The sequence below is a fragment of the Ketobacter sp. genome (assembly GCF_003671495.1).
In the GTDB taxonomy this organism is placed as follows: Bacteria; Pseudomonadota; Gammaproteobacteria; order Pseudomonadales; family Ketobacteraceae; genus Ketobacter.
The window spans coordinates 1-57,671 of the sequence record NZ_RCHN01000043.1 but is presented as its reverse complement, the minus strand read 5'-3'; the positions used below and the strand labels follow the sequence as shown (position 1 = coordinate 57,671).

General features: G+C 58.4%; 41 protein-coding genes and 1 other RNA gene (1 of these 42 running past the window's edge). 24 read left to right on the top strand and 18 right to left on the bottom strand.

Features of this window, described 5'->3' with window-relative positions; genetic code table 11:
- From D9N14_RS19400 to asnB, 7 genes are all read left to right on the top strand, one after another.
- Positions 1 to 168 carry the 3' portion of an efflux RND transporter periplasmic adaptor subunit gene (locus D9N14_RS19400; RefSeq protein ID WP_290582858.1) on the top strand. Its footprint begins 897 nt before the window's first position, so only the last 168 of its 1,065 coding nucleotides appear in the window; its start codon lies off the left edge, out of view; it ends in the stop codon at positions 166 to 168.
- 1 nt (position 169) lies between these two features.
- Positions 170 to 3,277, top strand: a complete 3,108-nt coding sequence (locus D9N14_RS19395) for an efflux RND transporter permease subunit (RefSeq protein ID WP_290582856.1) — start codon at positions 170 to 172, stop codon at positions 3,275 to 3,277.
- A 207-nt stretch (positions 3,278 to 3,484) separates the two neighbouring features.
- Positions 3,485 to 3,826 carry a hypothetical protein gene (locus D9N14_RS19390; protein ID WP_290582854.1) on the top strand — a complete coding sequence of 114 codons (342 nt, stop codon included), beginning with the start codon at positions 3,485 to 3,487 and terminating at the stop codon, positions 3,824 to 3,826.
- A gap of 21 nt (positions 3,827 to 3,847) precedes the next feature.
- Entirely contained in the window at positions 3,848 to 5,269 is a 1,422-nt protein-coding gene (locus D9N14_RS19385) for a sodium:solute symporter family protein (protein ID WP_290582852.1), read from the top strand.
- 1 nt (position 5,270) lies between these two features.
- Complete coding sequence (locus D9N14_RS19380) at positions 5,271 to 5,393, top strand: hypothetical protein (RefSeq protein ID WP_290582850.1); 123 nt, start codon at positions 5,271 to 5,273, stop codon at positions 5,391 to 5,393.
- Complete coding sequence (locus tag D9N14_RS19375; protein ID WP_290582848.1) at positions 5,387 to 6,460, top strand: aspartate carbamoyltransferase; 1,074 nt, start codon at positions 5,387 to 5,389, stop codon at positions 6,458 to 6,460. The genes D9N14_RS19380 and D9N14_RS19375 overlap by 7 nt, the downstream gene beginning before the upstream one ends.
- A gap of 38 nt (positions 6,461 to 6,498) precedes the next feature.
- Positions 6,499 to 8,517: an asparagine synthase (glutamine-hydrolyzing) gene (asnB, locus tag D9N14_RS19370; RefSeq protein WP_290582846.1), complete on the top strand. Its 2,019-nt coding sequence runs from the start codon at positions 6,499 to 6,501 to the stop codon at positions 8,515 to 8,517.
- A gap of 16 nt (positions 8,518 to 8,533) precedes the next feature.
- Here asnB and D9N14_RS19365 read toward each other — a convergent pair whose 3' ends face one another.
- The 3 genes from D9N14_RS19365 to D9N14_RS19355 all read right to left on the bottom strand — a co-directional run bounded on the left by D9N14_RS19365 (position 8,534) and on the right by D9N14_RS19355 (position 12,071).
- The gene (locus D9N14_RS19365; protein WP_290582844.1) at positions 8,534 to 9,805 is read right to left on the bottom strand and encodes a Zn-dependent hydrolase; all 1,272 of its coding nucleotides are present in this window, start codon (positions 9,803 to 9,805) and stop codon (positions 8,534 to 8,536) included.
- Positions 9,806 to 9,828: 23 nt separating this feature from the next.
- On the bottom strand, positions 9,829 to 10,290 hold the full coding sequence (locus D9N14_RS19360; RefSeq protein WP_290582842.1) for a nuclear transport factor 2 family protein: 462 nt from the start codon (positions 10,288 to 10,290) through the stop codon (positions 9,829 to 9,831).
- Between the two features lie 62 nt (positions 10,291 to 10,352).
- On the bottom strand, positions 10,353 to 12,071 hold the full coding sequence (locus D9N14_RS19355; protein ID WP_290582840.1) for a flavin monoamine oxidase family protein: 1,719 nt from the start codon (positions 12,069 to 12,071) through the stop codon (positions 10,353 to 10,355).
- A 168-nt stretch (positions 12,072 to 12,239) separates the two neighbouring features.
- Between D9N14_RS19355 and nifJ the strand changes: the two genes are divergently transcribed.
- Together nifJ and D9N14_RS19345 are read left to right on the top strand one after the other, a co-directional pair.
- Positions 12,240 to 15,833 carry a pyruvate:ferredoxin (flavodoxin) oxidoreductase gene (gene nifJ, locus D9N14_RS19350; RefSeq protein WP_290582838.1) on the top strand — a complete coding sequence of 1,198 codons (3,594 nt, stop codon included), beginning with the start codon at positions 12,240 to 12,242 and terminating at the stop codon, positions 15,831 to 15,833.
- Entirely contained in the window at positions 15,830 to 16,846 is a 1,017-nt protein-coding gene (locus D9N14_RS19345; protein WP_290582836.1) for a dihydroorotate dehydrogenase-like protein, read from the top strand. The genes nifJ and D9N14_RS19345 overlap by 4 nt, the downstream gene beginning before the upstream one ends.
- 41 nt (positions 16,847 to 16,887) lie before the next feature.
- Here D9N14_RS19345 and D9N14_RS19340 read toward each other — a convergent pair whose 3' ends face one another.
- Positions 16,888 to 17,628: a hypothetical protein gene (locus D9N14_RS19340; protein WP_290582834.1), complete on the bottom strand. Its 741-nt coding sequence runs from the start codon at positions 17,626 to 17,628 to the stop codon at positions 16,888 to 16,890.
- A 153-nt stretch (positions 17,629 to 17,781) separates the two neighbouring features.
- Between D9N14_RS19340 and D9N14_RS19335 the strand changes: the two genes are divergently transcribed.
- From D9N14_RS19335 to D9N14_RS19320, 4 genes are all read left to right on the top strand, one after another.
- Entirely contained in the window at positions 17,782 to 19,032 is a 1,251-nt protein-coding gene (locus D9N14_RS19335) for an MFS transporter (protein WP_290582832.1), read from the top strand.
- A 125-nt stretch (positions 19,033 to 19,157) separates the two neighbouring features.
- Entirely contained in the window at positions 19,158 to 20,450 is a 1,293-nt protein-coding gene (locus D9N14_RS19330) for a hypothetical protein (RefSeq protein ID WP_290582830.1), read from the top strand.
- A 217-nt stretch (positions 20,451 to 20,667) separates the two neighbouring features.
- Complete coding sequence (locus D9N14_RS19325) at positions 20,668 to 22,572, top strand: DUF1302 domain-containing protein (protein WP_290583115.1); 1,905 nt, start codon at positions 20,668 to 20,670, stop codon at positions 22,570 to 22,572.
- 20 nt (positions 22,573 to 22,592) lie between these two features.
- On the top strand, positions 22,593 to 23,972 hold the full coding sequence (locus D9N14_RS19320) for a DUF1329 domain-containing protein (protein WP_290582828.1): 1,380 nt from the start codon (positions 22,593 to 22,595) through the stop codon (positions 23,970 to 23,972).
- A 107-nt stretch (positions 23,973 to 24,079) separates the two neighbouring features.
- Here D9N14_RS19320 and D9N14_RS19315 read toward each other — a convergent pair whose 3' ends face one another.
- The 3 genes from D9N14_RS19315 to D9N14_RS19305 form a co-directional block, all read right to left on the bottom strand.
- Positions 24,080 to 26,866: a hybrid sensor histidine kinase/response regulator gene (locus D9N14_RS19315; RefSeq protein WP_290582826.1), complete on the bottom strand. Its 2,787-nt coding sequence runs from the start codon at positions 26,864 to 26,866 to the stop codon at positions 24,080 to 24,082.
- Between the two features lie 25 nt (positions 26,867 to 26,891).
- The gene (locus tag D9N14_RS19310) at positions 26,892 to 28,415 is read right to left on the bottom strand and encodes an AMP-binding protein (RefSeq protein WP_290582824.1); all 1,524 of its coding nucleotides are present in this window, start codon (positions 28,413 to 28,415) and stop codon (positions 26,892 to 26,894) included.
- A gap of 139 nt (positions 28,416 to 28,554) precedes the next feature.
- Positions 28,555 to 29,571 (bottom strand): AraC family transcriptional regulator, encoded by a 1,017-nt coding sequence (locus D9N14_RS19305; RefSeq protein ID WP_290582822.1) that lies wholly within the window; start codon positions 29,569 to 29,571, stop codon positions 28,555 to 28,557.
- Between the two features lie 228 nt (positions 29,572 to 29,799).
- On the opposite strand from D9N14_RS19305, the gene D9N14_RS19300 reads away from it, so the two are divergent.
- From D9N14_RS19300 to D9N14_RS19290, 3 genes are all read left to right on the top strand, one after another.
- Entirely contained in the window at positions 29,800 to 30,543 is a 744-nt protein-coding gene (locus D9N14_RS19300; RefSeq protein WP_290582821.1) for a hypothetical protein, read from the top strand.
- Positions 30,544 to 30,613: 70 nt separating this feature from the next.
- Positions 30,614 to 32,020 (top strand): WS/DGAT/MGAT family O-acyltransferase, encoded by a 1,407-nt coding sequence (locus tag D9N14_RS19295; RefSeq protein WP_290582819.1) that lies wholly within the window; start codon positions 30,614 to 30,616, stop codon positions 32,018 to 32,020.
- A 144-nt stretch (positions 32,021 to 32,164) separates the two neighbouring features.
- Complete coding sequence (locus D9N14_RS19290) at positions 32,165 to 34,948, top strand: hybrid sensor histidine kinase/response regulator (RefSeq protein WP_290582816.1); 2,784 nt, start codon at positions 32,165 to 32,167, stop codon at positions 34,946 to 34,948.
- 8 nt (positions 34,949 to 34,956) lie between these two features.
- Here the strand turns inward: D9N14_RS19290 and D9N14_RS19285 are convergent, their stop codons facing one another.
- The 4 genes from D9N14_RS19285 to D9N14_RS19270 form a co-directional block, all read right to left on the bottom strand.
- Complete coding sequence (locus D9N14_RS19285; protein WP_290582814.1) at positions 34,957 to 35,607, bottom strand: LON peptidase substrate-binding domain-containing protein; 651 nt, start codon at positions 35,605 to 35,607, stop codon at positions 34,957 to 34,959.
- Between the two features lie 209 nt (positions 35,608 to 35,816).
- The gene (locus D9N14_RS19280) at positions 35,817 to 37,046 is read right to left on the bottom strand and encodes an acetyl-CoA C-acetyltransferase (RefSeq protein WP_290582812.1); all 1,230 of its coding nucleotides are present in this window, start codon (positions 37,044 to 37,046) and stop codon (positions 35,817 to 35,819) included.
- A 178-nt stretch (positions 37,047 to 37,224) separates the two neighbouring features.
- A complete protein-coding gene (locus tag D9N14_RS19275; protein WP_290582810.1) occupies positions 37,225 to 37,899 on the bottom strand; it encodes a hypothetical protein in 675 nt (224 codons plus the stop codon).
- Positions 37,900 to 38,021: 122 nt separating this feature from the next.
- On the bottom strand, positions 38,022 to 38,954 hold the full coding sequence (locus D9N14_RS19270) for a dienelactone hydrolase family protein (RefSeq protein WP_290582808.1): 933 nt from the start codon (positions 38,952 to 38,954) through the stop codon (positions 38,022 to 38,024).
- Positions 38,955 to 39,266: 312 nt separating this feature from the next.
- Here D9N14_RS19270 and D9N14_RS19265 point away from each other — a divergent pair, with 312 nt between their 5' ends.
- Positions 39,267 to 39,743: a group III truncated hemoglobin gene (locus D9N14_RS19265; RefSeq protein WP_290582806.1), complete on the top strand. Its 477-nt coding sequence runs from the start codon at positions 39,267 to 39,269 to the stop codon at positions 39,741 to 39,743.
- On the opposite strand, the gene D9N14_RS19260 is transcribed toward D9N14_RS19265, so the two are convergent.
- Entirely contained in the window at positions 39,744 to 40,640 is an 897-nt protein-coding gene (locus tag D9N14_RS19260) for an alpha/beta hydrolase fold domain-containing protein (RefSeq protein ID WP_290582804.1), read from the bottom strand. It lies immediately after the preceding gene.
- 248 nt (positions 40,641 to 40,888) lie between these two features.
- Between D9N14_RS19260 and D9N14_RS19255 the strand changes: the two genes are divergently transcribed.
- From D9N14_RS19255 to D9N14_RS19225, 7 genes are all read left to right on the top strand, one after another.
- Positions 40,889 to 41,725: a thioesterase family protein gene (locus D9N14_RS19255; protein WP_290582802.1), complete on the top strand. Its 837-nt coding sequence runs from the start codon at positions 40,889 to 40,891 to the stop codon at positions 41,723 to 41,725.
- An 82-nt stretch (positions 41,726 to 41,807) separates the two neighbouring features.
- On the top strand, positions 41,808 to 42,881 hold the full coding sequence (locus D9N14_RS19250; RefSeq protein ID WP_290582800.1) for an efflux RND transporter periplasmic adaptor subunit: 1,074 nt from the start codon (positions 41,808 to 41,810) through the stop codon (positions 42,879 to 42,881).
- A gap of 19 nt (positions 42,882 to 42,900) precedes the next feature.
- Complete coding sequence (locus D9N14_RS19245; RefSeq protein ID WP_290582798.1) at positions 42,901 to 46,026, top strand: efflux RND transporter permease subunit; 3,126 nt, start codon at positions 42,901 to 42,903, stop codon at positions 46,024 to 46,026.
- 26 nt (positions 46,027 to 46,052) lie between these two features.
- Complete coding sequence (locus tag D9N14_RS19240) at positions 46,053 to 47,201, top strand: alpha/beta hydrolase (protein WP_290582796.1); 1,149 nt, start codon at positions 46,053 to 46,055, stop codon at positions 47,199 to 47,201.
- Positions 47,202 to 47,313: 112 nt separating this feature from the next.
- The gene (locus tag D9N14_RS19235; protein ID WP_290582794.1) at positions 47,314 to 47,892 is read left to right on the top strand and encodes a hypothetical protein; all 579 of its coding nucleotides are present in this window, start codon (positions 47,314 to 47,316) and stop codon (positions 47,890 to 47,892) included.
- The gene (locus tag D9N14_RS19230) at positions 47,889 to 48,404 is read left to right on the top strand and encodes a (2Fe-2S)-binding protein (RefSeq protein ID WP_290582792.1); all 516 of its coding nucleotides are present in this window, start codon (positions 47,889 to 47,891) and stop codon (positions 48,402 to 48,404) included. The genes D9N14_RS19235 and D9N14_RS19230 overlap by 4 nt, the downstream gene beginning before the upstream one ends.
- Complete coding sequence (locus D9N14_RS19225; protein ID WP_290582790.1) at positions 48,401 to 50,680, top strand: xanthine dehydrogenase family protein molybdopterin-binding subunit; 2,280 nt, start codon at positions 48,401 to 48,403, stop codon at positions 50,678 to 50,680. The genes D9N14_RS19230 and D9N14_RS19225 overlap by 4 nt, the downstream gene beginning before the upstream one ends.
- A 68-nt stretch (positions 50,681 to 50,748) precedes the next feature.
- Here D9N14_RS19225 and D9N14_RS19220 read toward each other — a convergent pair whose 3' ends face one another.
- From D9N14_RS19220 to ssrA, 6 genes are all read right to left on the bottom strand, one after another.
- Positions 50,749 to 52,992 (bottom strand): arginine/lysine/ornithine decarboxylase, encoded by a 2,244-nt coding sequence (locus D9N14_RS19220; protein ID WP_290582788.1) that lies wholly within the window; start codon positions 52,990 to 52,992, stop codon positions 50,749 to 50,751.
- A gap of 119 nt (positions 52,993 to 53,111) precedes the next feature.
- Complete coding sequence (locus tag D9N14_RS19215) at positions 53,112 to 53,918, bottom strand: ABC transporter permease subunit (protein WP_290582786.1); 807 nt, start codon at positions 53,916 to 53,918, stop codon at positions 53,112 to 53,114.
- Positions 53,915 to 54,802, bottom strand: a complete 888-nt coding sequence (locus D9N14_RS19210; protein WP_290582784.1) for an ABC transporter permease subunit — start codon at positions 54,800 to 54,802, stop codon at positions 53,915 to 53,917. The genes D9N14_RS19215 and D9N14_RS19210 overlap by 4 nt, the downstream gene beginning before the upstream one ends.
- Complete coding sequence (locus D9N14_RS19205) at positions 54,799 to 55,890, bottom strand: ABC transporter ATP-binding protein (RefSeq protein WP_290582782.1); 1,092 nt, start codon at positions 55,888 to 55,890, stop codon at positions 54,799 to 54,801. Before D9N14_RS19205 ends, D9N14_RS19210 begins: the two co-directional genes overlap by 4 nt.
- A 52-nt stretch (positions 55,891 to 55,942) precedes the next feature.
- The gene (locus D9N14_RS19200) at positions 55,943 to 57,025 is read right to left on the bottom strand and encodes a polyamine ABC transporter substrate-binding protein (RefSeq protein WP_411267961.1); all 1,083 of its coding nucleotides are present in this window, start codon (positions 57,023 to 57,025) and stop codon (positions 55,943 to 55,945) included.
- A gap of 302 nt (positions 57,026 to 57,327) precedes the next feature.
- Positions 57,328 to 57,671: a transfer-messenger RNA gene (gene ssrA / locus D9N14_RS19195) on the bottom strand; the annotation flags it as partial.

The following is a 57,671-nucleotide window of genomic DNA, read 5'->3' as shown; positions in this document are numbered from 1 at the left end:
CGCCGGGTTCATATTGGTACCCGTCTGCTGGGGCGGGTGGAAATTCTTGAGGGGTTGGCTCCGTCCGAGCCGGTGGTGGTGGACGGCAGCCTGAAGCTGCGGCAGGGCACACCGGTGGCCATTACAGAATCTTCACCGGCCTTCACCGCAACAAAAACAGGTCTTTGAGATGTTGATATCCGATCTGTCCATCAAGCGCCCGGTCTTTGCGTCGGTACTGTCCCTGTTGTTGATCGCTTTTGGCCTGGTGGCCTTTGAGCGGCTTACCCTGCGTGAATACCCCCGCATTGACCCGCCGGTGGTCACCATCAATACCGGTTATCGCGGTGCCGCGGCAGCGGTGGTGGAGACCCGCATCACCCAGATCATCGAAGAGCGTATCGCCGGGGTGGAGGGCATCAAGTATGTGGCATCAGTGAGCAATGACGGCAACTCCCGCATTACCATTGAATTCGACGTGGAGCGGGATATCGACGCGGCGGCCAACGACGTGCGGGACCGGGTGGCGGGCATCGCCAATGATCTGCCCCAGGAAGCCGACCCGCCGGAAGTGCGCAAGGAATCCGGCGATGATGATGTCATCATGTGGCTGAACCTGGTGGGAGAAGGCATGACGGTGCCGGAACTGTCCGACTACGCGGATCGTTATCTGGTGGACCGCTTTTCCACCCTCAATGGCGTCGGGCGGGTGCTGGTGGGCGGCGCCCAGCGTTACGCCATGCGGGTATGGCTGGACCGCAATCAATTGGCTGCCCGGGGCCTGACCGCCAATGATGTGGAGTCGGCCCTGCGGGCGGAAAACGTGGAGCTGCCTGCCGGCGCCATCGAAGGCGACACCCGCCAGCTGACGGTGCGGGTGCAGCGGGCGTTTGCCAATGAACAGGATTTTCGCAACCTGGTGCTGGCCCGCGGTGACAATGGCTATCTGGTGCGGTTGGGGGATGTAGCCAGGGTGGAGCGGGGCACCGAGGAAAGCCGCACCGTATTCCGCGGCAACGGTATTCCCCAGGTGGGCATTGGCATCATCAAGCAATCCACTGCCAACACCATTGAGGTCACCCGGGCCGCCAAAGCGGAGCGGGATCGGGTCAATGCGGTGTTGCCCTCGCATATGAGCCTGGAGCAAAGCTACGACTCCTCGGTGTTTGTGGAAGGCGCGGTGAACCAGGTGTATTCAACGCTGGCCATTGCCATCGGGCTGGTGGTGTTGATGATTTATTTGTTCCTGGGCAGCGCCCGGGCCATGCTGGTGCCCGCGGTGACCGTGCCGGTGTCCATTGTGGCCACCTTTGTGGCGCTGCTGATTTTTGGTTTCTCAGTGAATCTGTTGACGCTGCTGGCATTGGTGTTGGCCATCGGCCTGGTGGTGGATGATGCTGTGGTGGTGCTGGAAAACATCGTGCGCCGCATGCAGGAATACGGTGAGCCGCCGCTGCTGGCCGCCTATCGGGGCACCCGCCAGGTGGGCTTTGCCGTTATCGCCACGACCCTGGTGTTGGTGGCGGTGTTTGTGCCCATCGCTTTTTTGCAGGGGGATCTGGGCCGCCTGTTTTCCGAGTTTGCCCTGACCATGACGGCGGCGGTGTGTTTCTCCACGCTGATTGCACTGACCTTATCACCGATGCTGGCGTCGAAAGTGTTACAGGCCAACAGCGAGCACAGCCCGGTGGTGCGGCTGGTGGATTCGGTGTTTGACTGGCTCAAAACCGGCTACGGTCATTCCATTGAGTTCTGCATGCGGGCGCCCTGGGTGGTGGTGGTGGGTTTTATCCTGTTAATGCTGGCCAGCTATTCCCTGTTCAAGGCGATTCCTTCGGAGTATGCACCGCGGGAGGATCGAGGCGCGTTCTTCCTGCTGGTAAACGGTCCGGAAGGCGCCACCTTCGAGTACATGGAAAAGTACATGGATGAAATTGAGCGTCGCATGATGCCCTATGTAGAAAGCGGTGAGATCACCCGCCTGTTGGTGCGCACGCCGCGGGGATGGGGCAATGTGGCCAACTTCAATACCGGGGTGGTGATTGTGCTGCTGAACGACTGGAGCCAGCGCAGGGATGCCTTTGTCATCATCAACGAAGTGCGGCAGAAGATGGCGGATCTGCCCGGGGTAAATGCCTTCCCCATCATGCGGCAGGGTTTTGGCGGCGGTCTGCAAAAGCCGGTGCAGTTTGTGCTGGGCGGTGGCACCTACGAGGAGCTGGCCCAGTGGCGGGACATCCTGATGGAGAAAATCGAAGCGGATAATCCCGGGCTGGTGGGGATGGACTGGGATTACAAAGAGACCCAGCCCCAATTGAATGTGGTCATCGACTATAACCGGGCGGCGGACCTGGGGGTGTCGGTGGGCAATATGGGGCGCACTCTGGAAACCATGCTGGGCTCCCGCCGGGTCACCACCTACAACGACCAGGGTGAGGAATACGATGTGATCCTGGAAGGGGTGCGCGACAATCAGAGCACTCCCATCAGCCTGCAGAATATTTATGTGCGTTCCGAACGGCTGGACCAACTGGTGCCGCTGGCCAACCTGGTGCGGTTGGAAGAATTCGCCGGCGCCACCGCACTGAACCGCTACAACCGGGTGCGGGCCATCACCCTGGAGGCAAACCTGCAGGACAACCTGTCCCTGGGGGAGGCACTGGATTATCTGGAAGGGCTGGTGCGTGAGCATCTGCCCCCCAATGTGAACATCGACTACAAGGGCCAGTCCCGGGATTACCGGTTCTCCGGTGACAGCATCCTGTTTATTTTCCTGCTGGGCATCATGGTCACTTTCCTGGTGCTGGCGGCCCAGTTTGAAAGCTACGTGCATCCGTTCATCATCATGTTGACGGTGCCCCTGGCCATGTGTGGCGGCCTGTTTGGGCTCTACCTCACCGGCAGCTCCCTGAATATTTATTCCCAGATCGGGCTGATGATGCTGGTGGGGTTGGCGTCGAAAAACGGCATCCTGATCGTGGAGTTTGCCAATCAATTGCGCGATCAGGGCACCGAGTTCAAGCAGGCGATTCTGGAGGCCACCCAGGTGCGTTTCCGACCCATTCTGATCACCGGGATCACCACCGCCGCCGGTTCCATTCCCCTGATCACCTCCAGTGGGGCCGGTGCGGAAACCCGGCTGGTGATCGGCGTGGTGGTGTTGGCCGGCACCCTGGCAGCCACTCTGTTTACCTTGTTTGTGGTGCCGGTGGCTTATGAATTGTTGGCCCGTCGTACCGGTTCACCGGGGGACGTGGCCAGGAAACTGGAGGCTCAGGAGCGTCAACACCCCGGATGATCTGTTGGCGTACCGGCAGCCTGAAATTGAATTGAGCACTAAGCTTTGTTAGTCTGTGTCCTTAACTTACAGTCGAAGGTCGCGTTACCGTCCTCTATGGCTCCCAAGTCCCCCGTTTATTTCAATTTTGTGGCAAAAGCGCTGCTTTTTTGTGCGTTTTTGGTGCATGCCAGTGTCTCCTTTGGTGCCTTTCCTGCGCTTCTTTCGGTGAGTGATCAGAAAGTGAGCGAAGGCTATATTGGTTTGAGTTGGAAACAGTTACCGGAGGTGACGGCGGTTCAGTTGCAGGTCGGGCTCGATGCCGGGCTGGAGCAGGTGGTCCGCTCACCGGTGCTGACCGGGCAGCAACAGGTGCACCTGAGCGGCTTTGCTGACGGTGTGTATTTCGCGCGTCTGGTGGATGGCAGCGGGGGTGTGCTGTCCAATACCGTGCGCTTTGAGGTGGAACACCGGCCGTTGCGTGCGGCCTCTTTACTCTTTGCCATCGGCGCAGCATTATTCTGTTTTCTGGTGATCACGCTGTTCCGTTTCGCGCGCTCAGATTCCTGATAACAATTACAAACGGTTCCTATGTTCGCTGCCCAGATTTCTACCCAAACTGCCATCATCATCCTCGTTCTGTTCGGACTCGCCTGGGTTGGCTTCGGCTGGTGGCTGGGGCGGCGTAATCGTACTGTGGACGATTTCATGCTGGCCGGCCGTAACGTGGGGTTGGCATTGGCATCGGCCACCGCCATGGCCACCTGGGTCACCAGCAATACCACCCTGGTTGCCCCTCAACTGACCTATCAATTCGGCATCTGGGGCATGGTGGGGTATTCCATGGCCGCGCTGGGGCTGATCCTGTTCGCGCCCATGGCCAAGCGCATCAAGTCGCTGATGCCGCAGGGTTACACCTGTGGGGATTTTATCCGGGTGCGCTACGGCCGCGGGGCCTGGTACGTGTTTTTGGTGGTGTCGTTCTTTTACGCCATGGGGTGGTTGATCAGCCTGGGCATGGCCGGCGGCATCCTGCTGCATTCCCTGAGTGGCCTGGATTACCAGATCGGCATGACGGTGATACTGGTGATCTGTGTGGGCTACACCCTGCTGGGGGGCTTGAAAGCGGTTATCGCCACGGACTTTATCCAGACATTGATCATCCTCTGCGGCGTGCTGTTCATCGGCTATGTGTGCTGGCGGGATGTGGGGCTGGATACCATCTACGCAAGCGTAAGCCAGGAGCAACCAGAGCTGCTCAACCTGTTGTTCCCGGCGGCCATCATGTTTCTGTTCAATAATATTTTCTTTGGTATCGGCGAGATTTTTCACTCCAATGTGTGGTGGTCGCGGGCGTTTGCGTTCCGCGAGGGCATCGGCAAGAAGGCCTATCTTATTTCCGGTCTGCTGTGGTTGCCCATCCCGATTGTCACCGGGTTTATTGCCCTGGCTGCCCCGGCACTGGGGCTGTATCCCCCCAGCCCGGATATGGTCGGCCCCCTGGTGGCCGCAAAATTGCTTGGTAGTGTGGGGGCGGTGTTTGTGTTCATTGTGGTGTTTTCTGCATTGGCCTCCAGCCTGGACTCCCTGCTGGCGGCCACCAGTGATCTGCTCACCGAGGATGTGTACCGAGGTATCATCCGACCCGGGGCCAGCAACGAACACCTGTTCAAGGTGGGAAAGTGGGTCATACTGTGTTTGGGCCTGTTGACCTGGTTACTGTGTCTGGAGCGGGTTACCACCTTGGGTGAGTTGCTGAATTTTGCGGGTGCTTTTGTGGCCAGCACCATCTGGCCCATTGTATTTGGACTCTACCGGCCCCGCTTGGGTGGCCTCTACGCCGGGTTGGCCATGTTGCTGGGAACCCTGTGTGGGTTGGTGGCGTATGTGCAGATTGGTTTTTACGTGGCGGCCTTAACATCCTGTCTGGTGTCTTTGGTGGTATGTTTGATCGGACTGGCTATCCACAATGAACAATTTAACTGGGAACGCTTGCAGCGTATGGAGAAATAACGTGCCGATAAGTGAAGCGTTATTTGAAGTGTTGGTGGGGGGGGCGCTGTTGGTGACCTGCGTTTCCCCTCTGGTATTGGTGGGGCTTCTGCTGATGGATTGGAAGCGGGGTACGCTATGGTGAACAATGTAAAAGAAGACAATGTGGAGTTCGAGCGCAAGGTTCCGGACGTATACGGTGACGCTCATCCCAAAGGCCTGCTCAAAGCCATTCACGAAGATGGTGAGCATCTCAAGCAGCTTTCCTCCCAGCACATCATTTCCTCTGATCAGTTCGGTCGTGATGTCCTGCTGCAGTTATTCCGGCTGGCAGCGAAATTTGAGAGCAACCCGCAGCGTTTTCGTACCCCGTTGCAGGGCAAGATTCTGATCAGTGCGTTTTACGAGCCCAGTACCCGTACCCGTTTGTCCTTCGAAAGCGCCTGGCACCGCTTGGGCGGGGACATCATGTCCATCACCGATCGTTCCACCACCGGTATTGCCAAGGGTGAATCCCTGTCGGATGTGGGGGAGATGTTCAATAACTATGGCGATTGCGTGGTGCTGCGGGATACCAATGAATCCTCGGTGAAAGAGATGATGCGCAGCCTGCGTATTCCTATCATCAATGCCGGTAACGGCCTCGATGAGCACCCCACCCAGGCGCTGGCGGACCTGTATACCATATTGAAATGGCGGCCGGCTTTGCTCAGCGATGAGGGCGCGGCGCCGGTGCGTATGGGCATCATCGGTGTACCCAACAAAATGCGTACTGTACGCAGCCTGCTGAAAATGCTCGCCATCTTTCCGGAATATCTGGATGAGGTGGTGATCGTGCACGAGGAGGGCGATCACATCTGGGACGAAGGCCAACTGGAACAATTGCAGCAGGCCGGTCTCAAGATCAGCACCACGACGGAGCTGGATCCAGTGCTGCCGACGTTGGATGTGGTGTACATCAACGCCATTGCCTGGAAAGGGGATGGGTTCGAATCCTACGGCTCGCGCTTTGTGTTGGATCGCCGCTCACCGTTGAAAAAGGACGCCATCGTCATGCACCCCCTGGCACGGGGTGATGAGTTGTCCACGGATTTGGATGAAACGCCCCACAACTGGTACTTTTCCCAGGCCCGCGGAGCAGTATTCCTACGCATGGCCCTGCTCACCTGCATGTGTGAGCGGATCGAACGAGTCATGGACGTCTGGATGTAAATTGAAGGCCCGCAAGGGCGCAGCAACAGGAGAGTTTTATGTGTGGTATTGCCGGTGTGTTTCACCGCGACCCTCAGCAGCCGATTGATTCCCAGGTCCTGGTCAATATGGCGGCCATTCAGTATCACCGGGGTCCGGATAACTTTGGCTACACCAATCCGGCCGGTGCCGGCATTGGGTTGAGTCACGCCCGTTTGTCGATTATCGACCTGAACGAAGAGCGCGGCAGACAACCCCTGGTGTCGCCGGATCAGCAGTATTATCTGGTGCACAACGGGGAGTTCTATGACTTCCAGCGCATTCGCGCCATGCTGGTGTCCAACGGCGCCCGCTTTGCCACCAAGAGTGATTCTGAAATCATTCTGCACCTGTATCCCCGTTATGGCATGGAAAAAACCCTGCAATACCTGCGGGGGGAATTTGCCTTTGCCCTGTTCGACAAAAGCGAAGATGCGCTGTATCTGGTGCGGGACCGGTTCGGCATCAAGCCGTTGTACTGGAGCGAAACCGCCGACGGCATCGTGTTTGGGTCTGAGCTGAAAGTACTGTTCGCCCACCCCTCGGTGAAGCGCCAGTTGAATGCAGCGGGAACCTACCACCAGTTGATCCAGGTGATGGTGCCCGGCAGCACGGCGTTCGAAGGCGTGCACCAGGTGCCGCCGGGTCACATGATCAAGGTCAAACGCAAAGACGGCAAGCTGATCATCAGCCAGAAAAAATTCTGGGACATGGACTTTCCGGTGGCCGGTGAGTACGTCAATCACCACGATGAAAGCCACTATATTGAAGGCGTGCGGGATCAATTACTGGAGGCGGTGCAACTGCGTTTGAACGCCGACGTGCCGGTGGGATGTTATCTGTCGGGAGGAATCGACAGTTGCTCCATCCTGGGCCTGTCGGCCGCGGTGCGGCAGGACCCGGTCAAAGCGTTCACCATCGGCTTTGACAGCAGTGAATACGATGAAACCCCCATTGCCCGGGAAATGGCGGAGATGACCGGGGCTGACCAGCTGGTGTTGAAGCTGTCGGCGGACGACCTCTACAACAATTTCAGCCGTACCATCTGGCACACCGAGCGCACCATCTACAACACGCTGGCGGTGGCCAAGTTGCTGATGAGCGAAACAGTGAAGCAGAACCGCTACAAGGTGGTGCTCACCGGGGAAGGTTCCGACGAATTGTTCGGCGGCTACCCCGCTTTCCGCAAGGACATGTTCCTGTACGGCCTGGACGACCTGCCGGCCTCCCTGCGTAAAGAATGGCAATCCAGCCTGGAGGAGAGCAACAGCCTGTTCCGGGGCGCCATGCTGCCGCGGGAGGACTTCAATTCCGCCGCCATGACCGATGTGGTGGGCTTTACACCCACCTGTCTGCAGAACTGGCTGCACTGCCATGACTACGCCATGGGACTGCTCAACCCTGAATGGCGGGCACAGCTCAAGGATTACGACGCCGGGGCACAGATTGCGGCCACCTTTGATCGCAGCCAACTGGATGGACGTCATCCGTTGGACAAAGCCCAGTACGTCTGGATCAAAACCATGCTGGAAGGGCAGATCCTCACCTGGGGCGGTGATCGGGTGGACATGGCCAACTCCATGGAGGCGCGCCCGGCGTTCCTGGACCACCACCTGGCCAAGTTCGCCACCACCGTTCCTCCGCAGCTGCGCATCAAGGGGGCCACTGAAAAATACGTGCTGCGGGAAGCCATGAAAGGCCTGTTGCCGGAGACCCTGTACAAGCGCCAGAAGTTTGCTTTTATGGCGCCGCCGGCGCACACCGACAAGAAGAAATGGCAATCCCTGATGGCGCTGATGGACGAGTTTGCCAGCAAGGAAAAGGTGCAGGCGGCCGGTCTGCTGGACAGCGCTGCCATCGAGAAGATGATCGCCGACCACGAAGACCCCAATATGGACCGGGAGACCAAAGTGCAGCTGGATGCGGTGATCAACCACGTGTTGGGTGTGCAGTTATTGCATCACCACTTTGTGGCTCAGGACCTGCCCAATCTGGCGCAGCAGCGTGCCGACGAACTGGGTTGGCACGCAACCGCGTAGGCGCTCTGGTGGAAGATCAGAGCGCTTCCTGCAAACGGATAAGGCTGTTCAACAAGACGTTGCAGCCTTTTTCCACATCCTCCCAATGGGACCATTCATCCGGTGCGTGACTGACGCCACCCACGCTGGGAATAAAGATCATGCCGGTGGGGGTGATGTCAGTAAAGAACTGGGCATCGTGGCCAGCACCACTGGGCATGAGCTGATAGCTGTAACCCAGGTCGCGGGTGGTGTTCTCGAATACGTCCATGATCTGTTGGGAACAGCCCTTGGGCTCCAGCCAGCTCATCTGTTCATACTCAAACATAAGCCGATGACGGCGGGCGATGGCAGACAGGGCTTTGCGACAACTGTCCGCCAGATCCCGCATCACGTCTTCTGACATATCCCGCCCTACCAGGGTGAAGTCCGCCTCGCCGGGTACGGTGTGGGCGTAGCCTGGTTTCAGGTCCACCCGGCCGATGGTCAGGCGCGACTTGTCGGTGCCGTTTTCGTCAATGATGCGTTTGATTTCGTGGGCAAAATCCGCCAGCCCCATGAAGGCATCGCTGCGCAGGTCCATGGGGGCGGTGCCGGCGTGATCCGCCTTGCCGAGAAACTTGATCAGCCACTTGAACACACCGGAGATGCCTTCCACCACGCCTATGGTGTTCTTGCTGGCCTCCAGCACCGGGCCCTGCTCGATGTGCAATTCCAGGAACGCTTTTACACTGTCCGGGCTGCGTTTGGCGTGCAGAGCCTGGTGGTAATCCAGGCCCTGGTTGGCCATGGCCTGCTTGAGGGTGATGCCGCTGGGATCTTTGGCGTTTTCCAACCAGTCCAGGGTCAGGCTGCCGGTCAGGGCCTGGGCCCCCAGCATGCCGCCAAAGCGGCCTTCCTCTTCACTGGTGGCGATGATTTCAATGGGGTAGGTGAGGCTGATGTCCTGCTCCTGAATCACCCGAATGCATTCCAGTCCGGCCACCACCCCCAGGGTGCCGTCGAACATGCCGCCGGCGGGCACCGAGTCCAGATGTGAACCGATCAGGATGGCCGGTTTGCCCTCCGGCCCGAAGCGACCACATACGTTCCCGGCGCCGTCCATATGGGTACGCAAACCGCAGCGCTCGAAATACGCCATCAACCATTGCCGGGCCTGGCGGTCTTCTTCCGTAAAGCCCTGCCGATAGATGCCTTTGTCTTTTTCGTTATAACCGAATTTGGCAAGATCGTAGAGATCCTGCTCGACCCGTGAAATATTGATGGAATAAGTAATGGTGGCTTCTCCGTGGCTGACTGTTGTTGACACTGTACTGAGGCTGTTGTCAAAACTCAAGGACGCCGCCAGTCCCCATAGATCAGTTGCCAGTCACCCTCATGCAGGCGCCATTCGGTTTCAATTTGATAGAGCGCACCCTGCTCAGGAATCAGGCCCTGGCCGCCGCTTACCACGGCCGTCAAGCGCGCTGTGGCGGTGTCGTCCAGCACCTCGATGTGGAGGCCGCTGGTGAGTATTGCAATGTTGGCGTGCTTTAGCATATAGAACGCCATGGTGCGCTTGACCCACAGTTTATCGACGCCTGTGCGGGTGCTGAAGTTGTCGTGAATCAGCGCCAGCACCGGGTCCGGGTCTTTCTCCTCGATGGCCGTTTCCAGTGTGGCAATATGCTCGGCAATGATCTGTTCTGCACTGTCCGGCGGCGAGCAGGCCAACAGCGAGCTGAGCAGCGTTACCAGCAGACCGCAAATCAGGATGCGGTGGCCAGCGCGAACAATGGTCGTCACACAATTCATGGAATGCCTGCTCCTCGTGAGTGGTACAGGTTGAATTTACCCGGTGGCGTTACAAGTTGATGTTACAAGGCTTCCTGAGCCGCTCGAATGCCAGCCCGAACTGCCCCTTCCATATAACCAGCCCAGTAATCTGAGGTTTCGGTGCCCGCCCAGTAAAGCCCCTGCAGAGGCTCCCGTAAATGCTGCTGCCAATACCCGGTGATGACGCCGGGGGTGCCGATGCCGGTGGGGCCGCCGCGGGACCAGACTTCGTCATCCCAGCGGTTGAAGGCGAAGTCCACCACGTTGGCCGCCGCTGCGCTCTCGCCGAAGTACTGCTCCAGGCTGTTGATGCAGCGTTCGCGCACCCGCTGATAAAATTCGCCGTTGGCATCCCGTTCGGCATCCACCTGCTGGGTCAGGTTGTCCAGTTCCCGCATGGCTTTGGCAGAAATGAATCCGATCAGTATCCCCGGTGGATCGGGCAGCTCGGCGCTGGCGGGAGGGGAGTTGTCATACAACACGTCGATGGGGCCGCTGTCGCCACTCAGGTCACTGATGACCTGGCCGGTAAGCCCCTGCGCTTTCCAGAACGGGGTTTCGTAATAAATCATGGCTTTGGCGATGGAGCCCATGGGCATGCGGTCGTGCAGTTGCATGCGCCCGGGGGGCAGGGCCGGGTGAAACTCGATGTGTTTGATCAGGGCCGGGGGCAGGGCCACGATCACCTGGGCGGTCTCCACCTGCAGACGGTCGGAATGCACACTGAAACCCTCTGCATCCGGCAGCCTGCGGATGGACCGTACCGGAGAATCCAGTTGCAGGGCCGCGCCGGTGGCGTATTCAAAATAACGCTCGGCGTTGCTGTCATAATCCGGCAGTACGCTGTGGTCAAAGCGGCTTTGCTGTGCTGGTCTTTGGGTGCTGTCGATCAAAAACTCCTGCAGCAATGCCCAGGCAAGCTGCTGGGCGCCGCCTTCCAATATGTATTGCTGGGCGCCGCCGATATTCTCGCCGTTGAGCCGCGCTTCCACATTGGAAAGGGCTTCGGGGGAGCCGTTCAGTTGTTCATGCCCGGCGCTGGCCACATAGTGGAACAGGAAAAGGGCGGATACCTCAGCCGGGTGAACGCTGAGCAGGGAGGAGCAGAACAGGCGCATCAGGTTACGGGCGGCGTTGGAGGCCATGTGCTTGATGATCCAGCGTTCAAAGGTCATCTGGTCGTAGTATTCCGCCCGTGGGTGGAGCCAGGGTTTGCCCACCGGGAACTTCTTCGATTCCGCCCGCAGGGCTTCCTGGGCAATGGCCAGCTGGAATACACCGTAGTCGATGGGCACGGCGCCGAAAGGGCCCTGGGCGTTGAAGGTGGTGGCCTTGGCGCGGCGATAATAAATATTGCGGCCCTGGTTGAGGGTGGGCACCGGGGTGATGCCGTAGCGTTCAGCCAGCTCCATCATGCGCAACTGGGGATCGCCGATGAACTCGGCGCCGCCATCCACGGTGAGGTGTTGGAAGGCACCCGGGCTGTTAAAACTGAATACTCTGCCTCCCACCCGGTCCCGGGCCTCCAGGATCACCACGCTTTTGCCCTGACGTTTCAGCTGAAGGGCGGCAGCCAGTCCGGATAGGCCCCCACCCACCACCAGGGCATCACAATAGCGGGCATCAGACGCGCCTGGCTCGCTGCTGTCATCGGCCCGTGCGGCAGGGGTCAGGGCGGTGGCCGCTGCGGCGCCGCCCAGCAATGCGCCCTTGATGATGGAACGACGGGATAAGCCGCTCTTGTGCGGTGGTTTGGCCATGGTTGCCCCCGGGCTCGTTGGTTTTTTGAGTTTCCTGAGCCTACCCCATGTGACGGTTGGGTAAAATCCTTTTCACCCTTGTTCCAGATCAATTGCCCACTATGGCCATCGTGCAACAGTGATCAGGTTCTTCAACCGGAAACCGGGACCTGAACAGGAGAGAGCCGGATGTCCGACTCATCAGTACGTTATGTAACCATTGATGGCAATGAGGCGGTGGCGTACATCGCCCACAAGACCAACGAGGTCATCGCCATCTATCCGATTACCCCGGCCTCCCCCATGGGTGAGCACGCCGATGCCTGGTCCGCCCAGGGGCGCCCCAATATCTTCGGCTCCGTGCCACAGATCATAGAGATGCAAAGTGAAGCCGGCGCCGCCGGTGCCATCCACGGCGCGCTGCAGGCGGGCACCCTGGCCACCACCTTCACCGCGTCCCAGGGCTTGTTGCTGATGCTGCCCAACATGTACAAGATTGCCGGGGAACTGTCGCCCACGGTGTTTCATATTGCGGCCAGGTCGGTGGCGGCTCAGGCGCTCTCCATTTTTGCTGATCACAGTGACGTGATGTCCGCCCGCGGCACCGGGTTTGCCATGGTGGCTTCCAACAGCGTGCAGGAGGCGCACGACATGGCGTTGATCACCCAGTCCGCCACCTTGCGCAGCCGGGTTCCGGTGTTGCACTTTTTTGACGGCTTCCGCACCTCCCATGAAGTGGCAAAGATCCGGCTGGTGGAAGACGCTACCATCAGGGCCCTGATCGATACGGATGCGGTGCAGGAGCACAGGGCGCGGGCGCTATCACCGGACCACCCGGTGATCCGGGGCACCTCCCAGAACCCGGATGTGTTTTTCCAGGCGCGGGAAACGGTGAATCCCTTCTATGATGCGTTTCCCAACATCCTGCAGCAGGCCATGGATCAATTTGCCCAGTGCAGCGGGCGCCAGTACAGCTTGTTCGATTACGAGGGCGCGGCGGATGCGGAACGGGTGATCATTGTGATGGGCTCCGCTGCGGAAACCGTGGCGGAAACGGTGTCTGTATTGCAGGCCCAGGGTGAAAAAGTGGGTGTGTTGAAACCGCGCCTGTATCGACCGTTCGTGGGGCAGGCGTTATTGGCAGCCTTGCCGGCCAGCACCCGGGCCATTGCGGTTCTGGATCGCACCAAGGAGCCCGGTGCTGAGGGAGAACCCCTGTACAAGGATGTGGCGGCGGCGGTGTTAGAGGCCGTTTGCCGAGGTGACTTACCCTTTACCGGGGTGCCCAAGGTTGTGGGAGGGCGCTTCGGTTTGTCCTCCAAGGAATTTACCCCTGGCATGGTGTGTTCTGTCTTCGATAACCTGAAGCAGTCACGGCCGCAACACCCGTTCACCGTGGGCATACACGACGATGTCAGCGGCCTCAGTCTGCCCTGGGATGACACTGCATTACCGGCCTCCACCGACGGTCAGGACACCATCGAATGCCTGTTCTATGGACTGGGCTCCGACGGTACTGTGAGCGCCAACAAGAACAGCATCAAGATCATCGGTGAATGCACGGACCTCAACGCCCAGGGTTACTTTGTCTATGACTCCAAAAAATCCGGCGCAGTCACCGTGTCCCATTTGCGCTTTGGCAAACACCCGATTCGTTCGTCGTACCTGATCGGGGATAACCGGGCGCAGTTTGTCGGCTGCCACCAGACGGTGTTTCTGGAAAAGTATGACATGTTGAAGAAGGCGGCGCCGAATGCGGTGTTTGTGTTGAATACACCCTTGGCGCAAGACCAGGTATGGGCATCACTGCCGCGCTCGGCCCAGCAACACATCCTCAATAAGAACATTCGTCTCTACATCATCGACGCCTATGCCGTGGCCCAGCAAAGCGGTATGGGGCGCCGCATCAATACCGTCATGCAAACGGTGTTCTTCGCCATTTCCGGGGTGCTGCCCAAAGACGAGGCCATTACCCAGATCAAGGCCTCGGTGGAAAAAACTTATGGCCGCAAAGGTCGCCACATCACCCGCCGCAATTTCGAAGCCATCGATAACACCCTGGCGGCATTGGTTCAGGTGCCGTTGCCCGGTGCGGTGAATTCCACTTTTGAGATTCAGGAAGTGGGTGCCGGCATTGCGGATGACTTTGTGCGTCAGGTGACGGCGGAAATCATTGCCGGCCGAGGCGACCTGATTCCGGTGAGCCAATTGCCGGCGGATGGTACTTACCCGCTCAGTACCGCCAGAATCGAGAAGCGCAACATCAGCCTGGAAATCCCGGTGTGGGATGAAACGCTGTGTACCCATTGCGGCAAGTGCGCTTTCGTGTGTCCCCACAGCGTGATCCGCAGCAAAGCCTTTCCGGCCGCGGCGGTGGTGGATGCGCCTGCCACTTTCAAGCATGTGCAGATCAAAGGCAAGGATTACCCCCAGGGTACTCACATCAGTTACCAGGTGGCACCGGAGGACTGTACCGGCTGTTCTCTCTGCGTGGATATCTGCCCCATTCGGGACAAGAGCAATGCCAGTCACAAAGCCGTGAATATGGCGCCCATTGAACCGCTGAAGCAACAGGAGAAACTGAACTGGGAATATTTCCTCCGCCTGCCGGACATCGATCGGCGTGAAGTGAAAGCCAATACCATGAAAGGGTCCATGTTGCTGGAACCCCTGTTTGAATTTTCCGGTGCCTGCGCCGGTTGTGGTGAAACCCCCTACATCAAGCTGGCCAGCCAGTTGTTCGGTGACCGCATGGTGGTGGCCAACGCCACTGGCTGTTCCTCCATTTACGGCGGTAACCTGCCCACCACGCCCTGGGCTAAAAACGCCGACGGGCGGGGCCCGGCCTGGAGCAATTCACTGTTTGAAGACAATGCGGAATTCGGCTTGGGCATTCGCGCCGCCTATGACCAGCAACGGATCATTGCCGAAGACAGCCTGCGTCGTTTGGCAGATCAACTTTCGCCGGGCTTTGTGGATACGTTGTTGAACGCACCCGAGGCCAGCGAAGCCGATCTGTATGAGCAACGGCAGCGGGTGGCACAATTGCGCGACCGCTTGGCTGAACTGGACAGCCCGGATGCGCGACAGCTGGAGTCGGTGCTGGAGGCCCTGGTGCGCAAGAGTATCTGGATCATCGGCGGCGATGGCTGGGCCTATGACATCGGTTATGGCGGCCTGGACCATGTGCTGGCCTCCGGTCGGGATGTGAATATCCTGGTGCTGGATACCGAAGTCTATTCCAATACCGGGGGGCAAACCTCGAAAGCCACCCCGCGGGGAGCGGTGGCCAAGTTCTCCGCCAGTGGCAAACCCACCGCCAAAAAGGACCTGGCCCGCATCGCCATGACCTATGAGAGCGTTTACGTGGCCCACGTGGCCTATGGCGCCAAGGACGTGCACACCCTGCACACGTTCCTGGAGGCAGAGGCCTATCCCGGCCCGTCCCTGATCATTGCTTATGCCCCCTGCATTGCCCATGGGGTGGACATGAGCCACAACCACCGGCAGCAGAACCTGGCCGTGGATTCCGGTCACTGGCCGCTGTTCCGGTTTGATCCGCGTCGGGCTGCTCAGGGCATCAATCCCCTGAAGCTGGACTCCAAGCCGCCGTCCATTGATTACGGCGAGTTTGTCAAAAGCGAAACCCGCTTCAACATGCTGTGGAACACCCATCCGGAGCGGGCGGAAGCATTACTGAATCAGGCGCGGGCAGAGGTGATGGAGCGCTACGAGCGTTATCAGCAACTGGCGGCGCTGGACTGGGATGAGGAGCTGCAATGATGGTGGACCTGACAACAACCTATCTGGGCTTGACGCTGAAGAATCCGCTGGTGCCATCTTCCAGCCCCCTCACCGGACACTTTGACGATGCCCGGCGCCTGGAAGATGCCGGCGCGGCTGCGCTGATCCTGCCGTCATTGTTCGAAGAGGAATTGATTCACGAGCAGGAATCGCTGGACCGGTTTGTGGTGATGCAGGATATCGGGCATCACGAAGCGGACAGCTTCCTGCCGAATGCCCATCATTTTGAATCCCGGCTGGATCAAACCCTGGAGCAGATCCGTCGCTACAAGGCCGCCCTGTCCATTCCGGTGGTGGCCAGCCTGAATGGCATTACCGACAGTGGCTGGGTGGATCATGCCAAGGACCTGGAAGAGGCCGGTTGCGACGCCATTGAATTGAACCTCTATGGCATGAATGCCGAGCCCGGTGCCCGCAGTGAAATCATTGAGCAACGCTATCTGCATATCGTGCAGCGGTTGGTGGAGGCGGTGCAGGTGCCCTGTACGGTTAAACTTTCCAACCAGTTTACCGGGTTGATGCATTTCGTGACGGCCCTGGAGGTTAATGGCGCCGCCGGGGTGTCGTTGTTCAACCGCTTTTATCAGCCGGACATCGACCTGGAGAGCCTGCAGGTCAAACCACAGTTAAGCCTGTCTTCCTGCCAGGAGACCCTGCTGCGCATCCGCTGGCTGGCGCTGCTGCGCCCTCAGGTGACCTTCACCCTGGCCGCCACCGGCGGGTTTCACGGCTTTCAGGATGCGTTGAAGGCGTTACTGGCCGGGGCCGATGTGGTGCATCTGTGCAGCGTGTTGTTGAAGGGCGGGCCGGAGGTGATCCAGGATGTGTTACGGGGCATGAGCCAGTGGATGGAAGACCGGGAATATCAATCTGTACAGCAGTTAAAAGGCAGCCTGAGCCATCAGAATGCGGTGAATCCGGTAGGCTATGAGCGGGAAAATTACATGGACGTGCTGGACAGCTACCAACGCAGCCCCGGAGTCAGGGTGTAGGTTTGGATGTGCAAGACACCCAGACTCCGGAACGCGGTCGATCAATAGCTGGTGATGCCGAACACTTCCCGGTACAGCACCGCCATGGCGATAGCCATCAGGGGCACACTCCAGATCAGGCCGATGAACAAGGGCAGCATACTGACCAGCATGATGATGGTGAGCACGATGAAGAACAGGAACACCGACAACCAATGCTTGGTAATGGCTTTACGGGAGGTCTCCAGCGCTTCCCAGGGGCCCATGTCCCGGTCCACGATCAATGGAATCGCCAGGATGTAGGCGAAATTCAGGTAAATCCCCGGAATGATAAACAGCAGGTAGCCGATGAAGATCATGATGTACATCAGGATCATGCAACCCAGCAGTTTACCGGTCTTGTTGAAACAGGAGAACAGGTCGCCGAATTCGGGCTGCACCCCCTGGACCTGCTTCAAACACATGACAAAGATGCCGGCGGAGAAGGGCAGGATCAGGGCCATGAACAGGATCTGCAGCACCACCTGGATCAGAATGGCCATGGGCCCCGGGGATTCAGGATCAGTCCCTATGGCGAACATGCTGATGGCGGTCACAACGGCAATCACCACGAAGGAGATCACATACATGAGAATGCCGGCCCCCAGAATATAGCGTTTGCTGCCTTTGGTCTTTTGCCAGGATTCCGACAGGATATCGGACAGCTCCACTGAATAATTGCCCTCGATACCGGCCTGCAAAGAGCCTCCGGATTCGTTGCTATCCACTAATGCCGCGTTGGGGGCGGAATAGTTGTTGCTCATGGGTATACTCCCTGTTTTTTATGGTCGTGAATGAAAAGCGAGATATTTCTGTGCGGACTGCCGTTGAAAGGTCGATCAGCAAAATTTCAAAACTCTTATAAATCACGTTAGCATAAAAACACAAGAGTCGAAGTCTTTTATGGAGGTGAGAGAATGCTGCCACTGATACTGCCCATCGGTGCTTTGCTGATGGGGGTAGCGCTGTTGTTGTTGGGGAGCGGGCTGTTGAACACCCTGTTGGCCGTCCGCGGAGGGCTGGAAGGCTATAGTGACAGCAGCATGGGGCTGATCATGTCCGGCTACTTTATCGGTTTTTTGATAGGTACCTTCCTGGCGCTCCCGATCATCCAGCGTATTGGTCACATTCGTACCTTCGCCTTTTGCGCCGCGTTGGCGGCGTGTTCGGTGTTGTTGCACGTACTGGTCATTCACCCCTGGATCTGGATGCTGCTGCGTATCATGACCGGTGTATCCCTGGTGATCCTGTACACCGTGATTGAGAGCTGGCTTAACGGATATACGCCATCGGAGCAACGGGGCAAAGTGTTTTCAATTTACATGATGGTGAACCTGGGGGCGCTGGCCATTGCCCAGCAGTTGCTGCTCCTGGACGAGCCCACGGCGTTCACCCTGTTTGCCATCTCGGCCATTCTGGTGTGCCTGAGTCTGTTGCCCGTGACCTGGACCCGCCTGGCACAGCCGGAAGTTTCCCAGGTGTCCAAGGTCAAATATGCGGACCTGTATCGGGCGGCGCCGGTGGCCATGGCGGGGGCCCTGTTGTCCGGCCTGGCCATGGGGGCATTCTGGGGCTTGGGAGCGCTCTACGCCCAACGCATCGGGCTGGATACCCAGGGCGTGGCCACTTTTATCAGTGCGGCGGTCATCGGCGGTGCTGCTTTACAGTTTCCCCTGGGGCGCTATTCCGATACTCATGATCGGCGCAAGGTACTGGCCATCGTCTGTGTGGCCGCGGCCGCGGCCGCGGCACTGTTGTCGGCGTTATCCTATGCCGGGCAATGGGTGTTGCTGGCCATCGCCCTGTATGGGGGGCTTGCGTTTGCCGTGTACCCGGTGTGTGTGGCCCACCTCAGCGACCATCTGGATGCCGACAGCATGCTGTCGGGCAGCAGTGGCATTCTGTTGCTGCATGGGGGTGGTGCTGCCGTGGGCCCGGCACTGGCGGGGCAGATCATGGGCGCCATCGGGCCGCAGGCCCTGCCGCTGTATTTCGTGGTGATGCAACTGCTGCTGGCGGTGTTTGCCTTCCTGCAACTGCGCAAACTGCACGAAGACCCCACCGACCATCACACCCAGTTTGTGCCAATGGTGCGGACCACGCCCACCGCCTTCGAAATGCTACCGGATGAGGATTTTGCGGAACAGGAACCGGCAGCTCGCCACTGAGCTTTCCGCGTGATGAAATTTTGACCTGATTGGCTAAAAGGTCCAGTAAAACGGACCTTTTCTGCCGCTTTTTACTTCGATCTCCCTCGTTACCATGGCAAGAAAAAAACAACAAGGTGCCGTGCATGGGAATTCTCCGCGTTTTGACCCGGGTGATATTGACCACTTTCCTCACCGTCTATGGGGCGTTGTGTCAGGCGGTCACTCCACCTCTACAGCATATTGATGCATTCAAAATCATCACCGTGGAAGGAGAGGATGTGCCTTCCCTGTTGGGCTTGCCATTGGAACAGCTTTCCCTGGCGGCCATGATCGATGGACTGCTGGAACCGATCCCCTTTCAGATTGATCAATACAACGTGGGTGGGGCCGTGTTCTTTGAGGGCTGGGATGTGCCCCTGGCGGGCGATCCTGAGCGGATGGACGCCACTGACAAGATTCTGTTTCTGTTCAAGGATGCAGGGGAACGCTATCGCGGCAAGAGCCTCCACGACGGGACCTTGCTGGCCGAAATCCTGACCCGCGATGCACAGGGGTACGAGCGTTACGTCTATGTGATGCAGAACTCCCGGCTGCGCTCCGATGAGCAGTACGTGCGTTACAGCGCGGAGGAGGGCTTGGTGGAAACCGATTTCTACAGCATCCGCTATCATCCGAACAATCACCTGGTGTGGGACGATTTCAGTTACGTGAATTACCTGGGGGAACGCCCGCTGGATTCACTGAACCTCAAGCTCCGCGGCGGGGTGCTCACCTCCCTGGCGGAAGTGGAGCTGGATAACGAGCAGCTGATCGCGGTGCCCCGGGGTGAGAAGATCGGCCCCATAAGAACCACCACCCAGTTGGATTTCAGCGTGTATTTTCTGGCGGTCCGCATTCTGAACCTCAGCGTGCAGATTCATCACGGCCCCAAATCCCTGATGTACGACGTGCGCGGTGTGATTCCGGAATTGCGCCGCAGTCTGGTGGTGGAGCCCACCATCACCATGTCCATCGATGCCAACCGTCTGATTGGTGCCACGGTCCGTACGTCGGCGGCACCCCAGCTGCAGGGGGTGGTGGACGGCACCATCGATGCCCAGGAACAAAAGGTGATCGAGGCCGGTCTGGACCCCCATAACAACTGGATCTGGGTCAGCACCAAACGCAACCTGGATTTCCTGTCCTATGTGGATTACCTGGGCGGCTTTGACTCCAAGATGTCGCTGCTGCTGGAGGATGACCTGGAACGCACCCGCCCGGGGGAGCTGTTCCCCGGCCAGCTGCCCAACACCGGCTACATCATTGAGGATTTTCCCAAGAAAGGCTTTATCGGCGTGGTGGTCAGTCTGCTCATGAGTGATGGCTATGACGGGGACCCCAATGAGTTTGCCGTCCGCGCCCGTAGCCTGCCCGATATTGAGGTGCGCCCTTTATAAGGGGCGCGGTACACATCAGTGGGGGCGTGGTGCCCCCATGGCAGAGTCTAATTAGGTTAGTGGTCAAAACGGCCATCGATTTTGAATGAATTGGCCATTAACTCTGGCTCAGCCTTTGGTAAGGTCAGCTGTTGGGCGATTAAACAAAAAATAACCAATCGTCTACAGTGCTGACAAAACAGGTGAAAACGCCATTTCTGACTATCCTTATCACTAGATCAGCACAAAAAAAACACAACTCCAAAAAGAGACGGAGAGACTCTCACATGTCCAATCGTTACTTCTTCAGGTTCAGGGCAAGTGCGCTTGCTACAGCACCGCCGATAACGCGAACCTGAACTGGAAAAAAGGCTCTACGTTCTCGGAGATGCTCAAGGTCACCATGGACGTTGAGTTGAACTACCAGAATTTCGGCGCTTTCATCCGCGGCAAAGCGTACTATGATCACCGCATCGTTAATGGTGACGGCGTCAGCGATACGCCTGCTTACTACCAGCAGATCGGCAATCCCTTCGGCTCTGTTGTGGGCAATGAGTTGGAGCCCAACCAGAGTGATGGTCGCAGTGCGGATATCATGGATGCCTTTATCTGGGGAGACTGGTATATCAATGATATGCCGCTGAACGTGCGTCTGGGCCGACAGGTTATCAACTGGGGTGAGGGGATCTTCTTCGCCAACGGCATCAACAGCATCAACCCCGTCGACGTCAATGCCTTGCTGGCACCCGGATCAGAAGTCAAAGACGCGCTGATTCCGTTGGGCTCGCTTTACGGCTCCATTGGTCTCACCAATTCCTTAACCCTTGAAGCGTTCTACATGCTGGAGTGGAAGGAAACGGAACTACCCGCCTGCGGTACTTTCTTCTCCCCGTCCGACCTGGTGGGCCCCGGCTGTTATAACGGTTTTGTTCCCTATGGTATGGAGCTGCATGCGGCACCGGAGCCGGCAGTATTCAGTGCACCGGCTGATTGGGTTACGCTGCCTCGAGTGGGTGACAGCGAGCCTGACAAGGGCGGTGAGTTCGGTATCGCCCTGCGTTATTTTGCTGATTCCATTCAGACAGAATTCAGCTTTTATTACATGAATCTGCACTCCCGATTGCCGGTGATTTCCGGCCACTATGCCAACGTGGATGAATTCGTTGCATTCTTCAATTCCAACCCGGTGCTTAACCCCGGCGGTGCGACCCTGCCGAATGGCATGAGCTTAACGGATCTGCGTACCACATTGGTCGGCGCTACCGGTAACCCGCTGGCAACGGCTTTCCTGCTGCCCTTTGGCGACTACTACCTGGATTATGTGGAAGACATTCCGTTGATTGGTGCCAGCTTCAACACGACCTTCGACTTCGGCTTGCCTGGTGGCGCGACGGCGGTCTCCGGTGAGATCAGTTTGCGTAAGGATCAGCCTTTCGCCCTGGAAGACGGTGACTCCCTGGCCGGTGCGGTGGGTCTTCCTGCCCTGACTTGTTACGATGCTCCGGTGCCCTACGATTGCTACAGTAAGTTCGAGCCGGGCGACCAGAACGTGGGCTACTATGAAACGGATTACTATCAGGCTGAAATCGCATTTATTCATTTCTTCGATCAGATCCTCGGGGCATCCCGTTGGACCGCTATCCTGGATATCGCCGGGTCATACACTGATCTTCCCGCCAAGGACAAAGCACTGTTGAACAGCAGTTACAACGCCACCCTGAATTTCCCCAATCTGCCACCGGTGGATCAGACTATTCCCGGTGTAGTGCCCATTCCCTATGAAGATTTCCTGAATGGCCTGGCGCTGTCCATTCCCAACTCTGCAGGTTCGCCTGAGAAAAACGCCTATCCCACCAGTGGCGCATGGGGCTATAAAATGCGTTTCACCGGGGAATACAACAACGTGTTTGCCGGTGTGAACCTGAAACCTACTGTCAGCTTCAGCCACGATGTATATGGCTACTCTGCGAGCCCGGTGTCCAACTTCCTGCAAAACCGCAAGGCCCTGGGTTTGTCATTGGAAGCAATCTGGCTGAACGACTACAGCGTACAGGCGTCTTACACAAGCTTCTACGGCAACGAACCCTACAATCAATTGGCTGATAAAGACTACTATTCTGTCAGCGCATCCGCATCCTTTTAAGGTCAGGGGGAATAGACTTAATGAATACCAAAACAACAAAACTTGCTAATACCCTGGTCGCCGCGGTTGCCACTGTGATGTTCGGTGCGGCAGCCCATGCCAAAGTGCCGGCGGAACAGGCAGCAAAGCTGGGCGGCAGCGAGCTCACGGCCACCGGCGCTGAAGTGGCCGGTAACGCCGATGGTTCCATTCCTGCCTACGATGGTGGTATGAAATCCGCTCCTGCCTGTTACAACGGCGGGGAGTTCCTGTGTAATCCGTTCCCCGACGACAAACCGTTGTTCGTCATCACCGCCCAGAACGTGGAACAGTACAAAGACAAGCTGAGCCCCGGTCAGTACGCCATGTTCCAGAAATATCCGGAAACCTTCCGTATGCCGGTCTACCAGACCCGGCGTACTTTCCGTATGCCGGAACACGTGGCTGAACTCACCAAGAAAAATGCGGTGAGCACGGAGCCGGTTGGCCCCACCGGTTTGAAAAACTACGAGCTGCAAGGCTATCCGTTCCCCATTCCCAACAATGGTCTGGAAGCAGTTTGGAACCACATTGCCCGCTGGCGGGGGGATGCCCTGGATCGTTATGCCGGTCAGGTGACGCCGCTGGCCAACGGCGCCTACAGTATGGTGATGTTCCGCGACCAGGTGGTGGTGGCCAACAAGCTGACTGACTACGAGCCGGGTAAGGATGACAACGTGCTGTTTTACGGCAAGCAGGTGGTGACAGCACCCTCCCGTCTGGCGGGTAACGTACTGCTGGTGCACGAAACCCTGGACCAGGTGAAGGAGCCGCGTCGGGCGTGGATCTATAACGCCGGTCAACGCCGGGTACGACGGGCACCGCAGGTGGCCTATGATGGCCCGGGGACGGCTGCAGACGGCATGCGTACGGCGGACAACTATGACCTGTTCAACGGTTCCCCCGACCGCTACGAGTGGACCCTGAAAGGCAAAAAGGAGATGTACATTGGATACAACTCCTACAAGCTGGATGAGAAAGGTCTACCCTATGACGACGTGATCAAGCCCGGCCACATCAACCAGGACCTGACCCGCTATGAGTTGCACCGGGTCTGGGAAGTGGAAGCCAATCTGCGTTCCGGTACCCGTCATATTTATGCCAAGCGGGTGTTCTTCTTCGATGAGGACAGCTGGATGGCGGCGGTAATCGATCACTACGACGGTCGCGGTAATCTCTGGCGGGTGGCGGAATCCCATGAAATTCTGTACTACCATGTGCCGGTTCAGGGCTATTCGCTGGAAGTGCTGTATGACCTGCATGCCGGTCGTTACCTGGCCCTGGGTTTCGAGAACAACGAAATCATGGGTGTGAACTGGGATGCGAAGTTTTCCTATGGCGACTTCCAACCGGCAGCACTGCGCCGGGCCGGGGTTCGTTAAGGGGGTGATCGCGCAGAAGGCGTAACGCACTGCGCATCAGATTCTCGTACCAGATCCTGGTATTGATGAAAGGAGGCTTCGGCCTCCTTTCTTTATGTCTGCTGCCTTTATTTTTGCGCGTAGCGGATCAACAGGTGTTTCAGATCCTGCATCACGATGGGTTTGGCGAGAAAGTCGTTCATGCCCACCGCAAAGCAGCGGTCGCGGTAGCTTTTCATGGCGTGGGCACTCAGGGCACAAATGATCTGGGGCGGTCGCTGGTTGTCTGTCTCCCAGCGCCGGATTCGGGTTGTGGCTTCATAACCGTCAATGTCAGGCATCTCGCAATCCATGAAAATCAGGTCAAACTGCCGGTTGGCTCCCAGGGTCTTTTCCAGTGCTTCCTGACCGGACGCAGCCACTTCCGGAATAATGCCCAGCTTCTTCAGGAAACCACAGATAACCTTGGTGTTGACTGGATTGTCGTCCACCACCAGCAGTTGCATCCGGCTCAGATCCACGTTTTCATCAATCTGTTCCGGCAGCACCCGATTGAAGCCGATGCGCTCCAGCAGAGACAATTGAATGGCGGAAATGCTGATGGGGTATTCCTCGAAAATCGGAGGCTCGCCAAGGCCGGCAAAGTGGTGCCGGGGAAACCCGGGCTTGACCGTAAGAATCAGGTTGCTGCTTTGCAACACCGGATAACGGGCAATGAGGTCATTCACCAGGGCGATGGAAAAGTCCTCGCAGTATTGGTCCATCAGCACGAAGTCATAGGTTGAACCGGTGACCTCCAATTGTTGCTGCAGATCATGCAGGCAATGGGTGATGCTGAGGGAAAAGCCCCAGAGCTTTTGATACTCCCGGATCAGGTCAGTGTAGCGTGTGTCCGGGTTGGCGATCAGTATGCGCAAGCCGGAGGCAATGGGCTTGAGTGCATCGGCGTTGCCCAGATTGAACTGCCGGGACTCGATGATTGGAATGGTGAACCAGAAGATGGATCCCTGACCCGGTTGACTGCGCAACCCGATGTCGCCGCCCATCATTTCCACAAAACGCTTGGAGATGGTGAGCCCCAAGCCGGAGCCTCCGTATTTGCGACTGGTGGAGCGGTCCGCCTGGGTGAATTGTTCGAATATGGATTGTTGTTGCTGGGCTGCAATGCCCACACCGCTGTCGCTGACGGTGATGATAATAAACTGCCCGCTGTCGTCGCAATCGGCAGCCAGGGTGACTTCTCCCTCCCGGGTGAATTTGAAAGCGTTGCTGAGCAGGTTGGTGAGAATCTGGCGCAGACGGTTGGCATCACCGGTGATGCGGGCAGGCACCCGTGGCGAGATATAGGTGTTGAAGAACAGCCCTTTTTCTTTGGCGGTCACCGAGAACACATTGGCGGTTTCATCCAGCAAGCGGCGTACAGGAAAACTGACGGCCTCCAGTTCCAGCTTGCCGGCTTCGATTTTGGAGTAATCCAGTATGTCGTTCAGCACCGTCATTAAGGTCTTGCCGGAGCCCAGAATGGTGTTGATGTAGGACGCCTGTTGCGGTGTCAGTCGAGTGTCCCGCAGCAGTTCCGCCATGCCCAGTATGCCGTTCATGGGGGTCCGGATTTCGTGGCTCATGGTGGCCAGGAATTCGCTTTTGGTTTGGGTCAGCAGATGCGCCTCACGCTTTTCCTGATCCAGGGATTTGATGCGATAGGCCAGCCCCAAAGACAACAGGGTGACCTCGACCATGTTGCCCACTTGCAGCGAATACTCCGTGCAGATGGAAATCGGCAACATGCCCAGCAGATACGCATCATAAATGGATACGGCCGACACCAACACAAACCAGGCCAGGGTATAGTAGGGGGCCGCCGGGACACCGCGGCGCCACATCAGCAAGCCTACCACGGACAGTGAAATGCTTCCCGGGATCAGGATAATCACCACCACATAGGTCAGCCAGGTGGCGGGATACACCAGTCCCAATAATGCCAGCGCCAGCCACAATCGGGTCAGGTGACGATAGGCTGAGGCGATTCTGGGGGCATGCTGGTGCAGCGACAGAAAGTGCACGGTGAACGGAATGCTGGCGGCCGATCCCAGTGCCGTCAGTACCAGCGTCATCTGATAATCGTAACCCGGGTGGTTCGGCCACAGATACTCGATGGCCAGGCCCCGGTCGATCAGGATGAAACCCGACAGGCAAAGAATGAAAAAACTGTAGGTGCCGTAGCTGCGGTCACGCACAAAAAAGTAAATGCAAAGGTTGTAGATCGCCATGATCGCCACCACGCCGAAATAAAAACCCTGAAACAGGATCCGGCCTTCATTGCGGCGCTCCAGTTGTTCCGGAGTCCAAAGGTTGATGGGCAGTTTCATGGGGTAGCGACTGTTGAATCGCAGGTACACCACTTTGTTGAGCTGGGGTGAGTATTCGATGGGAAAAATAAAATTGCGTGCCGGGTAGGGGCGTTGCGCAATGGGAAGGTGATCACCGGCGGCGAAGTGAGCCTCTAATTGCAGGGGTTCCTGCCGGTCCGCTTGCAGCCCTGTCTGCAACGGATCATCCGCCGAAGACGGTGCTGGTCGCTGGTACACGAACACGTCCAACCGGCTTATTTTGTGGTTGGCCACTTCCAGCAGGAGCGGCCTTGGCGGCAGGGCCCCGGCTTCGAGTTCAAACCGCACCCAGACGTCACCTTCCACAAACCCCAGATTCAGTTCAGAGCGGTCGATGTTCTGCCAGGGTACGTCCAGGTTCAGAGGTGACAGGTGGTCCGTTGGGGGCGCATCCGGTTGGTGGTAAAACTGCAACGCCGGTTTCAATTCCGGCCCGATGGCCGCGTGGCTGCCTGTTGCAAAAGCCAGCAGCCAAAGACCCGGCAGGCCGACCCACAGCAACCAGTGCCATAAACTGCGTTTCACGGTATGCCCTACTGCCATCAAAATCCTATTTCCAGTACCGGTCCTTGAGCAAACGTTTGTAGAGCTTGCCGGTGGGGTGACGCGGCAGCTCCGCTTCAAAATCGATGGACCTGGGGCACTTGATGGGGGAGAGCTTGCTACGGCAGAAATCCAGCAGTTCCTGCTCCAGCTCTGCACCCGCCAGCGCCATGTCGCTGGGTTGGACCACCGCTTTTACCTCTTCACCGAACTCCTCATTGGGCACGCCAAATACCGCCACATCGGTGACTTTGGGGTGGGTGACCAGGACGTCTTCCGCCTCCTGGGGGTAAATGTTCACCCCACCGGAAATGATCGTATAGGCTTTGCGGTCGGTGAGATAGAGGTAGCCCTCAGCGTCCAGATACCCTACATCTCCCAGCGTGGTCCAGCCCTGGGGATGGGTGGCGGCCGCGGTCTTGTGTGGGTCATTGTGGTATTCAAAGGGGGCGCCGTTGGCAAAGTACACAGTGCCGATTTCACCACAGGGCAATTCCACAAGATCGTCGTCCACAATTTTCACCTCACCCAGGATGGCGCGCCCGACGGAACCCGGGTGCCGGCTCCATTCTTCGGAGTTAATGGTGGTGAAGCCCATGCCTTCGGTGCCGGCGTAGTATTCGTGGATGATAGGGCCCCACCAGTCGATCATCTGCTGCTTGACCGGGACCGGGCAGGGGGCGGCGGCGTGCACCACACTCTTCAGGCTGGAAACGTCGTAGCGGTCGCGCACGGCCGGCGGCAGTTTCAACATGCGCACAAACATGGTGGGCACCAGTTGGCTATGGGTGATGGCGTATTGTTCCACCAAATGCAGGTAACGTTCTGCGTCAAATTTCTCCATGATGACGCAGGTGGCACCGGTGCGTTGAAATGTCATGTTGTAGCGCAGCGGAGCGGCGTGATACAGCGGTGCCGGGGACAGGTAACGCATCTCTTCACCGGGCGTCATATACAGTGCAGACACCAGGTTATAGAGCGTGCCCGGGGTGCCCAGCGGTGGCAGTTCCAGGGGCGGTTTGATGCCTTTGGGTTTGCCGGTGGTGCCAGAGGAATAGAGCATGTCGCTGCCTTCGCACTCGTCGGCGATGGGGCTGGTCGGCTGTATAGCCATGGCCTGCTCCAGCGACAGGTAGGGCGGGCAGGGCTCGCCGCTGACATATCGGTGGGGGCAGTGGGGTATCTGGGCCGCCACTGCCTGCGCCACTGGTAGCTGTTGTTGTGACGTGACCAGCAGGGACGCAGAGCAATCGTTGACGATGTAGGCCACCTCGTCCACCTGCAGCCGATGGCTGATGGCCGTGTAATAGAGGCCGCTGCGCTGGGCGGCCCAGGCCAGGGTGAGAAACTGGGGGTGATTTTCCATCAGGATCGCAATATGGTCACCCGGATTCAGTCCCAGTGTGCGAAACAGGTGGGCCAATTGATTGGAGCGTTCGTTCAATTCCTTGTAGGTCACCACAGTCCCGGACTCGGACAGAATATAGGCCGGTTTATCCGGGTGTGTGGCAGCGAAAATTCCTGGATGCATGGGATTACCTGATTGCGGACGGTTGCTTTATTATTGTCCTATCAATGTAGCAGTAATCCTGTACAAGTCGGTGACCTTTTGTCTCAAAAGCCTTGAGCGAACCAGCCAGCGCCCTGAGCAGGCCCGCATTGGGGCCGGGTCAAACGATGGTTTGCTGCCCCAGCTGGTTACGGTACTTGCCCGGGGGCAGTCCAAACCAGCGCTTGGCGGCACGATAGAAATTGCTCAGATCCAGAAATCCCAGCAGTTGGGATACTTCCATCAGGCTCAATGAGGAGTTGGCCAGGTACTGCTCCGCCAGCTCCTGGCGGGTCTGGTCCAGCACGTCCTGATAGGTCAGGCCTTCCTGTTTGAGTTTGCGCTGCAGAGTGCGGTCGGACATGTGCATGGCGTCGGCGATTTCCCCCAGGCGCGGCTCGCCATAACGCAGGCTGCGCAGAATCTCGGTGTAAACCCGATATTGAATGGAGGCGAATCCCATGCGGGCCATCTGCTCTTTCAACACATTCTGGTGCAGTTCGCACACTGTGGCGCTGACGGTGGGCAGCTCGGCGTTGAGCACCTCACGGCTGATCAGAATACGGTTTTCCGGTTGATCAAAGGTTTGCGGGCAGCCAAAGGCCTGCTGGTAGGGGCTGCCATCCGCCGGTGCGGCGAAGGTCCATTCCTGGGCCAGGGGAACGATGTTGGAGCGGGTGATCCAGGTGCAGAGCATCAGGGTGGTGAGAAAACTGAATTCGATGCGGGTGCGGAACGCGTAATGGTGTTTGGCCAGGGACAGCAGCACCCAGCAGCCGTCTGTGTCCTGCTCCAGGCTCAGGCTGACCTCTTCAGAGACCACGGGCAGGTAATTCTGCAGAATCTTGAGGGCATCCAGCAGGGTGGGGCAGGCCATCATGGCGAAGCCCACCTGGTGCAGGCCGCCGTATCGGTCACAGAGTTCCCGACGTAGCCCAAGGTGACGATTCCCGGTCTGCAATACAGCAGCGTCCCAGAGGTGACCTACATAGTCACTGGGGTAACGGGCGTCGCTGTCCTGCAGGTCTTTGGCGCGTAAACCGAATTCTTTCAGCAGGCTGTCGACGTTGACACCCTCCGCCACAAACATATCACACAGGTTTTTAAGCCAGGAAGCTGATACAGTCCTTTGAGTCATGATGATCATTTGTTTTTATAATGTCTCATTGTACGCATCCCGTTTTTAAAGATTCAAGTATTGAAATGTGTACGGCTTGTCGGTTTGTATTACAAAACCTGGCCCTGAGGCCCCGGATTCTCCAGGTTTTCTGATTAGTTTTTGGACTCATAAAAATTGTAATAAAAGGCCAGTGCCAAATTTCCCGGGGCTCAATACAATTTCCATAAAAAGCACAAGGGAAGCACTATGAATCCGCAATCGCCCTACATCCGCTATCGGGCATCCTCAGAATTGTTTGAGCTGGTCCAGACCTATATCGATGGTGTTGAGGGGCCAGAGCCGCAGCCGGACGTGGACGTGCTGGTGCGGGCCATGGACCTGTTTGTGAAGGAATCCGTGGCCACTTTCGTGCTGCAACCAGCCGCTCACGTGGGCCTGAAACCGGCGTTTTTGAAGATGATCCATTCACTCAGCAAGCTGACGGAAAAGTCTGCCATGATGTTGGTGAACAAGGTGGCGCGGAAAATGTCCCTGCAGGATCATCGTAATGCTGCTGCCTACATGCAGGCAGTGCGCCTGACCTATGAAGAGGACGGTCAGATGGTGGGGGATATCCTCTTCCCGATCCGCTCTGAGTTCGCCGAAATGGGCTGGGAAACCCGGGTTAAAATGCTCGGAGGCCAGGCCAAGGACCCGGCGGTGCTGGCGGAAGGCATTCAGTTCCTGCATGAAGTGATCGATGTGGCCAACCTTTGGGTGTTCGAAAAACCCATGGAAATCCTGCAGCTGGGGCCGGTGATGCGCAAGCTCGCGGTGAGTACGGTTGGCACCGTGAAAAAGGCCACCCATTCGCTGATCAACACCCTGGTACCGAAAATCTCAGAACAGCAAACCGTTGCCTCGGCGGAGTATTTTTCCGGCATCGTTGGACCGGGGCCGTTCGCGCGGGAATACGGGCAGATACCGGACGGATTTTTGGCCGCCCGTTGATCGGGGTCAAACGCAGAAACATCACAATAAACCATCATACTCACTTGTGTTAGAAGGGAATCGCCACGCCATGAAGCCCCTCAGTGCCACCGATAATCTGTTCCTGATGCTGGAAAAGCGTCAGCAGCCCACCCACATTGCCGGCTTGCAGCTTTATGATTTTCCGGAAGGTGCGCCTGCCAATTACGTGTCCAAATTTGCGGAGGAGCTACGGGAATACACCCAGCCGGTGGCGCCCTTCAACCAGCGGGTGACCTACCGATTTGGCCGTCCGTACTGGAAACAGGACAGCCAGTTCGATCTGGAGCATCACTTCCGCCATGTGGCCTTGCCCAAACCAGGCCGTATTCGGGAGCTGCTGGCCTTGATCTCGACGGAGCACAGCAACCAGATGGACCGGGAGCGCCCCCTGTGGGAGTCCTATCTGATCGAGGGCCTGAAGGGCCGGCGTTTTGCCATTTACAGTAAGCAGCATCATGCCCTGATGGATGGGGTGTCTGCCATGCGGCTGGGGACCAAAATGCTGTCAACGGACCCCAACGAGCGCAATATGCCGCCCATCTGGGCCTTTGACCTGAAATCGAAGTCCAGTGCCGGGTTGACCAACCGCCTGGACGCCACCACGCTGGTGGCTGCGGCCCGTGCAGGGGTGCGCAACAATCTGTCGGCCATTCCCCACGTGGCCAAGGCAATGCAGGATGCCTGGCGCAAGTCCAAAACGGATTCCGCCTACACCAGTATTTTCCAGGCGCCGCAGTGCGTGCTGAACGACCGCATCACCGGTTCCCGCCGCTTTGCCGCCGAATCGTTTTCACTGGCCCGTATTCGTGCCATCGCGAAGGCCTTCGACGCCACCATCAATGATGTGGTGCTGGCCATCTGTGGCAGTGCATTGCGGGATTATCTGCTGGACCAGAATGCCCTGCCGGAACAACCGCTGATTGCGGCGATCCCGGTATCCCTGCGTGAGGATGAAAGCATCGGCGGCAACCAGATCGTCACCATCCTGGCCAATCTGGGGACGGACACCGCGGACCCGGCCCAGCGCATGCAGACTGTGCGGGCATCGGTGCAGGAAGCGAAACAGCGAATGAGCACCATGTCGCAGAAGGAAATCATGGCTTATACCGCCCTGATGCTGACGCCGGCTGGCATGCAGATGCTGACCGGGTTGATGCCCAAATGGCAGGCGTTCAATGTGATGATCTCCAACGTGCCGGGCCCTAAAGAGCCTCTCTATTGGAACGGTGCCCGTCTGCGGGGAATGTATCCGGTGTCCATGCCGCTGGATCGACTGGCGCTGAACATCACCATCCTCAGTTATTACGATCAGTTGGAATTCGGCCTGACGGCCTGCCGCCGCACCCTGCCTTCCATGCAGCGGATGCTGGCGCACCTGGAGTCCGGCATCGAAGGCCTGGAAGTGGCCGCCGGTCTCAACCATGCCCGTCGCAACGAAATGGAACTCGCCTGGTAGCCGACGCCGATCCTGCAGCGGGCTCCCGGGCCCGTTGTTGTTTTCTGACGTTGTGTAATAATTACGCAGGGGATCCGCGGGGGCCCACGGAAGACATTTGGCTACGGGTTACGGATATTGAGCGGTGCGGTATTAGGGATACGGTTGGGAGCAACCCGGGTGTGGCGCGGTGTGGTCACGCTGTTGCTGCTGTGGATTCCGTTATACGCCGGCGCGGATCATCAGCAACCTCTCGGGGTACCGGGATTGCAACAGGCGCCCCGCTACAGCCACTGCTTTCCCTCTGAACCTGGTTCCGATCACACCCCCATCAAATACACACAAGTCCAGCACCAGCTGCATACCGCGCCCTGGCAACCGGCCGTCCAGGGGCCGCTCAACCACGGCTTTACCACCCGTGAGTGCTGGGTTCACACCCGGCTGCGCAACACCGGGGATGCCCCCCTGGCCCTGGTGATCAGTACCGATTACGCCCTGCTGGACTGGGTGGAAATGCTGGTGTTGGACCCCAATGCCGAACGCATTGTGGAGCGGCAGCGGACCGGGCTCTCCGTTCCCTATAGTCAGTGGCCGGTACCCAATCAAAACCCCTCTTTTCTCCTTCGCCTGCCGGCGGGGGCAGAGCGCCTGGTGGTCTGGCGGGCCCAGTCCGCCTATGGCATGCAGCTGAACACACGCATTAGCTCAGAATCCGATTTTTATTCCCGCCAGGAGATGATGCTGGGCATACACAGCCTGTTCTTCGGCGCCATGCTGGTGATGGTGGTGTACAACCTGTTTGTGTTCTTTGCCGTGCGTGAAAAGGTCTATCTGCTGTATGTGTTCTGGTCCGGCACCATGACACTGTTTCAGCTGGTGTACTGGGGCTTCGGGCAGCGCTTTGTCTGGCCCCACAGTGATGAGTTTTCGCGGCTGGCCATGGCTGGGTTGCTGCCGGTGGCTATTTTCTTCGGGCCCTGGTTCACCCGCACGTTTCTCGGCCTGGGTTTTTTAAACCTCAAAGACAACCTGCTGCTGGGTGGCATCAGTGCGCTGGGGGTCATCATGCTGCTGGCCCTGGGGCTGGTGGACCATTATTACCTGGTGCCGGTGTATACCGTATTGATCCAATGTATGGTGTTGCTGATTGCGGTGATCAGTATTCGGCGATTGCGGGCCGGTGATCGATCCGCCCTGTATTTCTTGCTGGCCTGGGTTTGTTTTATTCTCGGTGTCAGCCTGATGGCTATGAGCAAGTTCGGGGTGCTGCCGGTGTCCTTGTGGACCGAGCATATGGTGGAGTTGGGTACGACCCTGGAAGTGGTGTTGTTGTCCCTGGCGCTGGCAGAACGTATCAAGATGCTCAAACTGGAAGGGCAGAAGGCCAAGAACGATCAGATCCGGGCGGAATTTGAGGCCAGCAAGGCCAGGGAGCTGAGTCAGACCAAAAGCGAGTTTTTGGCCACCATGAGCCACGAAATCCGTACCCCGATGAACGGTGTGCTGGCCATGGCCGACCTGTTGCGGCACACCCGCCTGGCACCGGAGCCTGCCAGTTATGTGGACACCATCTTCCAGTCCACCAAGAGCCTGCTCACGGTGATCAATGACATACTGGACTACACCCGCATTGAATCCGGCAAAATGGAAATCGATCCGGTTCCCGTTACGGTGGAGTCCCTGGTGGACGAGTGTGTCATGTTGTTCTCGGTGCAGAGCCGACAATCGCACCTGCCGTTGGTCATCAGTGTGGATCCGGCCGTTCCTGCGACTCTGTTCCTGGACCCGGTACGGGTGAAGCAGATCATCAACAATCTGCTGGGCAACGCCTTCAAGTTCACCGAGCAGGGGCAGGTAACACTGAATCTTTTTTTGCAGGAAGCCACACCGGGGGGGGGCTCGTTGTTGGCGATCGCCGTGGAGGACACCGGAATCGGCATGTCCGAGCAGGAGCAGCGGCGCCTGTTCCAGGCGTTCGCCCAGGCGGATCGCTCCATCGTACGTCGCTATGGCGGCAGCGGCCTGGGTCTCATCATCTGCAAAAAGCTGGCGGAATTGATGGGTGGGGATATTGCCATGTCCAGTCGGGAGGGGGAAGGCACGCGCTTTGTGGTCTCCCTGCCGTTCACCCAAATCCACTGGCACTCCCCGCAGGTGGCAGAGTTGAAAGGCCGGCGGGCGCTGTTGGTGGGCGCCGATGGCGAGGTGCGCCGGGGTTATGAGTGCCTGCTGCAGCGCTGGGGTTTACAGGTCGAGGGGGTATCGGGCCTGGAGCCAGACGCGGATACGGCGCAGCAGGATATTATCGTTTTCTGTGGCGTCGATGCTTGTGCTGGCGAGGGAATTGAGCGGTGGTCGGGTGCTCCGCCGATGCTGCAATTGGGAGACCCTGCGGTGGCAGGGCATAAGCCAGCCCAGGTCAACAGCCTGCCGGCGCCGGTGACGATGAAAATGCTGCGCGAGGAAGTCATTCGCCTGTTGGCACCGGGGCGGGTTAAGGCCGCTTCACCGTTGCGGGCACCTGCTGACCGGCGCTGGCAGGCGTTGCGCCTGCTGGTGGCAGAGGACAATCCGGTTAATCAGCTGGTGGTACAGCGCCTGCTGCAAAAGCTCAATGTCACCCCGGAGATGGTGGACAACGGCCGCCAGGCTCTGGATTACGCCCGTCAACATCCGGTGGATATTATTCTGATGGATTGCGATATGCCGGTCATGGATGGGTGCCGGGCGACAACCGCGATTCGGCAGGCGGGTTTGAATGAGGTTTGGATCATTGGTCTCAGTGCCAAAGCGGCCAGCGATGAAGTGCAGTCCGCCATGGATTGCGGTATGAACGATTACCTCACCAAGCCGGTGATGTTGCATCAGTTGCGGGAAGCCATCGGCCGCAGTGCACCGGTGGTGCAGTTGGAATCCAGCTCGTCGCCCATCCTGCACAGCCCGGGTTAATGCCCCGGTTAATGGGCGCTGCCGGAGCCCTCTGAATTGGGGGCTTGCTCCTGCTGGTGCACCCATTCCATAACCGCCTGTTTCAGCCCCTGCCAACGCTGGGCGTGATCGTCTCTGGCGATCAGGGACTGTTTGTCGACGGCGGAGATCGGCAGCAGCATGATCAGGTAATTCATTACCTGTTCGGTGCTCAAGGCGGCGGGGGATTCCTCCTGCAGGCCATGCACCAACAGTACCTGCTGCAGCAGTTCCCGCATGGACTCCAGATCGGTATCACCGGCCTCCCCGAACTCCGTTAGAGCGTGGGCTGTACCTGTCCACAGGCCGTCAGCCTGCTGGGCGATGTCCGTCAGTTCAATGCGCGGTCCGCCGGCGATGGTGATGGCCAGCAAGCCATTCTCACGTTGACCGAAGTCCACAATGCGGGCCAGGGTGCCGATGTTGTAAAAGGGAGTGGACGTCACGGGTTCCTGCTGGGGATGAATCACTTCCCGGCGCTCGGATCCCGGTTGCAACAGGGTGACCACAAAACCCTGGTCGTGCTTCATGCACCAGGCCACCATATCCAGGTAGCGTTTCTCAAAAATCTGCAGGGGCAGGCGACATCCCGGCAGCAGCGGTGTGTTCAGGGGGAATACAGGAATGGCTGGTGTCGACATGATGCGCCCTCATGATCCGCAGTAGGTCGGGGAGAGGCCCCGCTTGGTCATTGGCATTGCCAGAGACCCAGGGTATAGCACGGCTGGAAAGACATTGCACCCCTGGCCGGGCCAGTGCAGGGCCAGTGCGGGGATAGGAACGGCTTAGGAATGGGGCGGGAAGAGGAAGAACGGTGGGATGCAGAAGTGCACCCCACCGTATATCGGGCTTAAACCCGTTCGATGATGATGGCCGGTGCCATACCGCCGGCGGCACACATGGTGACCATGCCGGTGGCTTTATCCTGGCGCTCCAGCTCGTCCAGCAGGGTGCCGATCAGCATGGAGCCCGTGGCACCGATGGGGTGGCCCAGGGCGATAGCGCCGCCATTGACGTTGAGGCGTTCGTGGTCCACACCCAGGTCCCGCATGAATTTCATGGGGACCACGGCGAAGGCTTCGTTCACTTCAAACAGATCGATATCGGACAAGCTCATCTTCGCCTTGCCCAGCGCTTTCTTGGCCGCATCCACCGGAGCATTCAGGATGTACTCAGGGGCGTGTCCCATGTTGGCCATGGCCTTAATCTTGGCACGCGGCTGCAGGCCGTTGGCTTTGGCGTATTCCGGGGAGGCCACCACCACCGCACCGGCGCCGTCCACGACACCGGAGGAGTTACCGGCATGATGCACATGTTGGATCTCCAGATCGGGCCAGCGCTTTTGCACCATTTCCCGATAGGTGAGCCCGGAATCAAAAAACGGCAGGTCCATGAAGTTGGCAAACACCGGGGCCAGTTCACCCAGCTTTTCGGCGCTGGTGCCGGGGCGGGGGAATTCCTCCCGATCCAGGGCCAGGCTGCCGTCGTCTTTGTAGACAGGGATCAGGCTTTTGTCGAAGCGGCCCTCTTCCATGGCGATGCCGGCGCGGCGCTGACTTTCAGCCGCAAACTGGTCCAGTTCTTCCCGGCTGAAGCCCAATTCGGTGGCGATGATGTCGGCGGCAATGCCCACGTTGATCTGGGGGAACATTTCCCGCAGGTGCAGGTTCCAGCCGTCCAGGGGGCCCAACAGGCCTTGTTCTTTCTGGTAGGACATCATCTCCACACCGCCGGCCACCACCAGGTCTTCCATGCCGGACATGACAGAGGCGGCAGCCATATTGACGGAGGTGATGCCGCCGCCGCAGAAGCGGTCAATGGCGACACCGGAGGAGCGGATGTCGTAACCGGCGTCCAGCGCGGCCATGCGGGCGATACACTGACCTTGCTTCAGGTACTGATAGTTACAGCTGATGATAACGTCGTCGATTTCTTCGGTTTTCAGCGCGTTACGCTCAGCCAGGGCTTTCAGTACGGTGGACATCAGGCGCTGGGGGTGCACTTCCCAGAGGGCGCCTTTGCCCTGTTTGCCGATACCACGGGGGGTGCGGGCTACGTCAATGATCCATGCTTCAGACATGTCAGATACTCCTCTGCAGTGATTTTTCGTTATGCCGGGCATTTTACCGGCTCTGTCCATGTCCAATGGCGGCTATTTCATGACTGAATCAAACAGATTATTTACCCAACTGTATGAAGGGGGGCCTGAATCCGGGTTTGGGTAAACCCATGCCGTGACCGGAATACGCTGTTGCGTTCTATTGCTCCCGTTTGGCCAGTAATGCGTCCAGCTCCATCAACCTGGCTTCGATCACCGGCAGGCGCTGGGGTGCGGCTGCCAGCACATGGCGGCACAGTTGCGCCTGCTGGATGGCCTCGGGCTCCAGGCTGTTGGCTGCCACGTCTTCGCACAAGCGCAGCAGTTCCAGTTCGTCTTCCAGTGTGTATCGATGCAGTGCCACGTACTCCTGCCGTTCTTCAGGGGTAGCCGTGTGGTCATCCATTCGCTGTTGCAGGGTGCGATGGCGTTCCATCTCCGCCAGCATCTGTTCCACTTCCCAGTCGGTTTTTTCAGCGGGGATCAGGCGATTGTCCGGCGTGATTTCCCGCAGGTATTGCAGTTGCTGCCGATAGGCCGCGTGGATAGTCTGCAAGTCGGGCGGGTTGTCATGGGCAATGTCATCTGCGGTAGTGTTGTCATCAGTAAGATCGTCGCCCCGTGGGGCCGCGATGGTGAATGTTGGTGGCAAGGCGGAGGTCGAGGGCCATGGCACTTGCTCCTCCGCCGTTGGCAAGATTACCTCTGGCGTGGCCGTGGTGGCGTCCACCTCATGTTGCAGTGGCTCCGGACGCAACAGCAGCGCGCCGCAGGCAATGGCAAGCACCACTACGGCCCAGCGTGCAGGCTTGAGTGATTGAATGGCTTTGTGCATGGTTCTTCCCCGTTGCTGGGCGGAACCGCCTGGTTGCGGGCGGTTCCTGTATTCGGTCCTATATTCGGTCCTGTGTCGGGTCTCATGTGGAGCCCGATGTCGCTATGCTCGAACGCCCCGCGTTAACGTATGTTTGCGGTGCGCCAGGTGGTGACGTCCGAACTGGGGCGGGTGATGTACTGCAGCCAGCGGGTGTCGCCATCCAGATACGCTTTATGGAAAGCCAGGGCCAATGATGCCACGCTGCGATTGGCCGCCGTGGGTGATCCCCAATCAAAATGTCCGGCGGAGGAAACTTCATAAAATACCTTGGGAATGCCGGCGGGAATGTTGTTGTATACGCCGTCGGATTGGCCCAGGCCACCCAGGTAGGTGAGGTCCTGCGCGCCGTTGAACAGCAGGGTGGGAACCCGGGTGTTATAGCCTTTGGAATCGATGTCCACGGCGGTGAGGTTGTGGCCGGCCAGGGACATGGCTGTTTTCAGGCCGCTGTACTCGGCGGAATTGATCCAGGTGGCACCACCGCCCATGGACCAGCCCACCGCACCCAGGCGGGCGGTATCCAGTTTGCCTCGCAGCGGGCTGCCGGAACGGGTGTTTTCCGATTTCAATGCATTCAGGACCTCTTTTTGTTGCGCGGCTCGCTGATCCACAGAATCCAGAGTGGTGGACGTGTCCATGGTGACCAGCACGAAGCCGTGGGATGCAAAGAACGGCCCCCAGGCGGCGAACATGGCTTGGGTGCCGGTGTAGGGTGGCGTGAACACCATGCCGGCGTAAGGTGGCTCAGCGTTGGCAGGGTAGTAAACCGTGGCGCCACCGGGCGTCTGGAAGCGGGACAAGGTATAGGAACGGGAACCGTACGGGCCGTTACCGCTGTAAGCCCCGGGGGATTCACTGCGACAGATGGCGGTGGCAGGGCAATCGCCCATAGGGTCGTCGCCCGGGTCGGTGGGTGGAACCTGGCTCATGGCCTGGGCGTGAAGAGTGAAAATACTGCAGGAAACAAAGCCGAGGACGGCACACCATTTTGAAAAGTCAGAAAGTTTTTTCATGATCATTCCTTGTTGTTCTTAAACGTGACTGTCTGCACGCAACGGTGTTCCTTTTACAGGAAACACAGGGGCAGTCAGTGGTTTGGGCTCCTGCTAACTGCGTCCCGATCCAATGCCAGGAAATAGAGGAATGTCCGCCTGTGTTGATCAGGCGGGCCAAGCATAGCCAAGTTAATTTCCGCGAAGCGAGCGCGACCAAAGCGTTTGGCCGGAACGGCTAGGGTTTATGAGTGTATTGACCCTGGGGTAGACTGGAGGGGAATTACCGTCAGCCAAACAACGGAGATTTACCACTCAGTGAACCGTGCAGGAATGAAACCGGATCTGGACTCACCGCAAGCCATTCGTGATTTTGTGGCGCGTTTTTATAACCGTTTGTTGGCCGATGATGAGCTGGCGCCCATTTTTGTAGAGGTGGCCGGAATCGATTTGCCCCAGCACTTGCCCCGCATTGAAGCGTTCTGGCGTAAATTGTTGCTGGGAGAAATCGGATACAACCGACACATGATGAACGTCCATCGTGAGATCCACCTGCAGCGGCCGTTCACCGCGCATCACTTTCAACGCTGGCTGGCGCATTTTGAAACGACATTGGATGCGTTTTATGCTGGGCCCTATAGCGAGCGCGCCAGAAACGTCGCCCGTTCCATTGCCACCAACCTGGAGGAGGCGTTGCTCAATCCCACCGAGTTTTCCCACCGCACGCGCCCCATTGAAAACCGGGCACTCCCCATTGGCACCGTACCCGCCGGCAGCGGGCCAGACGCCGAAGACATGAACGAAGAATAATTATTGGCGGTGTGGGTTGAGCTTGGCGATTACCTGCCGGTAAACCGGCTTGGCTTCTTTCACCGGCAGGAACATCCACAAATGCAGCATGTTGGGAAAGCACTGAAAATCGATATTGCCTCCGCTGGCTTCCACTGAATCGCGAAAGGTCTTGCAGTCCGGCTGCAGAAGGTCGCGGCTGCCGATGAACAGGGTGATGGGCGGTAGATCTGTGTGCGGGGTGCGCATGGGGTTGGCCAATGGGTGATCCAGGCCCAAGCGCGACGAATACCAGTGCGCAACACTGTGCAGGCCTTCCAGACCCAGGAACGGGTCTACTTTATCCAGTTCAATGATGTCCGGGTTCTGCAGCGAAATATCCAGCCAGGGGCAGAGCAGTATCAATTGCGCAGGCGCGGGCAAAGATCGTTGTGCCAATTGCTGGGCGAGTACCACGCACATGCCGCCACCGGAGGAATCCCCCATGCAGGTGACAGACTCGGCTGCGCCCTGTTGTGTAAAAAAATCGTAGCCGGCGAGCAATGCATCCATGGCCTGTTCAGCGTTGGCTTTCGGTGTTAATGGATAGTCCGGCACCGCGATCAGCGCGTCGGTATCGCGCACCAGCTTTTCCAGAAACAACCAATGGGCGGGCATCATGCCATCCACAAATGCGCCACCGTGAATATAATAAATCCAATTGTTCACCGGGCGGGTTTTGGGGCCGAACAACCACAGGCGGGAACCCGCAATGTTGTGTTCTTCAATGCGGTAACGTTGCAGAAATTTTTTTGGCGGCGGATGGTTGGGTGGCGCAGCCGCGCGCTCAATACGCTTCGGCAGCAGCGTGTTGTTGCGTTTTTTGACCCCGGTGTGACGAATAATCAGCTCGACAATTATACTTGTAATACTTTGCATTCTATTTGTGAGACAGCGATCCAATCTGCGTTACTCATCCATTATGACCACCGTCGGGGTTTTGTCGACTCATTGATTACAGCGTTTTGTAATTGGATAAACATTCACTTTTGTTGGTGAATACCGGTTTGCCGCTGCTGTCAAATTCTGCTCAATTTGAACATTGTTTTGTCAATTCCTGTCATAGCCATGGCTGCTAAAGCTCCTTACCATCTTGCACTTTTGCAGTGGATTTAAGGTAACGCCCAATGAGCCCAATCGAGATTTCAGCGGATTTCCCCGTTTTTCACCAGGACGGTGATCTGTTGCTGCCTACCCATCTGGCGACCGGGCCCTGGTACCCCGGCACTCAACACGGCAGTGCCATGTTGTTGATGGCGGCCATTGCGGTGGAGCGGGTGGCCACCGACATTCCCCGCCAGGTGACCCGGTTGACCGTGGATATGATGAATGCGGCTCCGTTGTCCTCTATTGAATTGAAGTCTGACGTGCGCCGCGGGGGGCGTAATGTGGAAACATTGGATGTCTCCATCTTGGCGGAGGGCAAAGAGTGTGTACGCGCCAGCGCCATGCGTTATCGACTGGACACCGTGCCGGTGGTGGAGCGCCTGAAATTCCAGGGCACTGTTCCCACCCTGCCGGCTCCGTCACCGGTGCCACTGTTTCGGCACGTGGCGGACAAACCGGGTTTTCACCATGCTATTGAGATTCGGGTGGATGTCACCACCCAACCCGCCGTCATGTGGATTCGGTTAAAACAACCGGTGCTTCCGGAGCAGACGGTAACGCCCTTTATGCGGGTAGCCCTGGCCGCTGACTGGACTTATTCCATTCCTGCCATTGCCAACCGCATTCTTACCGGAGAGGCGTTCGACGCCCAGCCGTTTTTCGGCATCAATCCCGATACCACCATCAACCTGCATCGCCCGGCCGAAGGGGAATGGATCGGTATCCAAACCCACGCCACCTACGAGGACCTGGGTGCCGGCACGGTGGTGGGTCAGATCTTTGATGAGCATGGAGCCGTGGGCTTCTGCACCCAGTCCATTTTGATTCGTCACCGGGCCAAAGCTGGCCATACCTGATCCGATCGTCAATTGAGTTTGCCCCCCTCATGATGTTATTAATGGTTCTCATTTAGATTTGTGAGACCAAAGCGGGGGTTGTATGGAACGCTGTCAGTATTGGCGTTGGGGGTTGCTGCTATCGGTATTGTTGGCAACCGTGGCACAGGGGCAAACTGCGGTGCCGGTTGAACTGGTGTCACCCAGTCAAAGTGCGGCAACCCGGGAGCTGCGGCTGTCGGGCACCCTGGTGGCGGTGCAACGATCCCAGGTGTCGGCGCGGGTGGACGGTGCGGTGGCCCGCATGCAGGTGGATGCCGGTGCGGAGGTGAAGCAGGGCCAGTTGCTGCTGGAGCTGGATGCCAGCCTGGAACAACACGAACACGCCCGCCTGGCGGCCAACGTGGCGGCGGCCCAGGCCCAGGTGGATGAGCACCAGCGCCTGGTGAATGAGGCCCTGCGGTTGACCCGCGACAATCACCTGCCACAGAACGAACTGGCGTTGCGCCAGGCGGCGTTGGCATCCTCCCAGGCGGCGTTGGATGCGGCCAAAGCCCAGTTGGCCGCCCAGCAGCAACGCTTGGACTGGCACCATATCAAGGCGCCCTTCGCCGGCGTGGTGGTGCATAAGCTGACGGAAGTGGGGGAATGGGTGACCCGCGGCACACCGGTGCTGGAAGTGGTGGCCACCCGGGATCTGTACCTGGATGTGCAGGTGCCCCAGGAACAGTACGGTGATATCAACAGCGATACTGACATCCTGATTCGCCCGGATGTGCGACCCGATCTGGCCCTGCCCGGTCGCATTGTGGCGCAGGTGCCGGTGGCCGATGCGGCGAGCCGGACCTTCCGCTTGCGCCTGGTGAGCACAGAACCCAGTGCGGCCCTGCTGCCCGGTGCCTCCGCTCGGGCGATTCTTACCTTCAAGCAGGATGGCCGGGTACTGACGGTGCCGCGGGATGCGTTGTTGCGTAATCCGGATGGTGGTTTCAGCGTCTTCACTGTGGTGGAAAACGGCTCTGAAGCGGTGGCCCAGCGTCGTCAGGTCACCTTGGGGCGCAACCTGGGGGAGCAGGTGGAAGTGTTGTCCGGCCTGCCGGAAAGCGAACCGGTGGTGGTGCGGGGCAATGAAATATTGCGCCAGGACCAGCCGGTGCATGTGGTCAATGGTTCCTGAGCGGGTGGTGTGAAGCATTATGTTTGAAGCCAGTATCCGCCAGGGCATTATTGTCAGCGTCACGGTTCTGATTGTCTGTGTACTGGGGCTGGTGTCCGCCCTGCGTATTCCAGTGCAGATGATCCCCGATCTGGAAGTACGGACCATCAGTGTGCAAACCGGCTGGGCCGGGGCCACGCCGCAGGATGTGGAAAAGGAAATCCTCATCGAGCAGGAACGTTATCTGCGCACGGTGCCCAATCTGCAACGCATGCTGTCCAGCGCCGAGACCGGGGAAGCCTCCATTGAACTGGAGTTCCCCTTTGGGGTGGATATCAACGAAACCCTGATTGAAGTCAGCAACGCCCTGAGTCAGGTGTCTTCCTATCCGGAAAACGTGGATCAGCCCAGGCTGTTCAGCAGTTCCTTTTCCGAAAACGCGTTCATGTATTTCAGTGTGCTGCCGCAGCCGGGCAACCCGCTGCAGTTGGACATGGATATGATGTTCGATTTTGTGGACGATTTTGTGCGGCCGCGGATGGAGCGTATCGAAGGCATCTCCGAGGTGGACGTGCACGGTGGTTCCGAGCGTCAGCTGCAGATCCTGTTCAATCCGGAAAAACTCGCGCAACGGGGGCTGACCCTGGCGCAGGTGCGCAGCGTGGTGCGGGCCCGCAATTCCGACACCTCTGCGGGGGATATCGACAGCGGCAAGCGCCGTTACCTGATTCGTACGGTGGGGCGTTTTGAAACGCTGGCGGAACTGGAAAACCTGATTCTGTCGCAACACAACAACGCCACTGTGCGGCTCAAGGATGTGGCCACGGTGGTGCTGGATCATTACGAATCCCGTGTCAGCGCCTATCAGGAAGGGGAACGCAGCATTCGTCTGGCGGTGCGGCGCGAGTCCGGTTCCAACGTCATCAACATCAAGCAGCAGTTGTTGCCAATGTTGGAGACCATGGAGCGGGACCTGCTGGAACCCAACGGTCTGCGCATGGTGTTGCTGGGTGACGATGTGCGCTATGTGCAGGCGTCCATTCGCAATGTGTGGACCAACCTGGCATTGGGGGCGGCGCTGGCCACCCTGGTGATGTTCCTGTTCCTGCGTTCGTTCCGTGCCACCCTGGTGGGGGTGATCAGCATTCCCATTTGTACCATCGCCGCATTTCTGGGTTTGCTGGCGTTCGATCGCACCATCAATGTCATCTCCCTGGCGGGGGTGGCCTTCGCCATCGGCATGACGGTGGACAATACCATTGTGGTGCTGGAAAGCATTGAGCAGGCGCGCCGCCGCGGTCTGTCCCTGTTTGAGTCGGCGCTGACCGGTGTACGCGAAGTCTGGCCGGCGGTACTGGCGTCGTCGTTGACCACGGTGCTGGTGTTTGCGCCCATTTTGTTTGTGCAGGAAGAAGCCGGCCAGCTGTATTCGGACATTGCCATTGCCATTTCCGCCGCCATTCTGGCGTCCATGCTGGTGGCCATCGCGGTGGTGCCCGCGGCCAGCGCGCGTATGGGATTCGGTGCTCAAGCTCAGAATAGCAACCAGGGCGAGCCGCACACGGGTCTGCAACGCTGGCTGATGCAGAAAGTGGCCTGGCTGGTGGCGTTACCCACCCGCCGTTTTGTGACCATGGTGGTGGCGTTGGTGAGCACCGTGGGCCTGGCCTATTGGTGGATGCCGGCGGCGGAATACCTGCCCGAAGGGGAAGAACCCAAAGCCTTCACCATGATGATTGCACCGCCGGGCTACAACCTGCAGGAGATGGAAGGCATTGGCGCCGAGTTGCGGGCGTTGATTGAGCCGGTAGTGAACGCCGACCCGGCATTGTTCGACCAGGGCCAACTGCCGGTGCCGGCCCTCAAGTATTACGCCATGACGGTGTTTTCCGGTCGCATCTGGTTCTTGTCCGAGCCGGTGCGCGAGCACGACATCGAACCCATGATGGAGGCGCTGACCGGCCTGTTCCGGCAATACCCCGGCATGCGGGCCTTCTCATCGCGGGGTTCCATCATCTCCAGTAACGACGGTGGCACCCGGGCGGTCAATCTGGATATTTCCGGCCCGGATCTGGCCCAGCTTTATGCCACCGGGGAGAGTGCCTATCGTCTGGCGGAAACCCTGTTTGATAATCCCCAGATCCAGTCGGAACCCCGTTCCCTGTCGTTGGACCAGCCCTTGGTGGAGGTGCGCCCCAACTGGGAGCGGCTGGCGGAATACGGGGTCAGCGCCGATGAATTTGGCTATGCGGTGGCGGCCCTCAGTGACGGTGCCTTTGTTGACGAATTTTTCTATGACGACGACAAGGTGGATATCTTCCTGCTCAGCGATGCCGGCCAGCATCGGCAACTGGAGCACATGCAGGATCTGCCGGTGATGACCCCCGCCGGCGGCGTGCTGCCCTTGAGCGCCCTGGCCACCCTGCGTGAAACCGTCGACAGTGCCGAAGTACGCCGCGTCGATGGTCGTCGTACGGTTACCCTGCGCATCATCCCGCCCCGTGCCGTGGCGTTGGAGACCGCGGTGGCCAAAGTGCAGAATGAGTTGATTCCGCAGTTGCGGGCCGCCGGTGATGTGGCCCCCGGCGTCAACATTGATATTTCCGGCGCTGCGGATCAGCTGGAGGCTACTCGCGGGGCGCTAACCGGAAACTTCCTGGTGGCGTTGGTGCTGATTTACCTGCTGCTGGTGGCCATTTTTAATCACTGGGGCTATCCGCTGGTGATCCTCACCACCATTCCGCTGGGTCTGGCCGGTGGTCTGGTGGGCCTGATCGGGTTGAACGCCGTCGGGGTCAGCCAGCCGTTTGATATGATCACCATGCTGGGCTTCCTGATTCTGTTGGGCACGGTGGTGAACAATCCCATCCTGATTGTGGACCAGACCCGGCAGAACCTGGCGCGGGGTTATGAATCGGTACAGGATGCGGTGATGGATGCGCTCAATACGCGCCTGCGGCCGATCCTCATGTCCACCTTCACCACCATTTTCGGGCTCGCGCCGCTGGTGTTGATTCCCGGCGCGGGCACCGAGCTGTATCGGGGCGTCGGGGTGGTGGTGCTGGCGGGGATTTTCTGTTCCACTGTCATCACGCTGACGTTTTTGCCGTGCTTTCTGATCTGGGTGTTGCGGGGTAGGGCACCGGCAAGTCAGAGCCAGAAGTAACCTGCGCCTCTTAACAGTGAGTTGACATGATCCAGAACAATAAAAAAATGCTGCTGCGGTTGTCGTTGCTCGCCGGGCTTCTGGCCTGGTGGCTCTGTGCGTGGTGGATGGCCCTTGCGGCCGCAGCGGCCTTTGCGTACCTGGCCTACCTGAATACGCAAACCCCCTATGGACGGTTGGACCTGCGGGCGGCCCTGTCCCTGAATCTGCTGGAGTTCGGCATTCGCTTTCGACCGGATAAGGGCATGGCGTTCCAGCAACCGGTTCGACTGAACCTGCTCTACCCCCTCAGCATGGCGCTGCCCAATGAACCGGTACACAAAACGGAAGACATCCACATCAGTGGCGCCGAGGGCGACATTCCGGCCCGGGTTTATTGGCCGAATGTCACGGCAAACCTTGCTGGTGAGTTGCCGGTGGTGGTGTATTTTCACGGTGGCGGGTTTACCCTGGGCAACCTGGATCAGTTCGATGATCAGTGCCGTTCCCTGGCCAACGCTGGCAAAACCATTGTGGTGTCGGTGGACTACCGGCTGGCGCCGCGCTTTCCGTTTCCCGCCGCCATTGACGACGGCTATGCCGCGGTGCGTTGGGTGGCTGAACACGCCGCCCAGCTGGGGGCGGACGCCAACAAACTGGTGGTGGCGGGGGACAGTGCCGGCGGCGGTATCAGTGCTGTAGTGGCATTGCGCGCGCTGCGGGAGTCCGGTCCACGGATTGCTGCGCAAATCCTTTACTACCCGCTCACGGACTTTCGGCTTGTCCTGAGCGACCGCCAGCACGTCACTCGAACTGAAAACCAGCAAGGTTCTGCAAACCACAGCATGCTGAATTTCAGCGACGGTTACGGCCTCACCCGGGACATGATGACCGCGTTTCGGGAAGCCTATGCCGGTCAGGTGGAGGATCTTGCCCACCCTGACCTGTCCCCGTTACTGGCCCCCAGTCATGCCGGGTTGCCGCCCACCCTGGTGGTGACCGCCGGGTTCGACCCACTGCATGACAGTGGTGAGCAGTATGTGAAAAAACTGCGGGAAGCCCAGGTGCCGGTGACCTGGCTGGATTATAAGGACACCGTACATGGCTTCCTCAGCATTCGTTTTTTCCGCCAGCGCCGCCAGGCCTTGAACGAAACCGCCCGTTTCCTGAACCACCTGTTCCACGCCCGACCCTGAACCCTGAACTGCATCCAGCCCCGCACCCAGGTCCAGGAGAAAATTTCTTTGTAATCAACAATGGTGTATAGTGGGAGAAAATAACGAGAATAGCACCTGTCTGTAGACTATGATGGCTCGACGCAAACTCCCTCTTATCATCGGCGGCACCCTTATCCTGGTGGTGGTGCTGGGCATTGCCGTTTCCTACTTCCTGCCGTCCCAGGAACCCACCGTGACCCTGCCGGGGATCTCCTATTCGGTGGAGGCGTCAAACATCGGTGCCCTGCTGGATTTCACCGAAGCCCGGGACCTGCTGGAGCAACACCTGCCCGGTCTGGCGGAGCTGCGCCAGATCAATGTTGCCCGCCCGCTTACCCTGCTGGACATCCAGCCTTACTACCCTGACCTGATTACCGATCAGCGCCTGCAAGCCCTGGACGCGGAGCTGGAAATGCTGGAGGGTTCCAGTGTGGTGGTGTATACCACCGGTTCCACCCTGGTGGGGGTGATTCTGGACGACCCCGAGGCCCGGGATATTGTGGACAGCTACCTGCCGGGCTTCTCCACCCATCCCGACATTGGCCAGGGGCGGGGGTTTACCCTGAATTTCATGCAGAAGTTTGATCGCAACACCATCACCGACCAGGTGTTGGCGAACATCAATGCCGATTTTGAAGCGCTGGCGAAGAAGAGGGCGGGCCTAGAATGACAAGCATCAGTTTCACCCTCAACGGGCAGCCACACGCCCTGGATATTGATCCCAGTACCCCGTTGCTGTGGGCACTGCGGGATCACCTTGGCCTCACCGGCACCAAGTTTGGCTGCGGTGCCGGGTTGTGCGGGGCCTGTACCGTGCATTTCAACGGCGCGGCGGTGCGTTCCTGCCAATTGCCGGTGGCAGCGGTGGGCGGAGCCGACATCACTACCATCGAAGGCCTGTCGGAATCCGGTGATCACATTCTGCAGCAACTGTGGGTGGAGCTGAATGTGCCCCAATGCGGATACTGCCAGGCCGGTATGCTGATGGCAGCGGCGGATCTGCTCAAGCGGGTGCCCAATCCCAGCGACGAGGATATTGATGTACAGATGTCCAACATCTGCCGTTGCGGCACCTATCCCCGCATTCGCACCGCCATCCAGCAAGCGGCTCGCGCCCTCCACGGCTCAGAGCAGCAGAAGCCAGAGCAACAGAAGCCAGAGCAGCAGGAGCAGGGCGCATGAAGCCAGAGCATCGGGTGCAGGGCATCATGAATCGAAAACTGTCCCGGCGGGCCTTCCTGGTGTCCGCCTCCACCGTGGCCGGGGGCTTGTCTTTGCAGCTGTTACCGGTGAATGCCTTGGGCAGCAATCCGTCCGCATCACAACCGACACCAGCATGGAGTGGCAGCGGTGATGAGTTGTCCCCCTGGCTGCGGATTTTGCCGGATGACACGGTGATCGTCAGTGTGCCCACGCCGGAGATCGGCAACGGAGCCACCACCCAGCACGCGTTGAATATCGCTGAAGAGCTGGAGTGCGCCTGGGACAAGGTTAAAGTGGAGTTTGCCTCCTACAGCCGGGAGTTGCGCCAGCCAGGCAGTTATGCCGTGGGCTTGCAGCCTTTTTTTGGTGGCCATAGCACCGACCATGATCGCATGCCCTACACTCTGCAGTTGGGGGCCAGTGCCCGGGAACGGTTGAAACATGCGGCAGCTGCACGCTGGCAGGTGCCGGTGGCGGAAGTGACCGCCCGGGACAGCGTGCTGCGCCATGAATCGTCCGGTCGTTCCCTGCGCTTCGGGGAGGTGGCCGCCGAGGCCGCCGGGGTGCCACTGGAGGTGGAGCCCAGCATCAAAGCGCAAAGCCAATGGCGCAAGCTGGGCAAGACCCAGCCCCACAAGTTGCAACTGCCGGACATCGTCACTGGCAAAGCCGTTTATGGCATGGATGTGACCCTGCCGGGGATGGTGCATGCGGCGTTGCTGCAGTGCCCGGTGCAGGGCGGACTGTTGAAAAATCACGAACCGGAGGCCGTCCTGTCCATGCCCGGCGTCAAAGCGGTGGTGGTGATCGACCCGTCCAAGACCCCCGGTTCCCCGGTACAGGCAGACCCCACTTTCGGTTTTGAAGGTTCTGAGTTGCGCAGTGGTGTGGCGGTGATTGCCGAGCATTACTGGCAGGCCAAGCGGGCCCTGGATGCCCTGCCGGTGGAGTGGGATCTGGGCCTGGGGCGTTTCTGGGCATCCAACGAAAAACTGGCTGAGCGCCAGGACCAGGTTCTGGCCAACATGGCCGGTGATCCCCTTACCAAGGCCGGTGACATCAGCAAGGTACGACCGGCGCAAACGGTGGAGGCCACCTACCGCACGCCCCTGTGTGAGCACGCCACCATGGAGCCCTTAAACGGTACGGCGCTCTACACCGCCGACAGTCTGGAGTTCTGGCATGCCACCCAGGATATGCAACAGGCGTTCTGGGTGGCGGTGGACGAGTCAGGCCTTGATCCCGCCAAGGTCAATTTTCACCAGACTCTGGTGGGAGGCGGCTTCGGCCGGCGGGTCATCGGCGACGATGTGCGTACGGTGGTGGCCATTGCCCGCCAGTACCCGGGTGTGCCGGTGAAGGTGATCTGGTCCCGGGAGGAAACCACCCGCCAGGGCGCCTATCGCACGCCCCTGGCTGCGCGCTATCGGGCGGGGCTTGACGAGCAGGGGACGTTGGTGTCACTACAGGGAGAAACTTGTTTCAGCGGCATGGCCCTGAACCTGGGCTATGCGGACATGGCCTATGCGGCCGATGGCGGCATTCCCAATGTGCGCCTGTCCACCAGCAACCTGCCCACCCATTTCTATACCGGCGCCTATCGCGGGCCCTGTTACAACTCCCACGCCTTTACCGTGGAATCCATCATCGACGAATGTGCGGTGGCGGCCGGGGCAGACCCCCTGCAGTATCGGCTGGCGTTATTGGAGCACTGGGACCCGGCCTGGTCTGCTTGCCTGCGCATCGCCGCAGAGAAGGCCGGCTGGGGGCAGCCGTTGCCCAAAGGCCAGGGGCGGGGCATCGCCATCAGCAACTGGCCCCACTCCGGTTCCCGGCAACGGGGTGCAACCGTGTGCGCCGTGGCCCGGGTGGAAGTGAGCAAGTCTGGCCAGCTGCAGGTGCAGCAGATTGATTTCACCTTTGATTGCGGCCGCATCGTCAATCGGGATGCGGTGGCCCAGCAGATCCAGGGCGGAATTATCTATGGTTTGAGCATGTCGTTGAATGAAGGGCTCACCATCGTCGATGGCGCGGTGAAAGAGGGTAACTTCGACAGCCTGCCCCTGTTGAAAATGGCGGACATGCCCAGGATCAATATTCACTTTGACGCGCTATCCGGCCACGATCGCTTTGCCATTATCGGTGAGGCCCCGGTGGGGCCCATCGGGCCGGCCATCGCCAATGCCATCTACCAGGCCACTGGCAAGCGGGTACGCAGCACACCGTTCAGGAACGAAGATCTCAGTTGGTCATGAGTGGCGTTTGATCCGGCCGCAAACGCGCACCGGATCAACTCTGCTTTGCAATTGGCTTATAGAGACGGTCAGTCGTCTTTCACGCAGTCCACGTAATAGCGCACCTTGCCGTCCACCTTTTCTTTCACCAAACCATGGGTATCGGTTTCAAAGCCGGGGAAGCGCTCATTGAAGGCGCGGGCAAACCGCAGATAGTCGACGATGTTTTTGTTAAAGCGCTCGCCGGGAATCAGAAGTGGAATGCCGGGGGGATACGGGGTGACCAGCATTGCCGTGACCCGGCCTTCCAGCTCATCGATGTCCACCCGCTCGATCTCGCGGTGAGCCATTTTGGACCAGGCGTCCGCCGGGCGCATGGCGGGCACCATATCCGACAAGTACATATCCGTGGTCAGGCGGGCCACATCATACTCCGCATACACCGCGTGGATTTTCTGGCACAGGTCGCGCAGCCCCATGCCTTCATAACCCGGCTGCTTGGCCAAAAATTCCGGCATGCAGCGATACAGTGGCATGTTGGTGTCGTAGCAGTCCTTAAACTGCTGCAGTTCTGTCACCAGGGTATTCCAGCGTCCTTTGGTGATGCCGATGGTGAACATGATGAAAAACGAATACAGCCCGCACTTCTCCACAATGATACCGTGCTCCGCCAGGTACTTGGTGAGGATGCCGGCGGGAATGCCCCACTCATCGAAATCCCCTTCCACATCCAACCCGGGCGTGATGATGGTGGCCTTGATCGGGTCGAGCATGTTGAAGCCCTCCGCCAAATCACCAAAGCCGTGCCAGCGCTCACCGGCCTTCAGGGTCCAGTTGTGCTGGTCACCCATGCCTTCTTCCGCCAGTTCGTCCGGTCCCCAGACTTTGAACCACCAGTCGGCGCCCCATTCCTCATCCACCTTGCGCATGGCACGGCGGAACTCCATGGCTTCGTCGATGGATTCCGCCACCAGGGCAGTGCCCCCGGGCGGTTCCATCATGGCCGCCGCCACGTCGCAGCTGGCGATGATGGCGTATTGAGGGGAGGTGGAGGTGTGCATCAGGTACGCCTCGTTAAAGAGGTCCTTGTCCAGCTGCCGGCTTTCCGAATCCTGCACCAGAATCTGCGACGCCTGGGAAAGCCCGGCCAACAGTTTGTGAGTGCTCTGGGTGGCGAACACCAGAGAGTTCTTGCATGGAGTGCGCCCTTCGCCCATAGCGTGATAGTCGCCGTAAAAATCATGGAACGCGGCATGGGGTAGCCAGGCTTCGTCGAAATGCAGGGAATCGATTTTACCGTCCAGCTCTTCCTTGATTTCCTCCACGTTGTACAGCACGCCGTCATAGGTGCTCTGGGTGATGGTCAGTACCCGGGGCATGGCGGTCTTGTCGTCGATAAAGGGATTCTTCGCGATCTTTTTGCGGATGTTTTCCCACTTGAATTCGCTTTTCGGAATGGGCCCGATGATGCCGTAATTGTTGCGGGTGGGCATCAGGAACACCGGGATGGCGCCGGTCATGATGATCGAGTGCAGAATGCTTTTATGACAGTTGCGGTCCACCACCACAATATCGCCGGGGGCCACGGTACTGTTCCAGACGATTTTGTTGGAGGTGGAAGTGCCGTTGGTGACGAAGAACACGTGATCGGCGTGAAAGATACGGGCTGCATTGCGCTCGCTGGCGGCCACCGGGCCGGTATGGTCCAGTAACTGCCCCAGCTCATCCACCGCATTACACACGTCCGCCCGCAGCATGTTTTCGCCAAAGAACTGGTGGAACATGTGGCCCACCGGACTTTTCAGAAAAGCGACCCCGCCACTGTGGCCGGGGCAATGCCAGGAGTAGGAGCCGTCGTGGGCGTAGTCCACCAGGGCACGGAAAAACGGCGGTGCCAGGGTGTCCACATAGGTTTTGGCTTCGCGTACCACATAGCGGGCAATGAATTCCGGGGTGTCCTCAAACATGTGAATAAACCCGTGCAGTTCGCGCAGCACATCGTTGGGAATGTGCCGTGAGGTGCGGGTTTCCCCATGCAGGAAAATCGGGATATCGGGGTTGCGCAGGCGCAGCTCGGTGATGAAGTTACGCAGTTGCTCAAGGGTGGCCTCGGTGCGGTCGCCGTGGAACTCTTCATCATCAATGGACAGAATAAAGCAGGAACCGCGGCTTTGCTGCTGTACAAAGCTGCTCAGGTCACCGTAACTGGTGACGCCGATCACTTCCATGCCTTCTTTTTCAATGGCGCTCACCAGAGCCCGGATGCCCAGGCCGGAACTGTTCTCGGAGCGGAAATCTTCGTCGATGATGATGATGGGAAACTGAAAGCGCATGGCTTACCTCGAATAGTGCAGGAGCCACCGGTGCAACTCCATGGTATTTAAGGGCAGCAGCATAGCAGGTCCACCAGTGTGGCTAAAGGGCCGCAGCCCCCCGCTCAACGGAAACCTGCTCAGTGCCGCAGCCGTTTTTCCTGGCGATACATCAGAATCCCGGCGATCAGAACCGCCACACTCACCACCAGAATGATGATGCTGGCCAGCGCGTTGATCTGGGGGCTGACTCCTAAACGCACGCTGGAGTATACCATCATGGGCAAGGTTGTTGCCCCCGGGCCACTGACGAAGCTGGCCACCACCAGATCATCCATCGACAGCGTAAAGGCCAGCAGCCAGCCGGCCACCAGCGACGGGGCAATGATCGGCAGGGTGACGGTGAAGAACACCCACAGGGGCCTGGCGCCCAGGTCCATCGCCGCCTCTTCCAGGGAGCGGTCCATGCTCACCAGGCGACTGCGCACCACCACCGTAACATAGGCCATGGAGAAGGTACTGTGAGCCAGAATCACTGTGAGCTGGCCCCGCTCCGGCCATCCCATCAGGTTTTCCAGTGACACAAAGAGTAACAACAATGACAGGCCGATGATGATGTCAGGCATGACCAGGGGCGCGGCCACCATCACATCCAGCGGCTTGCGCATCCGGGAGCGGCGAAACCGCACCAGCACAATGGCCGCCAGGGTGCCCAGTATCACCGACAGGCAGGCATTCAAAAAACCGATTTTGATGCTGAGCCAGGCCGCCCCCAGCAGTTGCCGGTTGTCCATCAGCTCGGAATACCATTTGGTACTGAAGCCCGCCCACACGGTAACCAGGCGGCTTTCATTAAACGAGTACACGATAAGGCTGATCATGGGAATGTAGAGAAAGGCAAACCCGAGCAACAGCACGGTGATTTGCAACCAGCGCAGTTTGCTCATGCCTTGTCCTTACTGTCCTGTTGTTCGTAATTCTGCATCAACACAAAGGGAATGATCAGCGCCACCAGCAATACCACAGTGAGGGCAGAGGCCAACGGCCAATCTTTGTTGTTGAAGAACTCGATCCACATCATTTTGCCCAGCATCAACACATCCGGGCCGCCGAGTAGATCCGGGATCACAAATTCCCCCATCACCGGGATGAACACCAGCATGGAGCCGGCCACCACACCGGGGATGGATTGCGGCAGGGTGACGGTAAGAAATTGCATAACGGGCCTGGCACCCAGGTCCGCCGCCGCTTCCAGCAGGCCGCGATCCAGCTTCACCAGGGTGGCGTACAGTGGCAGGATGAAAAACGGCAAATAGGAATAGGCGTCCCCGATGTAGACCGCCCAGACCGTGTGCAGTATCTGCAGGGGCTCATCGATCACACCACACCACATCAGAAAGTTATTCAGCAAACCATTGCTTTTCAGGATGCCGATCCAGGCGTAGACACGAATCAGAAAGGACGTCCAGAACGGCAGAATCACCAGCATCAGCAACGGGGTCTGCAGGTGCTTGGGGGAATTGGCAATGGCATAGGCCATGGGGTAGCCGATCAGAATGCACAGCAGGGTGGACACGGTGGCAATCTTGAGCGAACCCCAGAGTGCACTCAGGTACAGGGAGTCCTGCGCCAGAATCACGTAGTTGCCGAAGTTGATCTTGATGGTGATGAGCCCGTCTTCCATTTCCCGAATCAGGTCGTGATAAGGCGGCAGCCCCAAGCGGGCTTCGGTCAGGCTCATTTTCAACACAAACAGCAGCGGCAATACAAACAGTACCACCAGCCAGAAAGTGGGAATACCGGCAATCAGACCAGAAAGACGTTTGTTCATTGGCTCAAAATACCGCAGCTGTAGGGCGACCAACTCAAGCGCACTTCCTGCTCCCAGCTCAGGGGTTGTTCTGCCAGCGGCAGCACATTGCTTTGGGTGAATTTGATGCGAACGCCGGGGGCGATCTCTGCGTGATAGATCGACACATCCCCCAGATAGGCGATCTCCTTGATGACGCCTTCCACTTTGTTGGGCGCATCATTGGCGGGGCCCACCTGGATCTTCTCCGGACGCACAATAATGCTGACGTCCATATTGGGCGCCAGGGGTTGGCCGTGGTGCACCACGAATTCGCGTTCCAGGGCTTCGCTGCGCAGGGTTACCAGTTCGTCCTCCTGGCTGACCACGTGGGCGTGCAGCAGATTGGCCGAGCCGATAAAGCCGGCGGCATAGCGGGTGGCCGGGAATTCGTAAATCCGGCGGGGCGTATCCAACTGTTCAATGCGCCCGGCATGCATCAGGGCAATGCGGGAGGACATGGTCATGGCCTCTTCCTGATCATGGGTCACCACGATAAACGTGGTTTTCAAGCGCTCCTGCAGGTTCACCAACTCGAACTGGGTTTCTTCCCGCAGTTTTTTATCCAGTGCTCCCAATGGTTCATCCAGCAGCAGGATTTTGGGTTGCTTGGCCAGGGCGCGGGCCAGTGCCACCCGCTGCCGTTGACCACCGGACAGCTGATGCGGCTTGCGTTTGGCGTAGGCCGCGATTTTGACCAGGGCCATCATCTCCTGCACCCGCTCGGCCCGTTCGGCTTTGCCCATGCCATCACGCTTGAGTCCATAGGCAATGTTATCGGCCACGTTCATGTGGGGAAACAGGGCATAAGACTGGAACATCATGTTGACGGGGCGGGCATAGGCCGGCACATCCGTCATATCCTGGCCATCGATAAAGATGCGCCCGGAGGAAGGCTGTTCGAAGCCGGCCAGGATGCGCAGCAGCGTGGTTTTGCCACAGCCGGAAGCCCCTAACAGGGAGAAGAATTCGCCCCGGTAAATGTCCAGGCTGATGTCATCCACCGCATAGACCGCATCGAAATTTTTGGAAACCTGTTTGATCTGAACAATAGGAGACTCAGCAACCATCTCGTACTCTCAAAAAGTGAGGCCGCTTAACGCGGCCCCGGAAACATCTTGGTTATTTACCGGTTTTGAGTCGCGTCCAGGCGCGGTTCATGTCGCGGGCCTGCTTTTCGGTGGGAGTCTTCAGCACCAGCAGTTTTTCACGGGTGGCGGCGGGGGGGTAAATGCCCGGGTCATTGGCAATCTCCGGGTCCACCAGCGCAGCCGCTTTGGCATTGGCATTGGCGTAGGCCACAAAATTGGTGGCCGCGGCAATAACGTCCGGACGCATCAGGTAGTTGATGAACTTGAGCGCCTGGTCGACATTCTTGGCGTCTGCCGGAATGGCCATCACATCGGTCCACACCACGGCGCCTTCAGACGGCACGGCATAGGCCACTTTTACGCCATTGTCGGCTTCTGCGGCACGATCCCGAGCCTGCAGAATATCACCGGAGTAGCCATGCGCTACGCAGATGTCGCCGTTGGCCAGGTCGTTGATGTATTGGGAGCTGTGGAAGTACTTGATGTTCTTGCGCACTTTGCTGATCTGATCCACTGCTTCTTTCACTGCGTCTGCGCTGAAATCGGCAGTGTCTTTGCCCAGATAAGCCCGTGCCGCCACGAATACCTCGGTCGGGTCATCCATCAGGGTGACACCACAGCTGCTCAGCTTGGCGACGATTTCAGGATCGAACAACAGGCGCCAGGTGTCCTTTGGCATTTCACCCAGAATCGCGGTGACCTTGTCCACGTTGTAGCCAATGCCGGTGGTGCCCCACATATACGGCACCAGATAGGCGTTGCCGGGATCAATGTCGCTGAGGGAGGTCAGGATGCCGGCATCCAGATTGCCGATGTTGGAAAGCTTGCTCTTGTCCAACTTCTGGTAGGCTTTGGCCTGGATATGGCGGTCAGCGAAGGGGCGGGCGGTGGGGAACACCAAATCATAACCGGAACGGCCGGCGAACAGCTTGGCTTCCAGCACTTCGTTGGAGTCGTAAACGTCGTAGCTCACCTTGATGCCGGTTTCCTCCTCGAACTTCGAGACGGTGTCCTCGGCAATGTAGTCTGACCAGTTGTAGATATGCAGTTCCTCAGCGGATACCACGGTTGTGATCGTCATTGCTGCCAATAGGGCACCGAATTTTGCTCGCATAGTTGTCCTCGAAGGGGGAAGGTTAAAGGTCACCGTTTTACTTGACAATTGGGCGAACTATGCGGCTTTTTTGCTCAAAAATAAATAGATGAGGTGAGAAAAATTTGGGGGAAATTGTGGGGCTGGAGCGGTGCGGGTGGTTGGGGCTGGCCCAGCCTCCTGCTACAGGGTGAAAGCCTTGGCCACATGAGATTATGTTGCTGTTTATAAAGGCTTTTATCTGAATGTTTAAAGGTTCACCAATTCAGGTGCGGGGCCTGCAAAGCAAAAAGCCCCTGCATGGCCTGCAGGGGCTTCGTTGTTGGTGGAGGCGGCGGGGATCGAACCCGCGTCCGCCAATCCTCTGCCTAAGGATCTACATGTTTAGTCTTGTCTATTAATTTCGCTCGTTACGGCCCGACCAGACAGGGAGTAACAAGCTAGCCTGTTAAGTTTTAACAGCGCCGCGCCAGGCGCGCTTTGCTGCGATCTTGTGTAAAGTTACCGTCCTGTCATCCCCACAAGCAAAAACTCGGGACGGTTCAGCCTTAAGCGGCTAAAGCGTAGTTGTCGTCGTTTGCAACTATCATTTGCAGCACTTGAAGTACGTGTGTTGCTACCCACACGACATGCACCTAAGGGTTCGTAATCGACGTCGAAGCCAATG

Coding starts and splice junctions, on each gene's coding strand:
- D9N14_RS19215 (WP_290582786.1), bottom strand. CDS start 53,918: ATGAGCAAACTGCGCTGGTTGCAAATCACCGTGCTGTTGCTCGGGTTT.
- nifJ (WP_290582838.1), top strand. CDS start 12,240: ATGTCCGACTCATCAGTACGTTATGTAACCATTGATGGCAATGAGGCG.
- D9N14_RS19275 (WP_290582810.1), bottom strand. CDS start 37,899: ATGCACAAAGCCATTCAATCACTCAAGCCTGCACGCTGGGCCGTAGTG.
- D9N14_RS19355 (WP_290582840.1), bottom strand. CDS start 12,071: ATGGCCAAACCACCGCACAAGAGCGGCTTATCCCGTCGTTCCATCATC.
- D9N14_RS19260 (WP_290582804.1), bottom strand. CDS start 40,640: ATGCAAAGTATTACAAGTATAATTGTCGAGCTGATTATTCGTCACACC.
- D9N14_RS19245 (WP_290582798.1), top strand. CDS start 42,901: ATGTTTGAAGCCAGTATCCGCCAGGGCATTATTGTCAGCGTCACGGTT.
- D9N14_RS19395 (WP_290582856.1), top strand. CDS start 170: ATGTTGATATCCGATCTGTCCATCAAGCGCCCGGTCTTTGCGTCGGTA.
- D9N14_RS19305 (WP_290582822.1), bottom strand. CDS start 29,571: ATGACTCAAAGGACTGTATCAGCTTCCTGGCTTAAAAACCTGTGTGAT.
- D9N14_RS19320 (WP_290582828.1), top strand. CDS start 22,593: ATGAATACCAAAACAACAAAACTTGCTAATACCCTGGTCGCCGCGGTT.
- D9N14_RS19335 (WP_290582832.1), top strand. CDS start 17,782: ATGCTGCCACTGATACTGCCCATCGGTGCTTTGCTGATGGGGGTAGCG.
- D9N14_RS19340 (WP_290582834.1), bottom strand. CDS start 17,628: ATGAGCAACAACTATTCCGCCCCCAACGCGGCATTAGTGGATAGCAAC.
- D9N14_RS19255 (WP_290582802.1), top strand. CDS start 40,889: ATGAGCCCAATCGAGATTTCAGCGGATTTCCCCGTTTTTCACCAGGAC.
- D9N14_RS19385 (WP_290582852.1), top strand. CDS start 3,848: ATGTTCGCTGCCCAGATTTCTACCCAAACTGCCATCATCATCCTCGTT.
- D9N14_RS19205 (WP_290582782.1), bottom strand. CDS start 55,890: ATGGTTGCTGAGTCTCCTATTGTTCAGATCAAACAGGTTTCCAAAAAT.
- D9N14_RS19270 (WP_290582808.1), bottom strand. CDS start 38,954: ATGAAAAAACTTTCTGACTTTTCAAAATGGTGTGCCGTCCTCGGCTTT.
- D9N14_RS19250 (WP_290582800.1), top strand. CDS start 41,808: ATGGAACGCTGTCAGTATTGGCGTTGGGGGTTGCTGCTATCGGTATTG.
- D9N14_RS19210 (WP_290582784.1), bottom strand. CDS start 54,802: ATGAACAAACGTCTTTCTGGTCTGATTGCCGGTATTCCCACTTTCTGG.
- D9N14_RS19310 (WP_290582824.1), bottom strand. CDS start 28,415: ATGCATCCAGGAATTTTCGCTGCCACACACCCGGATAAACCGGCCTAT.
- D9N14_RS19345 (WP_290582836.1), top strand. CDS start 15,830: ATGATGGTGGACCTGACAACAACCTATCTGGGCTTGACGCTGAAGAAT.
- D9N14_RS19200 (WP_411267961.1), bottom strand. CDS start 57,025: ATGCGAGCAAAATTCGGTGCCCTATTGGCAGCAATGACGATCACAACC.
- D9N14_RS19230 (WP_290582792.1), top strand. CDS start 47,889: ATGACAAGCATCAGTTTCACCCTCAACGGGCAGCCACACGCCCTGGAT.
- asnB (WP_290582846.1), top strand. CDS start 6,499: ATGTGTGGTATTGCCGGTGTGTTTCACCGCGACCCTCAGCAGCCGATT.
- D9N14_RS19285 (WP_290582814.1), bottom strand. CDS start 35,607: ATGTCGACACCAGCCATTCCTGTATTCCCCCTGAACACACCGCTGCTG.
- D9N14_RS19240 (WP_290582796.1), top strand. CDS start 46,053: ATGATCCAGAACAATAAAAAAATGCTGCTGCGGTTGTCGTTGCTCGCC.
- D9N14_RS19295 (WP_290582819.1), top strand. CDS start 30,614: ATGAAGCCCCTCAGTGCCACCGATAATCTGTTCCTGATGCTGGAAAAG.
- D9N14_RS19330 (WP_290582830.1), top strand. CDS start 19,158: ATGGGAATTCTCCGCGTTTTGACCCGGGTGATATTGACCACTTTCCTC.
- D9N14_RS19225 (WP_290582790.1), top strand. CDS start 48,401: ATGAAGCCAGAGCATCGGGTGCAGGGCATCATGAATCGAAAACTGTCC.
- D9N14_RS19360 (WP_290582842.1), bottom strand. CDS start 10,290: ATGAATTGTGTGACGACCATTGTTCGCGCTGGCCACCGCATCCTGATT.
- D9N14_RS19300 (WP_290582821.1), top strand. CDS start 29,800: ATGAATCCGCAATCGCCCTACATCCGCTATCGGGCATCCTCAGAATTG.
- D9N14_RS19220 (WP_290582788.1), bottom strand. CDS start 52,992: ATGCGCTTTCAGTTTCCCATCATCATCATCGACGAAGATTTCCGCTCC.
- D9N14_RS19280 (WP_290582812.1), bottom strand. CDS start 37,046: ATGTCTGAAGCATGGATCATTGACGTAGCCCGCACCCCCCGTGGTATC.
- D9N14_RS19375 (WP_290582848.1), top strand. CDS start 5,387: ATGGTGAACAATGTAAAAGAAGACAATGTGGAGTTCGAGCGCAAGGTT.
- D9N14_RS19235 (WP_290582794.1), top strand. CDS start 47,314: ATGGCTCGACGCAAACTCCCTCTTATCATCGGCGGCACCCTTATCCTG.
- D9N14_RS19265 (WP_290582806.1), top strand. CDS start 39,267: ATGAAACCGGATCTGGACTCACCGCAAGCCATTCGTGATTTTGTGGCG.